This is a genomic window from Actinacidiphila glaucinigra, assembly GCF_900188405.1.
GTDB lineage: Bacteria > Actinomycetota > Actinomycetes > Streptomycetales > Streptomycetaceae > Actinacidiphila > Actinacidiphila glaucinigra.
Map to the genome: position 1 here is coordinate 111,599 of NZ_FZOF01000023.1, position 43,980 is coordinate 155,578.

44 protein-coding genes (1 of these 44 running past the window's edge) are annotated in these 43,980 nt (G+C 73.2%); 14 read left to right on the forward strand and 30 right to left on the reverse strand.

All coding sequences use genetic code 11. The features are described 5' to 3' along the window. The 4 genes from CHF15_RS32715 to pdhA (CHF15_RS32730) form a co-directional block, all read right to left on the reverse strand. On the reverse strand, positions 1-69 hold the beginning of the coding sequence (locus CHF15_RS32715) for a hypothetical protein (RefSeq protein ID WP_089227522.1). 126 nt of this gene lie to the left of the window's left edge; 69 of the gene's 195 nt are visible here — the first part of the coding sequence; it begins with the start codon at positions 67-69; its stop codon lies beyond the left edge, outside the window. A 104-nt stretch (positions 70-173) separates the two neighbouring features. After that, the gene (locus tag CHF15_RS32720) at positions 174-1,571 is read right to left on the reverse strand and encodes a dihydrolipoamide acetyltransferase family protein (protein ID WP_089227581.1); all 1,398 of its coding nucleotides are present in this window, start codon (positions 1,569-1,571) and stop codon (positions 174-176) included. 52 nt (positions 1,572-1,623) lie between these two features. Continuing rightward, positions 1,624-2,598: an alpha-ketoacid dehydrogenase subunit beta gene (locus CHF15_RS32725; protein WP_089227523.1), complete on the reverse strand. Its 975-nt coding sequence runs from the start codon at positions 2,596-2,598 to the stop codon at positions 1,624-1,626. 2 nt (positions 2,599-2,600) lie between these two features. Continuing rightward, positions 2,601-3,752, reverse strand: a complete 1,152-nt coding sequence (gene pdhA, locus CHF15_RS32730; protein WP_089227524.1) for a pyruvate dehydrogenase (acetyl-transferring) E1 component subunit alpha — start codon at positions 3,750-3,752, stop codon at positions 2,601-2,603. Positions 3,753-4,062: 310 nt separating this feature from the next. On the opposite strand from pdhA (CHF15_RS32730), the gene CHF15_RS32735 reads away from it, so the two are divergent. From CHF15_RS32735 to CHF15_RS32745, 3 genes are all read left to right on the forward strand, one after another. Then, complete coding sequence (locus CHF15_RS32735) at positions 4,063-4,761, forward strand: response regulator (RefSeq protein WP_089227525.1); 699 nt, start codon at positions 4,063-4,065, stop codon at positions 4,759-4,761. A 116-nt stretch (positions 4,762-4,877) separates the two neighbouring features. Continuing rightward, entirely contained in the window at positions 4,878-5,558 is a 681-nt protein-coding gene (locus CHF15_RS32740) for a GntR family transcriptional regulator (protein ID WP_089227582.1), read from the forward strand. Further along, positions 5,558-6,862: an MFS transporter gene (locus CHF15_RS32745; protein WP_089227526.1), complete on the forward strand. Its 1,305-nt coding sequence runs from the start codon at positions 5,558-5,560 to the stop codon at positions 6,860-6,862. The genes CHF15_RS32740 and CHF15_RS32745 overlap by 1 nt, the downstream gene beginning before the upstream one ends. 15 nt (positions 6,863-6,877) lie before the next feature. Here the strand turns inward: CHF15_RS32745 and CHF15_RS32750 are convergent, their stop codons facing one another. Beyond that, entirely contained in the window at positions 6,878-7,708 is an 831-nt protein-coding gene (locus CHF15_RS32750) for a maleylpyruvate isomerase family mycothiol-dependent enzyme (protein ID WP_089227527.1), read from the reverse strand. Positions 7,709-7,840: 132 nt separating this feature from the next. On the opposite strand from CHF15_RS32750, the gene CHF15_RS32755 reads away from it, so the two are divergent. The 3 genes from CHF15_RS32755 (at position 7,841) to CHF15_RS32765 (ending at position 10,126) form a co-directional block, all read left to right on the forward strand. Further along, the gene (locus CHF15_RS32755) at positions 7,841-8,641 is read left to right on the forward strand and encodes a carbon-nitrogen family hydrolase (protein WP_089227528.1); all 801 of its coding nucleotides are present in this window, start codon (positions 7,841-7,843) and stop codon (positions 8,639-8,641) included. Positions 8,642-8,732: 91 nt separating this feature from the next. After that, positions 8,733-9,101 carry a pyridoxamine 5'-phosphate oxidase family protein gene (locus tag CHF15_RS32760; protein WP_089227529.1) on the forward strand — a complete coding sequence of 123 codons (369 nt, stop codon included), beginning with the start codon at positions 8,733-8,735 and terminating at the stop codon, positions 9,099-9,101. Next, complete coding sequence (locus CHF15_RS32765; protein WP_375818209.1) at positions 9,098-10,126, forward strand: phosphotransferase; 1,029 nt, start codon at positions 9,098-9,100, stop codon at positions 10,124-10,126. The genes CHF15_RS32760 and CHF15_RS32765 overlap by 4 nt, the downstream gene beginning before the upstream one ends. Before the next feature lie 8 nt (positions 10,127-10,134). On the opposite strand, the gene CHF15_RS32770 is transcribed toward CHF15_RS32765, so the two are convergent. Next, positions 10,135-11,694 (reverse strand): protein kinase domain-containing protein, encoded by a 1,560-nt coding sequence (locus CHF15_RS32770; protein WP_089227531.1) that lies wholly within the window; start codon positions 11,692-11,694, stop codon positions 10,135-10,137. 245 nt (positions 11,695-11,939) lie between these two features. On the opposite strand from CHF15_RS32770, the gene CHF15_RS32775 reads away from it, so the two are divergent. Further along, the gene (locus tag CHF15_RS32775; RefSeq protein WP_089227532.1) at positions 11,940-13,715 is read left to right on the forward strand and encodes a protein kinase domain-containing protein; all 1,776 of its coding nucleotides are present in this window, start codon (positions 11,940-11,942) and stop codon (positions 13,713-13,715) included. Positions 13,716-13,822: 107 nt separating this feature from the next. Here the strand turns inward: CHF15_RS32775 and CHF15_RS32780 are convergent, their stop codons facing one another. The 9 genes from CHF15_RS32780 to pdhA (CHF15_RS32820) all read right to left on the reverse strand — a co-directional run bounded on the left by CHF15_RS32780 (position 13,823) and on the right by pdhA (CHF15_RS32820) (position 22,760). Continuing rightward, positions 13,823-14,386: a bacterial proteasome activator family protein gene (locus tag CHF15_RS32780; protein WP_089227533.1), complete on the reverse strand. Its 564-nt coding sequence runs from the start codon at positions 14,384-14,386 to the stop codon at positions 13,823-13,825. A 117-nt stretch (positions 14,387-14,503) separates the two neighbouring features. After that, on the reverse strand, positions 14,504-14,863 hold the full coding sequence (locus tag CHF15_RS32785; protein WP_089227534.1) for a hypothetical protein: 360 nt from the start codon (positions 14,861-14,863) through the stop codon (positions 14,504-14,506). A 75-nt stretch (positions 14,864-14,938) separates the two neighbouring features. Next, positions 14,939-15,910 carry an NAD(P)H-quinone oxidoreductase gene (locus CHF15_RS32790; RefSeq protein WP_089227535.1) on the reverse strand — a complete coding sequence of 324 codons (972 nt, stop codon included), beginning with the start codon at positions 15,908-15,910 and terminating at the stop codon, positions 14,939-14,941. Positions 15,911-15,920: 10 nt separating this feature from the next. Then, positions 15,921-16,991: a potassium channel family protein gene (locus tag CHF15_RS32795; protein ID WP_089227536.1), complete on the reverse strand. Its 1,071-nt coding sequence runs from the start codon at positions 16,989-16,991 to the stop codon at positions 15,921-15,923. Next, the gene (locus CHF15_RS32800; RefSeq protein ID WP_089227537.1) at positions 16,988-18,361 is read right to left on the reverse strand and encodes a molybdopterin molybdotransferase MoeA; all 1,374 of its coding nucleotides are present in this window, start codon (positions 18,359-18,361) and stop codon (positions 16,988-16,990) included. Before CHF15_RS32800 ends, CHF15_RS32795 begins: the two co-directional genes overlap by 4 nt. Further along, the gene (locus CHF15_RS32805; RefSeq protein ID WP_089227538.1) at positions 18,358-19,272 is read right to left on the reverse strand and encodes an NTP transferase domain-containing protein; all 915 of its coding nucleotides are present in this window, start codon (positions 19,270-19,272) and stop codon (positions 18,358-18,360) included. Before CHF15_RS32805 ends, CHF15_RS32800 begins: the two co-directional genes overlap by 4 nt. 28 nt (positions 19,273-19,300) lie before the next feature. Next, positions 19,301-20,638, reverse strand: a complete 1,338-nt coding sequence (locus CHF15_RS32810) for a dihydrolipoamide acetyltransferase family protein (RefSeq protein WP_089227539.1) — start codon at positions 20,636-20,638, stop codon at positions 19,301-19,303. Next, the gene (locus tag CHF15_RS32815; RefSeq protein ID WP_089227540.1) at positions 20,638-21,663 is read right to left on the reverse strand and encodes an alpha-ketoacid dehydrogenase subunit beta; all 1,026 of its coding nucleotides are present in this window, start codon (positions 21,661-21,663) and stop codon (positions 20,638-20,640) included. The genes CHF15_RS32810 and CHF15_RS32815 overlap by 1 nt, the downstream gene beginning before the upstream one ends. Further along, a complete protein-coding gene (pdhA, locus tag CHF15_RS32820; protein WP_089227541.1) occupies positions 21,660-22,760 on the reverse strand; it encodes a pyruvate dehydrogenase (acetyl-transferring) E1 component subunit alpha in 1,101 nt (366 codons plus the stop codon). The genes CHF15_RS32815 and pdhA (CHF15_RS32820) overlap by 4 nt, the downstream gene beginning before the upstream one ends. 149 nt (positions 22,761-22,909) lie before the next feature. Here pdhA (CHF15_RS32820) and CHF15_RS32825 point away from each other — a divergent pair, with 149 nt between their 5' ends. Further along, positions 22,910-23,452, forward strand: coding sequence for an Lrp/AsnC family transcriptional regulator (locus tag CHF15_RS32825; protein WP_089227542.1), 543 nt, complete (start codon positions 22,910-22,912; stop codon positions 23,450-23,452). A gap of 41 nt (positions 23,453-23,493) precedes the next feature. Here CHF15_RS32825 and CHF15_RS32830 read toward each other — a convergent pair whose 3' ends face one another. From CHF15_RS32830 to CHF15_RS32840, 3 genes are read right to left on the reverse strand one after another with little or no spacing between them, the layout of a single operon-like run. Next, positions 23,494-24,222 carry an alpha/beta hydrolase family protein gene (locus CHF15_RS32830; RefSeq protein WP_089227543.1) on the reverse strand — a complete coding sequence of 243 codons (729 nt, stop codon included), beginning with the start codon at positions 24,220-24,222 and terminating at the stop codon, positions 23,494-23,496. A 33-nt stretch (positions 24,223-24,255) separates the two neighbouring features. Beyond that, entirely contained in the window at positions 24,256-24,873 is a 618-nt protein-coding gene (locus tag CHF15_RS32835; protein ID WP_089227544.1) for a TetR/AcrR family transcriptional regulator, read from the reverse strand. A gap of 2 nt (positions 24,874-24,875) precedes the next feature. Next, entirely contained in the window at positions 24,876-26,396 is a 1,521-nt protein-coding gene (locus CHF15_RS32840) for a 3-hydroxyacyl-CoA dehydrogenase (protein WP_089227545.1), read from the reverse strand. Positions 26,397-26,528: 132 nt separating this feature from the next. Between CHF15_RS32840 and paaN the strand changes: the two genes are divergently transcribed. Further along, entirely contained in the window at positions 26,529-28,205 is a 1,677-nt protein-coding gene (gene paaN / locus CHF15_RS32845) for a phenylacetic acid degradation protein PaaN (protein ID WP_089227546.1), read from the forward strand. Between the two features lie 45 nt (positions 28,206-28,250). Here the strand turns inward: paaN and CHF15_RS32850 are convergent, their stop codons facing one another. Genes CHF15_RS32850 through CHF15_RS32860 form a run of 3 tightly spaced genes read right to left on the reverse strand, consistent with a single transcriptional unit; the run spans position 28,251 to position 31,065 of the window. After that, a complete protein-coding gene (locus CHF15_RS32850; RefSeq protein ID WP_089227547.1) occupies positions 28,251-28,931 on the reverse strand; it encodes a TrmH family RNA methyltransferase in 681 nt (226 codons plus the stop codon). Continuing rightward, positions 28,928-30,385, reverse strand: coding sequence for an HTTM domain-containing protein (locus tag CHF15_RS32855; RefSeq protein ID WP_089227548.1), 1,458 nt, complete (start codon positions 30,383-30,385; stop codon positions 28,928-28,930). The genes CHF15_RS32850 and CHF15_RS32855 overlap by 4 nt, the downstream gene beginning before the upstream one ends. After that, positions 30,382-31,065: a DUF5819 family protein gene (locus tag CHF15_RS32860; protein WP_089227549.1), complete on the reverse strand. Its 684-nt coding sequence runs from the start codon at positions 31,063-31,065 to the stop codon at positions 30,382-30,384. Before CHF15_RS32860 ends, CHF15_RS32855 begins: the two co-directional genes overlap by 4 nt. A 203-nt stretch (positions 31,066-31,268) precedes the next feature. Here CHF15_RS32860 and CHF15_RS32865 point away from each other — a divergent pair, with 203 nt between their 5' ends. Beyond that, a complete protein-coding gene (locus CHF15_RS32865) occupies positions 31,269-32,408 on the forward strand; it encodes an acyl-CoA dehydrogenase family protein (protein WP_089227550.1) in 1,140 nt (379 codons plus the stop codon). 77 nt (positions 32,409-32,485) lie between these two features. Here the strand turns inward: CHF15_RS32865 and CHF15_RS32870 are convergent, their stop codons facing one another. The 3 genes from CHF15_RS32870 to CHF15_RS32880 form a co-directional block, all read right to left on the reverse strand. After that, complete coding sequence (locus CHF15_RS32870) at positions 32,486-32,818, reverse strand: rhodanese-like domain-containing protein (protein ID WP_089227551.1); 333 nt, start codon at positions 32,816-32,818, stop codon at positions 32,486-32,488. Positions 32,819-32,867: 49 nt separating this feature from the next. Beyond that, a complete protein-coding gene (locus CHF15_RS32875) occupies positions 32,868-33,698 on the reverse strand; it encodes a hypothetical protein (protein ID WP_089227552.1) in 831 nt (276 codons plus the stop codon). An 82-nt stretch (positions 33,699-33,780) separates the two neighbouring features. Beyond that, the gene (locus CHF15_RS32880) at positions 33,781-35,199 is read right to left on the reverse strand and encodes a DUF2252 domain-containing protein (protein WP_089227553.1); all 1,419 of its coding nucleotides are present in this window, start codon (positions 35,197-35,199) and stop codon (positions 33,781-33,783) included. A 153-nt stretch (positions 35,200-35,352) separates the two neighbouring features. Here CHF15_RS32880 and CHF15_RS32885 point away from each other — a divergent pair, with 153 nt between their 5' ends. Then, a complete protein-coding gene (locus tag CHF15_RS32885; protein WP_245939160.1) occupies positions 35,353-37,821 on the forward strand; it encodes an ATP-binding SpoIIE family protein phosphatase in 2,469 nt (822 codons plus the stop codon). A gap of 55 nt (positions 37,822-37,876) precedes the next feature. Further along, the gene (locus CHF15_RS32890) at positions 37,877-38,314 is read left to right on the forward strand and encodes a MarR family winged helix-turn-helix transcriptional regulator (protein ID WP_089227555.1); all 438 of its coding nucleotides are present in this window, start codon (positions 37,877-37,879) and stop codon (positions 38,312-38,314) included. Between the two features lie 27 nt (positions 38,315-38,341). Here the strand turns inward: CHF15_RS32890 and CHF15_RS32895 are convergent, their stop codons facing one another. Further along, the gene (locus CHF15_RS32895; protein WP_089227556.1) at positions 38,342-38,731 is read right to left on the reverse strand and encodes a winged helix-turn-helix transcriptional regulator; all 390 of its coding nucleotides are present in this window, start codon (positions 38,729-38,731) and stop codon (positions 38,342-38,344) included. Between the two features lie 114 nt (positions 38,732-38,845). Here CHF15_RS32895 and CHF15_RS32900 point away from each other — a divergent pair, with 114 nt between their 5' ends. After that, on the forward strand, positions 38,846-39,460 hold the full coding sequence (locus tag CHF15_RS32900; protein ID WP_089227557.1) for an FMN-dependent NADH-azoreductase: 615 nt from the start codon (positions 38,846-38,848) through the stop codon (positions 39,458-39,460). A gap of 97 nt (positions 39,461-39,557) precedes the next feature. Here CHF15_RS32900 and CHF15_RS32905 read toward each other — a convergent pair whose 3' ends face one another. Next, the gene (locus tag CHF15_RS32905) at positions 39,558-40,133 is read right to left on the reverse strand and encodes a TerD family protein (RefSeq protein ID WP_089227558.1); all 576 of its coding nucleotides are present in this window, start codon (positions 40,131-40,133) and stop codon (positions 39,558-39,560) included. 160 nt (positions 40,134-40,293) lie between these two features. On the opposite strand from CHF15_RS32905, the gene CHF15_RS32910 reads away from it, so the two are divergent. Further along, on the forward strand, positions 40,294-40,815 hold the full coding sequence (locus CHF15_RS32910) for a MarR family winged helix-turn-helix transcriptional regulator (protein ID WP_089227559.1): 522 nt from the start codon (positions 40,294-40,296) through the stop codon (positions 40,813-40,815). A 23-nt stretch (positions 40,816-40,838) separates the two neighbouring features. On the opposite strand, the gene CHF15_RS32915 is transcribed toward CHF15_RS32910, so the two are convergent. The 4 genes from CHF15_RS32915 to CHF15_RS32930 form a co-directional block, all read right to left on the reverse strand. Continuing rightward, positions 40,839-42,239, reverse strand: coding sequence for an FG-GAP-like repeat-containing protein (locus tag CHF15_RS32915; protein WP_143681695.1), 1,401 nt, complete (start codon positions 42,237-42,239; stop codon positions 40,839-40,841). 120 nt (positions 42,240-42,359) lie between these two features. Then, positions 42,360-43,079, reverse strand: coding sequence for a hypothetical protein (locus CHF15_RS32920; protein ID WP_089227561.1), 720 nt, complete (start codon positions 43,077-43,079; stop codon positions 42,360-42,362). Positions 43,080-43,095: 16 nt separating this feature from the next. Continuing rightward, on the reverse strand, positions 43,096-43,641 hold the full coding sequence (locus CHF15_RS32925) for a SigE family RNA polymerase sigma factor (RefSeq protein WP_089227562.1): 546 nt from the start codon (positions 43,639-43,641) through the stop codon (positions 43,096-43,098). Positions 43,642-43,731: 90 nt separating this feature from the next. Next, on the reverse strand, positions 43,732-43,980 hold a 249-nt coding region (locus CHF15_RS32930; protein ID WP_143681696.1), incomplete at its 5' end, for an ABC transporter permease.

Here is a 43,980-nt window from a genome sequence, read left to right on the forward strand (position 1 = left end):
CGACTTCGCCCTGAGCAGGATGAGCGTGATCACGATCAGGAGCAGGACCACGGAGATGGATACCGCCATGGCCGTATGACGTCACAGATCGCCGCCCGGGTGGGGGCGACACGCGCGGGAAGGGCCCGGACGCACAAATGTCCGGGCCCTTCCCTTCGTCGTGTCCGGGCGGCTCAGGCCCAGGTGATCAGGCGCTTCGGGTACTCCAGGACCGCCGCGACGTCGGCGAGGAACCTGGAGCCGAGCTCGCCGTCGACCAGGCGGTGGTCGAAGGAGAGCGCGAGCGTGGTGACCTGGCGGGGCTTGACCTTGCCCTTGTGGACCCAGGGCATCTCCTTGACCGCGCCGAAGGCGAGGATCGCGGACTCCCCGGGGTTGAGGATGGGCGTGCCCGTGTCGACGCCGAAGACGCCGACGTTGGTGATGGTGACCGTGCCGCCCTGCATGTCGGCCGGCGAGGTCTTGCCCTCACGGGCCGTGGCGACGAGGTCACCGAGGGCGGACGCCAGTTCGGGCAGGGTCTTGGCCTGGGCGTCCTTGATGTTGGGGACGATCAGCCCGCGCGGGGTCGCGGCGGCGATGCCCAGGTTGACGTAGCCCTTGTGGACGATCTCCTGGTTGGCCTCGTCCCAGGCGGCGTTGATCTCCGGGTTGCGGCGGACCGCGACCAGCAGCGCCTTGGCGACCAGCAGCAGCGGGCTGACCTTGAGCCCGGCGAAGGCCGGGTCGGTCTTCAGCTCCTGGACGAGCCGCATGGTCCGGGTGATGTCGAAGGTGACGAACTCGGTCACGTGCGGCGCGGTGAAGGCGCTGGCGACCATGGCCGCGGCCGTGGCCTTGCGAACGCCCTTGATCGGGACGCGGGTCTCCCGCGCACCGGCCGCGAGGGCCGGGGCGGTCGGAGCCGGTACCGCCTGCGCGGCGGCGGGCACCTGCGCGGGGGTGGCCGGCGCGGCGGCGGGGGCCACCGCCCTCTGGACGTCCTCGCGGGTGATCGTGCCCTGCGGCCCGGTCGGGGCGACCGCGGCCAGGTCCACGCCCAGGTCCTTGGCGAGCTTGCGCACCGGCGGCTTGGCCAGCGGGCGCACCTCGGCGGGGGCGAAGGCGGCGGGGGCCGCCGGGGCCGGGGCCACAGCGGCCGGGGCGTGGCCGTTCAGCTCGCCCTGGACGGCCTGCAGGGCACCGGTCTGCGCCGGTACGGCGGCCTGCTTGCGGGGCCGGCGCTTGGTCGACGAGGCGGCGACGCCGTAACCGACCAGCACGGGCTGCCGCTTCTGCTCCGGCTCCGCGGCGGGGGCCGCGGCGGCCGGCTCCGGGGCGGCCTCGGCGGCCGCTTCGCCGGCGTCGCCCTCACCGGTGTCGACGGTGATGATCACGGTGCCGACGTCGACGGTCTCGCCCTCGGGGAAGCGCAGTTCGTGCACCACCCCGTCGAACGGGATCGGAAGCTCGACCGCGGCCTTGGCGGTCTCCACCTCGCAGACCACCTGGCCGTCGGTGACGGTGTCGCCGGGCTTGACGTACCACTTGAGGATCTCGGCCTCGGTGAGTCCCTCGCCGACGTCCGGCATCTTGAACTCACGGAAGCGCTGCGGTGCTGCCACTGTCGTCACAACCCTCTCCTCAGAACGCCAGCGAGCGGTCGACGGCGTCCAGCACCCGGTCCAGGCCGGGCAGGTACTCCTCCTCCACCCGGGCCGGCGGGTACGGGGCGTGGAAGCCGCCGACCCGCAGCACGGGCGCCTCGAGGTGGTAGAAGCACCGCTCGGTGATGCGGGCCGCGATCTCCGCGCCCATGCCGAGCTGCACCGGCGCCTCGTGCACGACGACCAGGCGGCGGGTCTTCTCCACCGACGCCTGGACGGCGTCGAAGTCCAGCGGGGACAGCGACCGCAGGTCCACGACCTCCAGGCTACGGCCCTCCTCGGCGGCCGCGGCGGCCGCCTCCAGGCAGACCTTCACCATGGGGCCGTACGCGGCCAGGGTGAGGTCGGTGCCCTCCAGGGCCGTGCGGGCCTTGTGGAGCGGGGCGGGGATGCCCTCGGTGTCGACCTCGCCCTTGTCCCAGTAGCGGCGCTTGGGCTCGAGGAAGATCACCGGGTCGTCGGAGTCGATCGCCTGCTGCAGCATCCAGTAGGCGTCCTGCGGGGTCGACGGGGAGACGACCTTGAGTCCTGCGGTGTGCGCGAAGTACGCCTCGGGCGACTCGCTGTGGTGCTCGACGGCGCCGATGCCGCCGCCGTAGGGGATGCGGATGACGACCGGGAGCTTGATCTTGCCCAGGGCGCGCGCGTGCATCTTGGCGAGCTGGGTGACGATCTGGTCGTACGCGGGGAAGACGAAGCCGTCGAACTGGATCTCCACGACGGGCCGGTAGCCGCGCAGGGCCAGGCCGATCGCGGTGCCGACGATGCCGGACTCCGCGAGCGGGGTGTCGATCACCCGCTGCTCGCCGAAGTCCTTGTGCAGGCCGTCGGTGATCCGGAAGACGCCGCCGAGCTTGCCGATGTCCTCACCCATGAGGACGACCTTGGGGTCGGTCTCCAGGGACTTGCGCAGCGCCTCGTTGAGGGCCTTGGCGATGGTCATCGTTGCCATGGTCAGTGGCCCTCCGTGCTGTCCGTGAACGACGCCTGGTACTCGGCGAACTGGGCGCGCTCCTCGTCGACGAGCGCGTGCCCGTCGGCGTAGATGTTCTCGAAGATCGACATCGGGTCGGGGTCGGGCATGGCGCGCACGGCCTCGCGGACCCGCTTGCCGAGCGTCTCGCTCTCCGCCTCGACGCCGGCGAAGAAGGCCTCGTCGGCGATGCCGTCCTTCTCCAGGTAGGTGCGCAGCCGCAGGATCGGGTCCTTGTGCTCCCACTGCTCGCGCTCCTCGTCGAGGCGGTAGCGGGTGGGGTCGTCGGACGTGGTGTGGGCGCCCATGCGGTAGGTGAAGGCCTCGACGAGCATCGGGCCCTGGCCGGAGCGGGCGTGCTCCAGGGCGGCGCGGGTGACCGCGAGGACCGCGAGGACGTCGTTGCCGTCGACCCGCACGCCGGGGAAGCCGAAGCCGGCGGCGCGCTGGTAGATCGGGACGCGGCTCTGCTTCTCGGTGGGCTCGGAGATCGCCCACTGGTTGTTCTGGCAGAAGAAGACCACGGGAGCGTTGTAGACGGCGGCGAAGGTGAAGGCCTCCGCGACGTCGCCCTGGCTGGAGGCACCGTCGCCGAAGTAGGCGATGACGGCCGAGTCCGCGCCGTCCTTGCTGATGCCCATGGCGTAGCCGGTCGCGTGCAGCGTCTGGGAGCCGATCACGATCGTGTACAGCTGGAAGTTGTTCTCGTTCGGGTCCCAGCCGCCGTGGTTCACCCCGCGGAACATCCCGAGCAGGTTGACCGGGTCCACTCCGCGGCACCAGGCGACGCCGTGCTCGCGGTAGGTGGGGAAGACGTAGTCGTCCGGCCTGGTGGCCCGACCCGAGCCGATCTGTGCGGCCTCCTGGCCCAGCAGCGACGCCCACAGACCCAGCTCACCCTGCCGCTGCAGGGAGGTCGCCTCCGCGTCGAAGCGGCGGGTCAGGACCATGTCCCGGTACAGACCGCGCAGCTCTTCGGGGCTCAGGTCGATGGAGTACTCACTGTGCTGGACGCGCTCGCCCTCGGGGGTCAGGAGCTGTACCAGCTCCGGCTCGCCCTCACGGCGCTTCGCTCCACCGCGCGTGCCCGTACGGGGCGTACGGGGCTTCGCGGCAGTGCTTTTCACGCTCACGCTTGCTCCTCCGTCTGTCCGGCCCCCGGGATCCGCCGGCGGCCAGTGCGGCTCCTGCCCGACTCGTCGCGGCGCACGGGGTGTGTGCGGCACGGCCGAGCCGGGAGTGTTGGTGGACCCGGCGGGAGGCCCTGCGAAGTGAACGTTACCCACACCTTCCGCTTTCGCGCGAAGGGTGTTCTACCTGCGGTTTTGTTTGGATTTCCTAGTAAATGGGCGTTCTCGCAGGCCACCGGGACAACGGCACGGTATCCCGAGGATCGATTCTTCGTAAGAGGTCGGCGCGGGTCGCGTGTGCAACGCTGAACTTGTGACCGAAAAGTCGGGTATCACGGTTTTCCTACTGGACGACCATGAAGTCGTCCGGCGCGGGGTGCACGAGCTCCTCGCCGCCGAGGACGGGATCGAGGTCGTCGGCGAGGCCGGCACGGCCGCCGAGGCGCTGGCCCGGATCCCCGCCGTGCGCCCCGACGTGGCGGTGCTGGACGTCCGGCTGCCGGACGGCAGCGGGGTCGAGGTGTGCCGGGAGATCCGCTCCTCCCAGCCGGGGGTCGCGTGCCTGATGCTCACCTCCTACGCGGACGACGAGGCCCTCTTCGACGCGATCATGGCGGGCGCGTCGGGCTACGTGCTCAAGGACATCCGCGCCAGCGACCTGGTCGGCGCCGTACGGGACGTCGCACGGGGCCGGTCGCTGCTGGACCCGGTCGCCACCGCGCGCGTCCTGGAGCGGCTGCGCGGCGGCGGGGAACGCCAGGAGGGCCGCCTCGCCGATCTGACCGACCAGGAGAAGCGGATCCTCGACCTCATCGGCGAGGGCCTCACCAACCGGCAGATCGGCGACCGGCTGCACCTCGCCGAGAAGACGGTCAAGAACTACGTCTCCTCCCTGCTCGCCAAGCTCGGGATGCAGCGGCGCACCCAGGCCGCCGCCTACGTCGCGCGGCTGCGCAGCGGCGGCTCCGCGGGAACGGACACGGGAGCGGGCCCCGGGCCGTCCGGATCCTGACCGCCCCGGCCCGTCGAGGCGACCCACGTACCAGTCCGTATGCCGGAGGCGGAGTGCGTCCGCATGCCGGACGCGGACTGCCGGCGCATACGGCTTGTATCTATGATGTGCGCATCATGACCCGAAGCCCCGTCGCGACCGCCGGCACCACCGCCGAGCCGGCCGTCAAGCAGCCGCCCGCCGCCGAGCGGGTCTACACCCATGTCAAGCAGGCGGTGCTCGACCGCCGCTACGAGGGCGGCACCCTCCTGAGCGAGGGCGAGCTGGCCGAGGCGGTGGGCGTCTCGCGCACCCCCGTCCGCGAGGCCCTGCTGCGCCTGGAGGCCGAGGGCCTGCTGAAGCTCTACCCGAAGAAGGGCGCCCTGGTGCTGCCGGTCTCCGCGCAGGAGATCGCCGACGTCGTGGAGACCCGGCTGCTCGTGGAGCGCCACGCGGTGACGAAGGTGGTGCCCGCCCCGGAGCGGCTGCTGACCCGCCTGGAGGAGCTGCTGGACGAGCAGCGCGGCCACGCCGCCACCGGCGACCTGGCCGCCTTCGCGGCGGCCGACCGCTGCTTCCACGCCGAGATCGTGCGCGCCGCCGGCAATCGCATCCTCTCCCAGCTGTACGACCAGCTGAGGGACCGTCAACTGCGGATGGGCGTGGCCACGATGCACGCCGAGCCGGGCCGCATCGCCAAGAACGTCGCCGAACACACCGAGATCCTCGCGGCGTTGCGCGCGGGGGACAGCGCCTCGGCGGCCATGCTGGTCGAGCGGCACGTCAGCTGGGTGAGCCACCTGGCCCGGGGGGAGTAATGGCAACGAGCGGCACCACCGTCGGTGAACCGCCCGGCGGCACCAGGGCGGTCGCCGTCTGGAGCATCGGCACCCTCGTCTACACGGTCGCGGTCGTGCACCGCACCAGCCTCGGCGTCGCCGGCATCGACGCCGCGGAGCGCTTCCACATCGGCGCCTCGGCGCTGTCCACCTTCTCGATCCTGCAGGTGCTGGTCTACGCGGGCATGCAGATACCCGTGGGCCTGATGGTCGACCGCCTCGGCACCAAGAGGGTGCTGAGCATCGGCATCGTCCTGTTCACCGCGGGCCAGCTCGGCTTCGCCCTCTCCCACGCGTACGGCCCCGCCCTGGCCGCCCGCGCGGTGCTGGGCTGCGGCGACGCCATGACCTTCGTGAGCGTGCTGCGGCTGGGCTCGCGCTGGTTCCCGGCCCGCCGCGGGCCGATGATCGCGCAGGGCGCCGCGCTGTTCGGCGTGGCGGGCAACCTGCTGAGCACCGTGCTGCTCGCGCGGCTGCTGCACTCCGCGGGCTGGACCTCGACCTTCGTGGGCACGGCGCTGGGCGGCGCGCTCGTCCTCGTCCTCGTGCTGGCCTTCATGAAGGACCACCCCGAGGGCTTCGAGCCGGCGCCCCCCGAGCACCCGGGGCGCGGTTACGTGAAGCGGCAGATCGCCGCCGCCTGGCGGGAGCCCGGCACCCGGCTGGGGATGTGGACGCACTTCACCACCCAGTTCTCCGGGATGGTCTTCCTGCTGCTGTGGGGGCTGCCGTACCTGGTGGAGGACCAGGGGCTGTCCCGCGAGACCGCGGGCACCCTGCTGACGGTGGTCGTGATCGCCAACATGGTCTTCGGGATGCTCTTCGGCCAGATCATCGGCCGCCACCACGGCGCCCGGATGCCGCTCACCCTGGGCGTCGTCGGGGCGACCGCGGTGATGTGGGCGGTGGTCCTGGTCTGGCCCGCGGACCACGCGCCGCTGTGGCTGCTCGTGCTGCTCTGCGTCGTGCTGGGCACCTGCGGGCCGGCGTCGATGATCGGCTTCGACTTCGCCCGCCCGGCGAACCCTCCCGAGCGCTTCGGCACCGCCTCCGGCATCGTCAACATCGGCGGCTTCACCGCCTCGATGGCCGCGCTGCTGGCCATCGGCGTGCTGCTGGACGCGAGCGGCGACGACTACCGGGTGGCCTGGAGCAGCGTCTTCGTCCTCCAGGCCCTGGGCCTGAGCCAGATCCTGCGGCTGCGCGGCCGGGCCGCGCGGCTGGAGCGGCAGCGCATCGCCGTCAGCCGCGTCGAGAGCGTCCACGTCCCCGCCGGGACATGAACGCTCCCCCCGGCGTCACTGCGTGACGGCGATGTTCGCCAGGATCGCGTCGGCCAGCGACCGGTCGCCCTCGGTCTTCAGCCGGTCCTCCACGGCGGCCGCGCGCGTACGGCCGCAGGTCAGCCGGACGAAGGTCTCCCAGTCCAGGGTCAGCGTGACCGCGGGACCGAGCGAGACGCTGCCGTCGATCGAGCCGTGGCCCTCGGTGTCGACCCGGACCGTCCGCATGAACTCCAGCTCACCGTGGACGTCGAACACCACGGCGGAGCCCGCCGGGGCGCCCGCGCGCTCGGCGACCACCTTCGGCAGCTCGGCGAGGATGTGGTCCCGGGCGACGACCGCGCCCGGCGAGTCGAGGTTGCCGGGCTCGCCCAGCGCCCGGCGCAGGTCCTGCTCGTGCACCCACACGTCGAAGACCCGCCACTTCAGCAGCTCCTCGAGGGTCGTCTCCCTGCCCATGGGACCGCGGACGGTGTCCTGCGCGCCACGGGTCTCGTTCCGCAGCTGCCGGGAGCGGCGGATGATGGTGTAGTCGAGTTCGCCGACGACCTCCGGCGCGGTGTGGTGCCGCCGCTTGTCGACCGGCACCTCCACGTAACGGGCGTGCTCCGTGGCCATGTGCCGCAGGTCGCTGGGGAGCGTGTGGATCGGCCGGGGATCGCCGAGCAGCTCGCACTCGAACCCGATCACATGCGACACGACGTCGCGCACGGACCAGTACGGGCACTCGGTCGGCCGGTTCCAGGCGCCCGCCGGTACGGGACGGACCAACTCGGCTATGGATTCTATGGAGTGGGTCCAGGCGTCGATGTACGGCTGGATCTGGCTGTGGACGGTGCCGGTCACGGGACCCCTCGACGGTCGGAGCGCGGTCGTGGTGTGCGCCTTAAATTACGCTGCGCAGTGACACCACGGGAGTGCTTTCGTGTGACGATCGTAGGCCCGCAAGAACGTGCCGAACTCATGGGCGGTGGTAGTGTGCGCGTTTCCCTGCTCCAGATCGACGTCGACCCGGGCGAAGCGGTGGACGCCCGGCGCGAACGGGTCGCCTCGCTCGTCCGCGGACAGGCCGGGTCGGACCTGGTCGTCCTGCCCGAACTGTGGCCCGTCGGCGCCTTCGCCGCCGATCTTTTCCAGCCAGAGGCCGAGCCGCTGCGGGGTCCCACCGCCGAGGTCATGAGCGCCGCGGCGCTCGACGCGGGCGTCTGGCTGCACGCGGGGTCGATCGTCGAGCGCGCCCCCGACGGCGCGCTGTACAACACCTCGCTGCTCTTCTCCCCCGACGGCGAACTGCGCGCGACCTACCGCAAGATCCACCGCTTCGGCTTCGACCGGGGCGAGGCCGTGCTCATGAGCGCCGGCGACCGCATCGTCACCGGCGACGTCCAGGGCGTCACCGTGGGCCTGGCCACCTGCTACGACCTGCGCTTCCCCGAGCAGTTCCGGCTGCTCGTCGACGCGGGTGCCACCGTCCTGCTCGTCCCGGCCGGCTGGCCCGCCCGGCGCCGCGAGCACTGGACGCTGCTGGCCCGCGCCCGCGCGATCGAGTCGCAGGCCTATGTGCTGGCCTGCGGTACCGCGGGCACCCACGCCGGGGTGGAGCTGGCCGGGCACAGCGTCGTCGTCGACCCCTGGGGCGCCGTCCTCGCCGAGGCCGGACCGGGGGAGGAGGTCCTCACCGCCGACCTCGACCCGGGCCTGGTGGCGAAGACCCGGGCGGACTTCCCGGTGCTGCGCGACCGCGTGCTGGGCCTGCCGGTGCCGGATTCAACCGGTTGAGGCGGTATGGCCCCATCAGGGACCATCGGCCCCGGAGGTGGGGGCGGAGTGCTCTGCGCCTCCGGGGGGCCGGACCGGCAAGGTGGTTCCCATGGAATTCGAGGGGCGCGCTGCGCTGGCGCTGCTGGGAAGGGTTCGGTACGGGCGGCTGGCGCTGACGCGGGGGGCCCTGCCGTACATCGCCGTGGCCCGGCACGTCGTCACCGACGACTCCGTGCTGATCCGCACCGACCGCTCATGGGGTGTGGACGGCACGGTCGTGGCCTACCAGGCGGACGACCTCGAAGCGGGCTGGGCGGTGCAGTTCCTCGGGACGGCGCGCGCTTTCCACCCGTCGACGGCACAACAGGCGCTCTTCGGCACAGATCGTCAAAACGATACAAGCCGGGAGCCGGGCCATGTGTACGTACGGCTCGACCCGCGAGTCCACCACCGGAATGATCTAGCATCTGCCTGGTGATCGGGAGTTCGGCGACGGCGCCGCCCTCCGCCGGGACACTGGACACCCTGCTGCGCCGATACACGGACGCCGGCGCCCCGCTGTCCTGCGAACCCGTTGCCCAGGGCCTACTGAACCGGGGATTCCGGCTGGCCACCACCCGCGGCCGCTACTTCCTCAAGCTGTACGTCGACAGCGCCACCTCCGACTCCGCCGTCATCGCCCGGCAGCACCGGGCGACCCAGCGGCTCGACGAGGTGGGCCTGCCCGTCGCGCCGCCGGTGCCGGACGCCGACGGGCGCACCGTCGCCGTGGTCGGCGGCCGCCGCTTCGCGCTCTACCCGTGGGTGGAGGGACGGCACCGCGAGGGCGGCGAGCTCACCACCGCCGACTCCCGCCGCCTCGGCGCGCTGCTCGGTCTCGTCCACACCACCCTGGCCCAGGTGCAGCCCGCCCCCGAACCGGGCCGGCACGCCAGCGCCGACCCCGAACTGACCTACGCGCTGATCGCCGCACTGCTGCGCCGGGTGCGCGTCCGCGCCCCGCGCGAGACCTTCGACGAACTGGCCGAGCACCGGCTGCTGGAGCGCCGCGCCCTGCTGGAACGTCACGCCCACCGCCGCCCGCCCGACGCCGCCGGCCCGGTGTCCGGCTGGGTGCACGGCGACTTCCACCCGCTCAACCTGCTCTACCGCGAGGACGAACCCGTCGCCATCGTCGACTGGGACCGGCTCGGCGTGCGGCCGCGCGCCGAGGAGGCGGTACGGGCCGCGGTGATCTTCTTCGTGCAGCCCGGCGGCGCCCTGGACCTCGACAAGATCCGCGCGTACGCAGGGGCCTACCGCGGCGCCGCGGGCGTGGCGGAGGACGAACTGGCCGCGGCCGTGCACCGGGTGTGGTGGGAGCGGCTCAACGACTTCTGGATGCTGCGCTGGCGCTACGTCCTCGACGACCGCAGGACCGACCCCCTCTTCCCGGCCTCGTCCGCCCTGGTCGTCTGGTGGACCGCGGCGTACGAGGCCGTGCTGGAGGCCTTCACGGGCTGACCCCGAGGTCAGCGGGCCGGCCGGTCGCCCGTGACACCGCCGTCCGCGCCCTCGGTGCCGGCCGTGCCGCCGCTCGCGGACTCGGTCGGCGTCGGCTCGGTCGGCGTCGGCGTGGGCGGTGCGGAGCTGGCCGGGGCGCTCGGCTCCTTGGTCGGCGCCTCGGAGGTGGCGGGCGCCTCGGAGGTCGGCCGCGTGTAGGAGGGGGTCGAGTTGTACGACGGCTTCTCCGTGACGCCGCCGGTGCTTTCCTGCGTGTCCTGCGTGGAGTCGTCCCGGGTCGGCTGCGACGTCGGCTTCTCCGGCTGCGACTGCGTCGGCGTCACCTTCTCCGCCGGGGGCTCCTTGTCACCGGTCTTGGAGACGGCGAAGTAGATGCCGAGCGCCACCGCGAGCACCGCCGCGATCACGAACAGCGCGGGCTTGACCCAGCGCCCGCCGCCGTGCGGGGGCATCGCGCCGTTGTAGCCGTGGTCGCCGCCGTCACCGCCGGGCGGCCCGAGCAGCAGCGGCGGCTGCAACTCCGCGGTGTTGTGCGGGTTCTGCTGCCCGTACTGCGGGGGGACGCCCATCGGCGCGGTCGGGGCGGCGTTCGGCGCGGGCACGTAACCGGTGTTCCAGGTGCCGGTGTGGCCACCGCGCTCGCTGAGCATGCCCAGCGCGTACTGGACGACGCCGCGCATCTCCTCGGCGGTCTGGAAACGGTCGTCCGGGTGCTTGGCGAGGGCGTGCAGCACCAGCCCGTCCAGCTCCGGCGGCACCCGGTCGCTGAGCTGGGAGGGCGGCCGCGGCTCGTCCTGGACGTGCTGGTAGACCACCGACAGCGGGGTCTCGCCGGTGAACGGCGGCCGCAGCGCGAGGAGTTCGTAGAGCAGGCAGCCCGTCGCGTACAGGTCGGAGCGCGCGTCCACCGTCTTGCCGAGCGCCTGCTCCGGCGACAGGTACTGCGGGGTGCCCATGACCATGCCGGTCTGCGTCATCGTGGTCGAGGCGCCGTGCAGCGCCCGCGCGATGCCGAAGTCCATCACCTTCACCGCGCCGGTGTTGGTGATGATCACGTTCGCCGGCTTGATGTCCCGGTGGACGATGCCGTGCGCATGGCTGTAGGCCAGCGCCTCCAGCACGCCCGAGACGATGATGAGCGCCTGGTCGACCGGCGGCGGCTGGTCGGAACCCAGCAGCAGGTCGCGGATCGTGCGGCCCTCGACGAGCTCCATCACGATGTACGGCACGGTGCCGCCCGGCGTGACGTCCTCGCCCGAGTCGTACACCGCCACCACCGCATGGTGGTTGAGCCCGGCGACCGACTGCGCCTCGCGTGTGAAGCGGGCCTTGGACACCGGGTCCTCGGCGAGATCGGAACGGAGCAGCTTGACGGCCACCGTCCGCCCCAGGCGCACGTCCTCCGCAGCGAAGACCTCGGCCATGCCGCCGCGTCCGAGACGCCCGGTCAGCCGGTAGCGGCCGTCGCCCACCAGGCCCGCGGCCCCCCACAGCTCGGGCGAGTCGGGCACGCCCCGGCCGTCGGCAGAGGGCTCGTCAGGGCCCCCGGCGGCTGTCGTCTGTGCCATCAGTCCTCGCCGTCGATCGTCGCCGTACAGGGTCCTCCAGCGCACCACGCTACCGCGTTCCGTGACGGACGCGCTCCCGTGCCACCCGTGCCCCCGATGAAGGGATTCATACGCATCCGGTGACGAACAGGTCAACGAACTTGACCTGTCCAGGCCGTCCGGCAGACTGGGCTGGCAGGATCGGGACAACTGTCTTGTGCGTACGCGCGGTGCGCCCAGGGGGAACGTCAAGGGGACGGGTACGGATGAGCGGGGACGGCACGCGGGGCACTCATTCGGGGCGCTCGGTCGGTAACGGTCGCTACGTACTCCGCGACCTGCTGGGACAGGGTGGCATGGCCGCCGTGCACCTGGCACACGACACAGTGCTGGACCGTCCGGTGGCCGTCAAGACGCTGCACACGGACCTCGGCCGGGAGCAGTCGTTCCGCGAGCGGTTCCGGCGCGAGGCGCAGGCCGTCGCCAAGCTCAACCACACCAACATCGTCTCGGTCTTCGACTCCGGCGAGGACACCGTCGACGGCGCGCTCGTGCCGTACATCGTCATGGAGTACGTCGAGGGCAAGCCGCTGCGCGACGTGCTGGACGAGGACATCGCCCAGTTCGGCGCCATGCCCACCGAGAAGGCCCTGAAGATCACCGCGGACGTGCTCGCGGCGCTCTCCGAGAGTCACAGCATGGGCCTGGTCCACCGGGACATCAAGCCGGGCAATGTGATGCTCACCAAGCGCGGCGTGGTGAAGGTGATGGACTTCGGCATCGCCCGCGCGATGCAGTCCGGCGTCTCGTCGATGACGCAGACCGGCATGGTCGTCGGCACCCCGCAGTACCTCTCGCCGGAACAGGCGCTGGGACGCGGCGTGGACGAGCGCTCCGACCTGTACTCGGTGGGCTGCCTGCTCTTCGAGCTGCTCACCGGGCGGCTGCCCTTCGACGGCGACTCCCCGCTGTCCATCGCCTACCAGCACGTGCAGGAGGTCCCGCCGGCCCCGTCGGCGCTCAACCGGGCGGTGCAGCCGGGCGTCGACGCGCTCGTCGCCCGGGCCCTGAGGAAGAACCCCGCCGAGCGCTTCCCCACCGCCGACGCCATGCGCGACGAGGCGGAGCGGGTCGCGGCGCCGGGCCGCGGCGCGGCGACCACACCGCTGATCATCGGCGGCGGGCCGCGCCCGCGCGGCCGCGGCGAGGAGGTCTCCTCCGCGGTCTTCCCGCCGGTGCAGGGGGACCTGCGGACCCCGCCGCCGCACGTGCAGACCCCGTACCAGGCCCCGGCCCCGGCTCCGTACCCGCAGCCGCAGCCGCGGCAGCAGCCCCCGCAGCGCTGGGGCACCGGCGGTCAGGGAGCCGGCGCCCACACCCCGCCGCCCAACCCCGCCTACGGCTACCCGCAGAACGCGCACGCGCCCCACCAGGCGCACCCGCAGGCCGCGCAGCAGCACGCCACCCCGCCCTACACGATGCGCCCGGGCACCCCGGCGGGCGGCGGTCGCAGGGGCGGCGGCGTCTCGACGGCGGTCGTCGCCATCGGTGCCACGGTCGCCGTGATCGCGGTGGTCGCGGTGGTCATCATCGCGATGGCGATGGGCGAGCAGGGCGAGAAGGGCGACACCGGCGGTACCGGCGGCACTCCCACCTACGACTCGCGGCCCGGCGCCTCCGCCACCGCGACCGCCACCGACCGCCGCGAGTCCCCCTCGCGACCGGCGGACGAGGAGCCCGCGCCGGGCGTCAGCCAGGCCGACCAGACCCGCACCATCGACGCCTCGCGCTGCACCGAGGCCACCAAGAGCTACCTGGGCGACGACCCGGACGCCGTGGTGATGCCGGACTTCTTCACCAAGTACGTCGACTCGGTCAAGTCCTGCATGGACGCCGCTGGTTGGGACTACGAGATCAAGTACCGCAACGAGCAGATCTACGGGAAGGGCGCGGTCGTCGACCAGAAGCCCAAGACCTACGGCGCGTTCAAGCCCGAGAAGGACAAGATCACCATCTGGGTCTCCACCGGCCAGGGCGGCTGACCCCCCGGCGTCCCGCGGACGCCCCCACGGCAACGACGGACGGCGGGTGACCCCATGGGTCCCCGCCGTCTGTACCTACGCGTACGTACCGTCCTGGTGCCGCCGGCTCACAGATACGGGCCGGTGCGCGCCCCGCCCGGGGCGTTCCCCTCCTCGTCGCCCTCGTGGCCCACACCGGGCGGCAGCGCGCGGCGCATCTGCTCCAACTGAGCGCGGGCGGCCATCTGCTGGGCGAACAGGGCGGTCTGGATGCCGTGGAAGAGGCCCTCGAGCCATCCCACCAACTGCGCCTGGGCGATCCGCAGCTCGGCGTCGCTCGGCACGCCGTCCTCGGCGAAGGGCAGCGAGAGCCGCTCCAACTCCTCGACGAGCTCGGGGGCGAGCCCCGCCTCGAGCTCCTTCACGGAGCTGTGGTGGATCTCCTTCAAGCGCACCCGGCTCGCCTCGTCCAGGGGCGCAGCCTTGACCTCTTCCAGGAGCTGCTTGATCATGCTGCCGATCCGCATGACCTTCGCGGGCTGTTCGACCATCTCCGTCACGGGGACCTCGCGCTGCTCGTCGCCTTCTCCGGCGCGGTCGGCGTGTCCGCCGCCGCCGAGGGCCATCCCGTCCGGGCCGACGACCAGGACCTGCGGGCTCTCCTGCGACCGTTCGTTCATCGGCATCTCCATGCCGCCATTGTCGCGCACCGGCACCTCTCCGGAATGTCTGCCCCCCACCGCCCCGCGCTACCCCTCCCGGCCGCCCTCGTCCACCGCCGGGCCGACCCGGTGCGCGGCGCGAGGGGCTCAGCGGCCACGGCGCAGCCGCAGACCGAGGAAGCCCAGGCCCAACCCGATCAGCACCAGCCCCACACCGAGCGGCAGCACCTCCAGCACCCGCCCCACGGGCGCCCGGACGGCGGCCGGCCCCTGGTCCTGAGGCTCCTCGACGCGGACGGGGAGGGGCGCCGAGGACCGGTCCTCGTCCGCGCCCGGGGTCGTCTGCGGCGGCTCCGCCCGCCCGGGGTGCCTGCGCCCCTCACCGGACTCACTGCCGGCCAGCCCGGAGGACGCCGCCGGATGGGGAGGGGGCGGCGCGGCGGCGCCGGTGACCAGGAGGGCGACTCCGGTCACCGTCGCCGCCACGACCACCTTCCGCAACTCCATGCTTCCAGCGTCACACGGAGCGTCACGGGCGGCCAGTCGTGCCCGTGGGGGCCGTACCGGCCGTCCGGCGGCGGTTCAGAGCGTGAGCAGCACCTTGCCGACGTGGGTACTGGCCTCGACCAGCCGGTGCGCCTCCGGCGCCTCGCGCACGGGGAGCGTGCGGTCCACGACCGGGCGCACCGCCCCGGACTCCACCAGCGGCCAGACGTGCTCCCGCACCGCCGCCACGATGGCCGCCTTCTCCTCCAGCGGCCGTCCGCGCAGCGAGGTCGCGGTGATCGCGGCCCGCTTGGCCAGCATCCTGCCGAGGTCGAGCTCGCCCTTGACGCCGCCCTGGAGCCCGATGACGGCCAGCCTGCCGTTGACCGCGAGGGCCTCGACGTTCCGGCCCAGGTACTTCGCGCCCATGATGTCGAGAATGACGTCGGCCCCGCCGAAGGCCTTGCGGACCTCGGCGGTGAAGTCCTGCTCGCGGTAGTTGATCCCGAGGTCCGCGCCCAGCTCGCGGCACTTCGCGAGCTTGTCCTCGCTGCCCGCGGTGACCGCGACCTTGGCGCCGACCGCCTTGGCCAGCTGGATCGCCATGGTGCCGATGCCGCTGGAACCGCCGTGGACCAGCAGCGTCTCGCCGGGACGCAGGTGGGCGATCATGAAGACGTTGGACCAGACGGTGCAGACCACCTCGGGCAGGGCCGCCGCCTCGACGAGCCCCACCCCCTTGGGCACCGGCAGCAGCTGCCCGGCGGGGACGGCGACCTTGCCCGCGTAGCCGCCGCCCGCGAGCAGCGCGCACACCTCGTCGCCCACGGACCAGCCGCTCACCCCCGGGCCGAGGGCGGCGACACGGCCCGAGCACTCCAGGCCCGGGTAGGGGGACGCGCCGGGCGGCGGGTCGTAGAAGCCCTGCCGCTGCAGCAGGTCGGCACGGTTGACGGCGGTCGCGGCGACCTCGACCAGCACCTCGCCCTCGGCGGGTACGGGATCGGGGACCTCGGCCCAGACGAGCGCGTCGGGACCGCCGGGTTCGGGGATGGTGATCGCATGCATGCCGCCGACGCTACCCCTGCGGGACGTGCGACGGGTCGTCCTGACTCGTCCTGTGGATGACGATGAGCCGATCGGTCAACTGCAGGGGGCTCGCCTCGGGGTTGTCGTGGTCGAGCAGCCGGTGGCCGCGCTTGACGACCACCACCAGGTCACCGACCTCGCGCGGGTCGAGCCCGGCCTCCGCCTTGGTGACAGGGCGCTCGATCAGGTCCAGTCCGCTGCCGTAACTGATCAGCTCCTCCATCACCTCGCCGGCGCTCGGGCTGAGCATCGACATCCCCAGCAGCCGGCCCGCCGCGCCGGAGCTGGTCACGACGGCGTTGGCGCCCGACTGGCGCAGCAGCGGAGCGTTCTCCTCCTCGCGCACAGACGCGACGATGTTGATCCGCTTGTTCAGCTGGCGGGCCGTGAGCGCCACCAGGACGGCGGTGTCGTCCCGTTGCGCGGCGATGATCAGCTCCTTGGCCCGCTGGATCTCCGCCCGCAGGAGGACGTCGTTGCGGGTCGCGTCGCCGGTGACGCCCGCGAAGCCCGCGGAGACCGCGGACTCCACCGCCTTGGGGTCGGGGTCGACCACCACGATCCGCTGGGCCGGCACACCGTGCCCGGTCAGCGTCCGGGCCGCCGAACGGCCCTTGGTGCCGTATCCGACGATGACGGTGTGGTCGCGCACGGCGGACCTCCAGCGCTGCTGCCGGTACTGCTCGCGGGTGCGCTCGGTGAGCACTTCGAGAGTGGTGCCGACGAGGATGATCAGGAAGAGCACGCGCAGCGGCGTCACCAGGAGCACATTGGTCAGCCGGGCGCTCGCGCTGTACGGGACGACGTCGCCGTAGCCCGTGGTGGAGAGGGTGACGGTGGCGTAGTAGACGCAGTCCAGCAGCGACATCGAACCGCCGGCGTTGTCGTGGTAGCCGGCGCGGTCGATGTACACGATCAGCACGGTCAGCGCCATGACCAGCAGGGCCAGCACGAGCCGCCGGACCACCTGGCGCAGGGGCCCGACGGCGTTCTTGTGGGGCAGGTGCACGATGTCGGCGCCCGCCCGTGCGGTGCCGCGGCCGCGGCCGGTGTCTCTCACAGCCGCCCCCAGCCCGTCTCCAGGACGGCCGTCCGGTCGCCCTTCACCGCGCCGCCGGGCGGGACGACGGCCATGCCGTCGGCCGCCGCGATGCCGCGGAGCATGGCCGGGCCGCTGAAGTGCAGCGGGGCCGCCTGCGACTCCTCGTCGAGGACCACCGGCACCAGGCGGGTGTCGGTGGGGTGGCCGTGCACGTCACCGGTGAGCCGGGCCTCGTACGCCACCGGGGCCGGTCGGCCCGCGAGCGCGCGCAGCAGGGGAACGGCGAGGGTCAGCACCCCGGAGACGGCCGCCAGCGGATTCCCCGGCAGGCCCACCAGCCGTCCGCCGCCCGGCAGTTCGGCCAGCAGCATGGGGTGCCCGGGGCGGACCGCGACGCCGTCGACGAGCAACCGCGCGCCGATGCGCTCCAGTACGGGGTGGACGAAGTCCACCGGGCCGCCCGCGGTGCCGCCCGTGGTGACGACGAGATCGGCGGTGGACGCGGTGACGGCGTCCTGCAGCAGGCAGGCGTCGTCCTTCAGCCTCCGGGCGCTGACCGTGCCGGCGCCGAGCGCGGTGAGCCAGCCGGGCAGCAGCGGGCCGAGCGCGTCCCGCACCCGGCCGGCGCCGGGCGCGCCGGCGTCCAGCAACTCGTCGCCCAGGACGAGGACCTCCACCGACGGCCGTGCGGTGACGGTCAGTTCGTCGTACCCGGCCGCCGCGGCCAGGCCGAGCACCGCGGGCGTGACCAGCGCGCCGGCCGCCAGCAACTCGTCGCCGCCGCGGCACTCCTGGCCGCGGGGCCGCACGTCCTGCCCCGGCCCGGGGCCGCCCCGCGTGGCGTGCAGCAGCCCGTCCGCGGTGATCCGCCCGTGCTCCCGGCGCAGCACCGCGGTCGCGCCGGGGGGCAGCGCGGCGCCGGTCGCGATGACGGTGGCGTGGCCGTCGAGCAGCGCGGTCGTGGACCGCTGCCCGGCCAGGACGCTGCCTTCCGTGCGCCACGGGCCGGGGCCCGCGACGGCCCAGCCGTCCATCGCGGAGGTGTCGAAGGAGGGCAGGTCCGTGAGCGCGGTCAGCGGCTCGGCCAGCGCGTGTCCCAGCGCCGCGTCGAGCGGCAGCGCCAGCCGTCCCAGCGGCCCCGCGGCGGATCCGGCGATGCGCCGAGCCCGCGGCCACGGCAGGTCGTGGCGACCGCTGTGGGAGGCGCCGTGGGGGTGGGGGAGGGGCGGCGGGGCGCCGTCGGGGCCGCCGCCGGAAGGTGGCTGTACGGGGCCGTGCCGGCCGACGGCCCGCCCGTTGGCCAGGGCGAGCGCCGCGTCCAGCTCGTCGTCGACGGCGTCCCCGGCACCGGTGTCGCGGGCACCGCCCGCCGCACCCGGCAGGTTCATGCGCCCGGGTCCCCGCTCTCCGCTTCCTTCGCCCACCGCTCGGCCAGCGCGGCGGCACGCCGGGCGGCCTCCGCGACGGCCTGCTCGCCGCCGCCCGCCGTGGCCGCCGCGTAGCCCACCAGGAAGGTGGTCAGCGGTGCGGCGGGGCGGTCGACACCGTGCGCGGCGTCCCGGGCGAGATCGAGGAGCATACGGATGTCGACGTCGAGGTCGATGCCGAGTTCGGACTTGGCTGCGGTGATCCATTCATCCAACACGCCCCCATGCTCCCTGATACGGGCCCGGGCTGTGGAGAGGTCGTCCCAGGTGTCGCAGTCGAAGGAGGCCTGCCCGGTGGGGTCGGGCAGCCTCCGCAGGGCCAGTTCACCGGTGAGCAGACGCAACGGCAGCCCGGTGAGGGTCCCGTGCTCGGCGGCGATCAGCGCCAGGTGGTGGCGCAGTGCCTCCGTGCGGTAGGCGGCCGCCAGCGTCTGGTCGCGGCCGTCGGGATCGGTGAGCACGACCCCGTCGTCGCCCTCCGCGCCGCCGCGCAGCTCGGTGAGCAGGGCGTCCGCCGTGGCACGGGAGAGGAACGGCAGATCGGCGGCGAGCACCAGCACCACGTCCGCGGTGACCGGGCGCAGCCCGGCGGCGAGCGCGGGCAGCGGGCCCCCGCCCGGCGGTTCCTCGCGGGCCCAGGCCACCGGGCGGACAGTGGCGCGGCGCGGGCCGACGACCACCGTGGTGGCCGCGCCCGCGCACGCGTCCAGGACACGGTCGATCAGCGCGCGACCGGCGACGGGCAGTCCCGGCTTGTCGGCCCCGCCGAGGCGCCTGGCGGCGCCGCCGGCGAGGACGACCGCGTCGTAGGGCTGCTCGTACGGTGAAGGCAGCGATGGGTGGTCCCGCGGCTCACGCGGCTCCGGAGTCATGCCCGGAGTATCGCCCACCGTGACGTGTTCACACCGCCCGGAGCAGCACCGCCGGCTGTTCCACGCAGTCCGCGACGAAGCGGAGGAAGCCGCCCGCCGTGCCGCCGTCGCACACCCGGTGGTCGAAGGTGAACGACAACTGGACCACCTGGCGCACCGCCAGTTCGCCCCGGTGCACCCACGGCTTGGGGGTGATCCGGCCGACGCCGAGCATCGCGGCCTCGGGGTGGTTGATGATCGGCGTGGAGCCGTCGACACCGAACACGCCGTAGTTGTTGAGCGTGAAGGTGCCGCCGGTCAGCTGGGCCGGGGTCAGTGCGCCGGAGCGGGCCGCCTCGGTGAGCCGGCCGATCTCCGCCGACAGCTCCTCCGTGCTGCGCCGGTGGGCGTCCCGCACGACCGGCACCACCAGACCGCGTTCGGTCTGCGCCGCGAAGCCGATGTGCACCTCCGGCAGCACGACGATCTCGCCGCGCCCGGTGTCCACCGTGGAGTTGAGCTCCGGGTAGCGGGCGAGGGCCGCCGCGCAGATCCGCGCGAACAGCGCGAGGACGGAGACCTTGGGACCGCCCGCGGCGTTCATCGCCGCCCGTGCCGCGAGCAGTTCCGTCGCGTCGGCGTCCACCCAGCAGGTGGCGTCGGGGATCTCCCGCCGGCTGCGGCCGAGCTTCTCTGCCACGGCCCCGCGAATGCCGCGCAGCGGGATGCGGGTGCCCTCGGCGGGGGCCGCGGGCGCCGCGGGGGCGGCGGGGGCGGCCGCGGTGACCGGCGCCGTGGAGACGGCGGTGATGGCCCGTTCCACGTCGGAGCGCAGGATCAGACCGTCGGGACCGGAACCCGTCAGCACGCGCAGGTCGAGCCCGTGCTCACGGGCCCTGCGCCGCACCAGCGGGGAGATGACGGCCACGGGACCCTCGTGCCGGACCGGCACGGCGGCCACCGGAGCGGCAGCAGCCACCGGGGCCGGAGCGGCCGCTGGGGCACCCGGCGCCGGACGCACCCGGCGGCGGCGGGCCGCGGGGCCGCTGGTCCCGTAACCGACCAGCACGTTGCCGGACCCGGAGTCGCCGTCGGCCGGGGCGGCCGGGACGGTGGCGGCGGTGGGCGTCTGCCCGTCGGGGGAGCCGACCGCGACGGTCAGCAGCGGCCGCCCGACGTCGAGGGTCTGGCCCTCCTCGCCGAAGCGCGCGGTGACCACGCCGCCGTAGGGGCAGGGCACCTCGACCACGGCCTTGGCCGTCTCGACCTCGACGACCGGCTGGTCGATGGCGACGACGTCGCCGACCTGCACCATCCAGCGCACGATCTCGGCCTCGGTCAGTCCCTCACCCAGGTCGGGGAGGGCGAACTCGCGGACGACGGCCATCACGCCTCCTCCCACTGCAGGCGCCCGACCGCATCGAGGATGCGGTCGACACCGGGCAGGTGGTGCCGCTCCAGCATCGGCGGCGGGTAGGGGATGTCGAAGCCGGCGACCCGCAGGACCGGAGCCTCCAGGTGGTGGAAGCAGCGCTCGGTGACCCGGGCGGCGATCTCGGCGCCGACGCCCCCGAAGCCGGAGGCCTCGTGGACGACGACCGCGCGGCCGGTGCGGCGCACCGAGGCACTGACCGTCTCGTCGTCGAAGGGCACCAGGCTGCGCAGGTCGACGACCTCCAGGTCCCAGCCCTCCTGCACGGCGGCCTCGGCCGCCTCCAGGCAGACCGGGAGCGACGGGCCGTACGTGATGAGGGTGGCGGAGCGGCCGGTGCGGCGGACGACGGCCCTTCCGATGGGGGCCACCTCCTCCGGCGCGTCCGCCGACCAGTCGGCCTTGGACCAATACAGCCGCTTCGGCTCGAGGAAGATCACCGGGTCGTCGGAGGCGATCGAGGCCCTCAGCAGCCCGTAGGCGTCCGCCACCGTGGCGGGGGTGACGACGTGGAGACCGGGGGTGTGCGTGTAGTACGCCTCGGACGCGTCGCTGTGGTGCTCGACACCGCCGATGCCGCCGCCGTAGGGCACGCGGATGGTGATGGGCAGCGGCATGGCGCCGCGCGTGCGGTTGCGCATCTTGGCGACGTGGCTGACCAGCTGCTCGAACGCCGGGTAGGCGAAGGCGTCGAACTGCATCTCGACCACGGGGCGCATGCCGTACATCGCCATGCCCACGGCCGTGCCGAGGATGCCGGCCTCGGCGAGCGGGGTGTCGGTGCAGCGGCTGTCGCCGAACTCCTTGGCGAGGCCGTCGGTGATCCGGAAGACACCGCCGAGGGTGCCGATGTCCTCGCCGAAGAGGTGGACGGACGGGTCCTCGGCGAGGGAGTCGCGCAGCGCGCGGTTGAGCGCCTGGGCCATGGTGGCCGGCTTGCGTCCGGCGGCCACGGGGGTCGCGGTGGTGGCGGTGCTCATGACTGTGCCTCGGCCTCCAGCTCGGCCCTCAGCATCGCGGCCTGCTCGCGCAGCTGCGGGGTGGGCTCGGCGTAGACGTGTGCGAACAGGTCCATCGGGTCGAGGACGGCGTCCTCGTTCATCCGCTCGCGCAGCGCGGCGGCCATCCGCTCCGCATCCTGCTCGGTGTCGCGGACCATCGCGTCGTCGAGGAGGTCGCGCTCGCGCATCGCGCGCTCGAGCACGGCGATCGGGTCGTGCTCGCGCCAGGCCTCGACCTCGGCGTCCTCCCGGTAGCGGGTGGCGTCGTCGGCGTTGGTGTGGGCGTCCATGCGGTAGGTGATCGCCTCCACCAGGGTCGGCCCGCCGCCTTCGCGGGCGCGGGCCACGGCCTCGGTGAGCACGGCGTGGACGGCCGCGATGTCGTTGCCGTCGACGAGCCGGCCGGGGATCCCGTAGCCGACGGCCTTGTGGGCCAGCGACGGGGCGGCGGTCTGCTTGGCGAGCGGCACCGAGATGGCGAAGCCGTTGTTCTGCACGAGGAAGACGACGGGGGAGCGCCACACGGCGGCGAAGTTCAGCGCCTCGTGGAAGTCGCCCTCGCTGGTGCCTCCGTCGCCGACCATGGCGAGCGCCACCACGTCGTCGCCCTTGAGCCTGGCGGCGTGCGCGAGGCCCACGGCGTGCGGCAGCTGGGTGGCCAGCGGTGTGCTGAGCGGGGCGACCCGGTGCTCGCGCGGGTCGTAACCGGTGTGCCAGTCGCCGCGCAGCAGCGTCAGCGCCTCGACGGGGTCGACGCCGCGGGCGACGGCGGCGAGGGTGTCGCGATAGCTGGGGAACAGCCAGTCCCGGGGCTCGAGGGCGAGCGCCGCGGCGACCTCGCACGCCTCCTGGCCGGTGCTGGAGGGGTAGACGGCGAGCCTGCCCTGCTTGGTGAGCGCGGTGGCCTGCCGGTTGTAGCGGCGGCCGCGCACCAGCTGTCCGTACATCGTGGTCAGCAGTCCGGCGTCGAGCGCACCTGCTTCGGGGGTGCCGAGCAGTCGGTACGGCTCAGGGTCGGGCAGCAGCGGCGCCGGGTCGGTGCGGGGTTGCCAGACGTGCTGGTCCAGGACGGTCATCGCGAGCACCTCCTCGTGGGCGTGTTCGATCGGTGGAGCGGGTATCGCTCCCCTACCGATTGTTCGGTCGCCGGAGGCATTTTGGCTACAGGTGTGTCCCGCCTGTGGACAAACGGTTCTCCACACCCTGAGATGGAGCCAGTACGTCCATGCTAGGGAGGCTCGGGGGCGTGACGGATTCCCAAATTTCTCGGGGCGGCGCCCCGGGACCGCAGGCAGCGGCACCGGAGACCGGTCCGGCGGCGGTGCGTCCGCTGGACGCCATCGACCGCGCGATCCTGCGCTACCTGCAGGAGGACGGCCGGGCGTCCATACGGTCGGTGGCGGAGCACGTCCACGTGTCCCGCGCCAACGCCTACGCCCGGATCAACCGCCTCATCGAGGACGGGGTCATCCGCGGCTTCACGGCCCGGGTCGACCATGAACGCGCGGGTCACGGCGCGTCCGCGTACATCACCCTGAAGATCGTGCAGAACTCCTGGCGCACCGTGCGGGAGAAGCTGCTGGAGCTGCCCGGGGTGGCGCACATCGCCCTGGTGAGCGGGGACTTCGACGTGCTGCTGCTCGTCCACACCCCCGACAACCGCAGCCTGCGGGAGCTGGTGCTGACCCGTATCCAGGCGGTGCCGGAGGTGCTCAGCAGCCGCACGCTGCTGGTCTTCGAGGAGACCGACCGGGTGCTGACCGACTGACGCCGGCCCGCCCGCGGGCGCCCCGTCCGCACACCCCCCGGCTATCCGGCGTACTTCTTCAGGAAGGCCGTCACGGTGGCCCAATTGGGGTCGTAGCCGAGCATGCTCACGCCGTGCTGGGGTCCGCCGACGATCTCGAGCCGGTTCTCGGCCGCCTTCTTCGTGGCCTTGCTCAGGGCCTCGGTCGACTCCGCGAACGCGGTGTCGCCCGCCGCCGCCATGTAGAGCACGGGCACGGTCAGCCGGGGCACCGCGGAGCTCGCGTCCATCGTCCCGTAGGTCTCGGGCGCGGAGAGCGAGACCACGGCGTCGACCGGCGGGTCGACCGACGCGGCACCCTCCAGCACGGCCGTACCGCCCTTGGAGGCGCCCATCAGCAGCACGTGCCGCACGCCCTTGGCGCGCAGGAACGCCACCCCGCCCACGACCTCGGGCACCTCGCTGCCGTTGGAGTCGACGACCAGGACGCGGTAGCCGTCCTTCACCAGGAGGTCGGCCTGCGGCATCCACTGGCACATGTCGCCGTCCGCCTGGTGCATCAGCAGGACGGCCGTGTCGCCCTTGCCGCCGAACCAGGCGTCCACGGGGTTGGCGCCGCTGTCGTCGTAGCCGACGGATCCGGCCTTCGCCTGCGCGGCCGTCAGGCAGCCGAAGTCCTCCGGCGGTGTGGCGTCTGCGGCCTGCCCGCCGCCGTCACCGCCTCCGCATCCGGCGAGCAGCAGGACGGCCGCCGAGGCGGCGCACAGACGGACACGCAAGGTGAGTGGCATGACCCCGAGCGTGAAGGTTGGTCTGGACCAGCGTCAAGAGACGCGCAGCCCGTCGAAGGCCAGCCGCACGACGGCGTCCACGACCGCGGCGTCGTCGTGCTCACGGGTACCGGCCGCGTGCGGCTGGTACCACTCGACTATGGAATTGATCATTCCGAAGAGCAGCCTGGTCGCAAGCCTGGGCTCCACGTCACCTCGCAGGTCCCCCTCCGCGACGGCCGACTTCAGCAGGTCGGCGACCCGGTGGTCGAACTCCCTGCGGCGCTCCATGGCGGCCCGCTCGGTCGTGGTGTTGCCGCGCACCCGCAGCAGCAGCGTGACGTAGGGCAGCTCCGCCATCAGCACCTCGGTGGTGCGGCGCGTGACGTACTCCAGCCGCTCCACGGCCCGCCCGCCACTCGCCCCGGGCTCCACCAGGATGCCGAAGAGCCCGTCCAGGGCACGGCCGACGGCACGCTCCAGGAGCTCCTCCTTGCCCCGCACATGGTGGTAGATCGAGGACTTGGAGATACCGGCGGCCCGCGACAGGTGCTCCATGGACGTGCCGTCGTAGCCGCGCTCGATGAAGACCGCCACGGCCACGGCCAGCAGCGAGTCCGGGGTGTACGTGTCCCTCTTGGGGGCGGAGCTGTCGCGCTGTGCCATGGTCATGATTAGAGCAGTCTCCCCTCGGCCGCCGCGCGGCGGTTCAGCGGACGGGACGGCGCGTAGCGCCCGCCGGGGTACGCCTGGTGCAGGTTGCGCAGCACCTCGCGCACCCACTCGAAGCCCAGTTCGTCGCCCCAGGCCAGCGGACCGCGCGGGTAGTTCACGCCCAGCCGCATCGCGGAGTCGACGTCCTCCGCCGAGGCCACGCCGCGGGCGACGGCGTCGGTGGCGAAGTCCACCAGCATCGCCACGGTCCGGGCGACGATCATGCCCGGGACGTCCTCGATGACGCTGACCTTCTTGCCCAGTGCCTGGAACAGTCCGATCGCCGCCTGCACGGTCTCCGGGCGCGCGGAGTCCGACGGCGCGAGGGCGACCCGGGTGGCCACTCGGTAGTCCAGCGCGAGGTCGAACTGCACATAGTCGACGGCCGGACCCGTGGTGGCCGGTCCGCCGTCCGCCAGGTAGAGCCGGCCGCCGCCGGGGAGCTCGATGAACCCGTCGTCCGGGTCGGCGACCTCGCCGTCCAGCACCTCGATGCCCGCCTCGGCGATCAGCCGGGGCAGCACCGCGGCCGGGCCGCGGCCGCCCATGCACACGGTGACCTCGGCGGGCGGCTTCTCCGGCCCGGCGGTGTGCGGGGCCGGAGCGGCCGCGCCCTCGGCGTGGTCGTACCAGCCGTGCCCGCTCTTGCGGCCGAGCCGCCCGGACTCCACCAGCCGCCGCTGGGCGAGCGAGGGGGTGAACCTGGGGTCCTGGAAGAAGGAGTCCCACACCGAGCGGGTGACGGCCTCGTTGACGTCCTGGCCGATGAGATCGGTGAGCTCGAAGGGGCCCATCCGGAAGCCGCCGCTCTCCCGCAGCACCGCGTCGATGGTGGCGGGGTCGGCGACCCGTTCCTCGTGGAGCCGGAAGGCCTCGGCGTAGAAGGGACGCGCGACCCGGTTGACGATGAAGCCGGGGGTGTCGGTGCAGCGCACCGGCGTCTTGCCCCAGGTGGCGGCAGTGTCGTACGCGGTCCTGGCGGCCGCCTCGTCGGTCGCGGCGCCGGAGACCACCTCGACCAGCGGCAGCAGCGGGGCGGGGTTGAAGAAGTGCAGGCCGACGAAGCGCCCCGGAAGACGCAGCGCGCCGCCCACGGCGGTCACCGACAGGGAGGAGGTGTTGGTGGCGAGCAGGCAGTCCTCGGGGACCACCGACTCCAGCGCCGTGAAGAGCTGCTGCTTGGCACCCAGGTCCTCCAGGATCGCCTCGACGACGAGCGACACGCCCGCCAGTTCCTCGATCTCCCGGACGGCCGAGAGCCGCCCGCGGGCCGCGTCGCGCTCGTCGGCGGACAGCCGGCCCTTCTCCACCAGCCGGTCCAGCCGGTCCCCTATGGCCCGCTCGGCCTGCTCGGCCCGGCCCGGCCCCGCGTCGTAGAGGCGCACGGGATGCCCCGCCACCAGTGCGACCTGGGCGATCCCCTGGCCCATCGTCCCCGTGCCCACCACCGCGACCGTGCTGGATCGGTCAAGAGCGCTCATCGCCGCCACTGCTCCTCGCCGGTTGTCCACAGCTTCGGTCGGCCCCCCTTGTCCCGACCGAACATTCGGTTAATCTAGCGGTGAAGCCAGCACCCTGCCCACCCCAATCCAGCTCGACGAGGAGTTGGCCCCATGGCTGCCGATCTCACCGCTGTCCCGTCGGTCGAAGCGCACCGCGAGACGCTCGACAAGGCGCTCGAGGCGATCCGTACCCGCGAGTACTGGTCCCCGTACCCCGAGCACCCGAAGGCATACGCGGACGGCGAGACCGCCCAGGCCGCGTTCGACGCCCTGCGCGGCACCCGCTTCGACCTGGACCAGCCCGGTACCGACGGCTGGACCGGCGGCGAGGTGTCCCCCTACGGCATCGACCTGGGCGTGGAGTACCCGCACCCGGACGTCGACGTGCTCCTCCCCGCGATGAAGGCCGCGATGCCCGCCTGGCGCGAGGCCGGCCCGGAGAACCGGGCCCTGGTCTGCCTGGAGATCCTGGCCCGGATCAACGCGCGCACCACGGAGATGGCCCACGCGGTCATGCACACCTCCGGCCAGGCCTTCATGATGGCCTTCCAGGCCGGCGGCCCCCACGCGCAGGACCGCGGCCTCGAGGCCGTCGCGTACGCGTACGTGGAGCAGGTGCGCACCCCCGGCACGGCCGAGTGGGTCAAGCCGCAGGGCAAGCGCGACCCGCTGAGCCTGCGCAAGGACTTCACCGCGGTGCCGCGCGGCGTCGCGCTCGTGATCGGCTGCAACACCTTCCCCACCTGGAACGGGTACCCGGGCCTCTTCGCCTCCCTGGCCACCGGCAACGCCGTGGTGGTCAAGCCGCACCCGCGGGCGGTGCTCCCGCTTGCGCTGACGGTCGCGATCGCCCGCGAGGTGCTCGCCGAGACCGGCTTCGACCCGAACCTGGTCTGCCTGGCCGCCGAGCGTCCCGGCGAGGGCCTGGCCAAGACCCTGGCGCTGCGCCCCGAGGTCCGCGTCATCGACTACACCGGCTCCACCGCCTTCGGCGACTGGCTGGAGGAGAACGCCCGCCAGGCCCAGGTCTTCACCGAGAAGGCAGGCGTCAACACCGTCGTCGTCGACTCCACGGACGACTACAAGGGCATGCTGTCCAACCTGGCCTTCTCCCTGTCCCTGTACAGCGGCCAGATGTGCACCACCCCGCAGAACCTGCTGATCCCGCGCGACGGCATCGCCACCGACGACGGCCACAAGGGCTTCGATGAGGTGGTGGGCGATCTGTCGGCCGCCGTCGGCGGGTTGCTCGGCGACGACGCCCGGGCCAACGCCCTGCTGGGCGCCCTGGTCAACCCCGATGTGAAGGCCCGCCTGGAGGCGGCCGCCTCCCTCGGCGAGGTCGCCCTCGCCTCCCGCGAGGTCACGCACCCCGACTTCCCGGACGCCGTGGTCCGCACCCCGGTGATCGTGAAGCTGGACGGCGCCAAGCCGGACGACGAGGCCGCCTACATGTCGGAGTGCTTCGGCCCGGTCGCCTTCGCGGTCGCCATGGACTCCAGCAAGGACTCGGTCGACCTGCTGCGCCGCACCGTGCGGGAGAAGGGCGCCATGACGGTCGGCGCCTACACCACCTCCGGCGAGGTGGAGCGGCAGATCGAGGAGGTCTGCCTGGAGGAGGCCGCCCAGCTCTCCCTGAACCTGACCGGCGGGGTGTACGTCAACCAGACGGCCGCCTTCTCCGACTTCCACGGCTCCGGCGGCAACCCCGCCGCCAACGCGACCCTGTGCGACGGCGCCTTCGTCGCGAGCCGCTTCCGGGTCATCGAGGTCCGCCGCCAGGCCTGATCCGGCCCGCCCGCACCGCCGACAGCCCCGTCCGGAGCAGCCCTGTCACTCCGGACGGGGCTGCTCCGTCCCCACCCGCGCGTGGCGCTGGATCCAGGCGTGCATCGCGATGGCCGCCGCCGCGCCCGCGTTGATCGACCGCGTGGAGCCGAACTGGGCGATCGAGCAGACCGCCGCGGAGTGCTTCCACGCCTCGTCGGTCAGACCGGGCCCCTCCTGGCCGAAGAGCAGCACGCAGCGCCGGGGAAGCTCGGTGGTCTCCAGCGGCACCGCGCCGGGGAGGTTGTCGATCCCGATGATCGGCAGGTCCTCCGCGGCCGCCCACGCGGCCAGCGCCGCGACGTCCAGGTGGTGGCGCACATGCTGGTAGCGGTCGGTCACCATGGCGCCCCGCCGGTTCCAGCGGCGGCGCCCCACGATGTGCACCTCCTTGGCCAGGAAGGCGTTGGCGGTGCGCACCACGGAACCGATGTTGAAGTCGTGCTGCCAGTTCTCGACGGCGACGTGGAAGTCGTGGCGCCGGGTGTCGAGGTCGGCGACGATCGCCTCCCGCGTCCAGTAGCGGTACTCGTCCACCACGTTGCGGCGGTCGCCGTGCGCGAGCAGCCCGGGGTCGTAGCGCGGGTCCTCCGGCCAGGGTCGCGGATGCGGCCCGACCCCGATCTCGGGGCCGAAGCCGTCGTCGTACTGCAGCGGCTCGGCCGCGTCGTCCTGGCTGGTGCTCACACCACGAGGTTAGAGGGGGCGGGCTCGCCGTCCGGTCCCGGCCCTCGCGGCCCCGCGACCGCCCGCGCCGGCGCGTCCTTCGCCCTCTCCGCGTCGGCAGCGTCGCCCGGGTCGCCCGGGTCGCCCGCGTCGTCCGCCTCCCGCGGCCGGGCGTCCTCCGGCTCCCCGGCACTGCCCGCCGCCGCGTCGCGTCCCCCGCCGCGCCACACCAGGCGCGCCACGCGGTCGCCCGCCCAGCGCAGGAAACCGGTGGGCAGGAAGACCGCGTCGGCGGCGATCATCGCCAGCGAGAAGAACGGCAGTCCGAGGACGACCGCGATCGAGGCGTGCTCCACCATCATCAGCGCGAGCAGCACGTTCTTCACCCGGCGGTTGAAGAGGGTGAAGGGGAAGGCGACCTGGACGGCCACCGTGCCGTAGGTGATCACCAGGACCATCAGGCCGCTGGCGGCCATCGCGTGGGACAGCCCCGGCCAGGGGCTGAAGTCGTCCAGGTGAAGCGGGTAGTACAGCGCCGTGCCGTCCTGCCAGCGCGAGCCCTGGACCTTGTACCAGCCCGCCGTGGAGTAGATCAGGCACACCTCGACGACGATCACCAGCAGACCGGCGGCGTGCAGGATGTTGGCGAGGATGTCGAGCACCGTGCGCGGCTCGCCCGGCGCGTACCGCCGCACCGCCCACCACACGGCCTGGAGCAGCAGGAACCCCCACAGGAACGGCGTCCAGCCCAGCCAGGGCAGCAGACCGTCGGTCCAGGTCAGTCCGGTGCGGCCGAGCAGCTGCGCCACGGCCAGCACGAGCCCGAGGACGATCCACAGCGCGATCCCCGCGCCGTCGCCGTCCCGTCCCCTGGCCCGGCGGCGGGAGTCCAGCGACCAGACCCGCCCGCACCGGGTGACGACGAGGTAGATCGCCATCAGGTGGATCACGTTGTCGCCGCCGTCACCGACGAAGACGCTGCGGTTCTGCAGGGAGAGCACGCCGATCATGAACAGCAGCGAGGCCGTGCGGGTGCGCCAGCCGAGCAGCAGCATCACGCTCGCCAGGATCGCGCCCGTGTAGACGACCTCGAACCAGACGTCGGCCCTGCCCCACAGCAGCAGGGTGAAGGCGTGGTTGCCGGCGACGAGCCGGTCCGCCAGGTCCCAGCTCCAGGCGCCGTCCGGCCCGTAGAGCTCGTGGCGGTGCGGCCACTCGCGCAGCAGGAACAGCAGCCAGGTCAGCGAGATGCCGATGCGTACGACGGCGGCCTGGTAGCGCCCGACGGTGGTGCCGGTGATCCGGGCCAGGCCGCGCGACAGACCGCCCGCGGCGGAGTCGAGCGCTCCGGCGAAGGGGGACGGAACCGGGGCCTTGGCCGCCGGGCGGCCGGGGGCGGGAACCGGTTCGCGTGCTGCCCCGTTCGCCGCCCCCTGCGCCGCTTCGTGGGCGGCTTCGTTCAGTGCCTCGCTCACGACGCGTCCTCCCCGCCCTCGTCCTCGTCCACCTGGTCCGCCACGTCCGAGCTCCACCAGGGCAGCACCTGGAAGGTGGTGCGCGTGTCGGTCTTCTCGGGGCTCCAGGCGGGGGCCGCGACCGGTGTGGTGCCGCTGCGCACCTGCAGGCGGACGACGTCGCCGCCGTTGAGCCGGGGTCCGAACCGGTCCTCCACGATGCGCTGCAGGTACTGCCTGCTCAGCTCGCCGCGCACGCCGATGGGCTTGTCCTTCTCGCCGTGGGAGGCGGCGTAGAAGCTCCACGCCCGGCGCAGCTGGTTCTGCTCGGTGTGGCTGGGCGCGACGTTGTGCCTGATCGCGGCTATGTCCATGGCCGTGAGGTCGACCCAGCCGGTCACCTCGCTGCCGCCCTCGTCCTTGCGCACCTCGGCACGCGCCCAGACGTGGATGTTCTGCTGGAGCGGATTGGGCGCGAAGAGCTTCCAGTTCTGCTCGAACTCGGGGTAGATGTAGCTGCCGACCAGTTCGCCGTGCTTCTTGGTGGCGGTGTTCGACGGCGCGACGTGCAGGAAGACCATGAGCAGGTGCACCGCGACGCCGACCGCCGCCGCGGCCAGCGCCAGCGCGACCACGGTCCGCGCGGGTTGTGACAGCGTGCCTATCGCGGCCGGTCCCCCGGACTCCTCGGGTGGCTCCATCGTGGTCTCCGCTCCTGTTCCCCGTGCTCCGCTCAGCACGGAACGGTACTCATGCCCCACGCGTGCGGTACAGCCGTACCGGTCAGCACGGGCCACGGCCGGCCACGGGGAGCGCGGGACGCGGCGACGGGGCTGTGGACTTCCCCGCCCGGCCCCCCTAATCTGACACACCGTCAGAATCAATGCTTCCGGGAGGCCGGGCCATGGACTTCAGCTTCAGCGAGGAGCAGCTGGCGGCCGTCGAGGCAGCACGGGCGGTGTTCTCCGGGGTGGCCCCCGACGCCGTGCCGAGCCCCGCGCTGACCGCCGGGGCGGTCGCGGAGGACTTCGACCGCCCGCTGTGGCGCCGCCTGGCCTCGGCCGACCTCCTCGGCCTGGTGCTCGACGAGACGTACGGCGGGGCCGGCCTCGACCCGGTCGCGCTGTGCCTGGTGCTGCGCGAGGCCGGGGCCGTACTGGCCCGGGTGCCGCTGCTGGAGACCTGCGCCGCCGCGCTCGCCGTGCAGGCCGACGGCCCCGAGGAGCTGCGCGCCCGGCTGCTGCCCGCCGTGGGTAGCGGCGGCCTGGTACTGACCGTCGCCTCGGCGGGCCGCACCGGCCATGACGGCGCGGAGCTCGCCGTCACCGCGCGGCCCGCGGACGGAGACCCCCAGGGGAACGCGCACGCGAACGGAGACGGCACCCCCCACGACTGGCTGCTCGACGGCGTCCAGACCGCCGTCCCCTGGGCCCCGCACGCCGACCACGTCCTGGTCCCGGCCTCCGCCGCCGGGGGCCGCACCGTCATCGCCGTCGTCCCCCGCGAGGCGGTCACCGCGGCCGAGCAGATCTCGACCAGCGGGGAGCGCCACGCCGAGCTCCGGCTGGACGCCGTCCGCGTCCCGGCGGGCGACGTGATCACCGCCGACGGCGCCTGGGACCGGCTGCGCCGGCTGCTGACCACCGGCACCTGCGCCCTGGCGCTCGGGCTCGGCGGCGCCGTCCTGCGCATGACCGGCGCCTACACCTCCCGGCGCGAGCAGTTCGGGCACCCACTGGCCACCTTCCAGGCCGTGGCCGTGCAGTCCGCCGACCGCTACATCGACCTGCGGGCGATGGAGGTCACCTGCTGGCAGGCCGCCTGGCGGCTGGACCCCGCCGACGTCGCGGTCGCCAAGATCTGGGCCTCGGAGGGCGTACGGCGGGTGGTGCAGACCGCGCAGCACCTGCACGGCGGCTTCGGCGCCGACACCGACTACCCGCTGCACCGCTACCACGCCTGGGCCAAGCAGCTGGAGCTCTCCCTCGGCCCCGCCGCCGCCCACGAGGAGGAACTGGGCGACCTGCTGGCCGCCGAGGCCTGAGCGTCCGGCGGGAGGAACGGCAGCCCGGCGACCCCGCGCCCCGAAGGCCCCGAGAAACGGCGCTGCCGCCGGGGCCCTCAGATCACCTGCGCCGGGCCCGCGCCGTCCGTCACCAGCGGACGGCCCGCGGCCTCCCAGCCGAGCATCCCGCCGTCGACGTTCACCACGTCGAGACCCTGCGCGATCAGGTACTGGGCGACCTGCGCCGAGCGGCCGCCGACCCGGCACACGACGTGCACCCGGCGGTCCGCCGGGACCTCCCCGATACGGGCGACGACCTCGCCCATCGGGATGTGCACCGCGCCCTCGGCGTGCCCGGCGTCCCACTCGTCGTGCTCCCGTACGTCGAGCAGGTAGCCGTCGGCGGGGACCTGCGCGGCGTCCACCGCGGGCAGCTGGGCGTAGAACATGGAACGGACTCCTTCGGTCAGAGCGTGCAGGTCGAACGTACCCGACCGGCTACGCGGGCCCCTTCGAGGAGCGCACCAGCTCCGCCAGCCGGGCCTCGCGGTTGGCGACCTGGTTGAGGAGGTTCTCCGCGATCTCGTTGAGCAGCCCGTCCGGGTCGTCCGGCGACAGCTTCATCATCTGCGCGATCGCGCTGTTCTCCAGCTCGGCGGCGAGCAGGGCCAGCTGCTCCTTGCGCTGCGCCAGCCACTCCAGCCGCGCGTACAGCACCTCGGCCTCGCTCGGCTGCGCCTCCTCCGGGACCGGCCCGGCCTCCCACTCCTCCGCCAGCTCGCGCAGCCGCTGCTCGTCGGCGTAGGTGTACGCCTCGTTGACCCGGGAGATGAACTCGCTGCGCCGCTCGACCTCGGCCTCGTCCTGCGCCAGGTCCGGGTGGGCCTTGCGGACCAGCTCGCGGTAGAGCCGCTGTGCCTCCTTGCCCGGCCGCACGCGGCGCGGCGGGTTCGGGTCCTCCTGGGGCCGGACCCCGTCCGAGCCGAGCAGCCCGTCGAAGAGCTCCTCCACCCCGGGCATCGGCATCACGAGGGCCCGTGCCTCCCAGGCGCGGGCGATGTCGTCGCGGGAGCCGCTCTTCGCCGCGACCGCCTCGGCGATCAGCGCGTCGAGCTCGTCGAGCCGGGCGTACATCGGGCCGAGCTTCTGGTGGTGCAGCCGGGAGAAGTTCTCGACCTCCACCCTGAAGGTCTCCACCGCGATCTCGAACTCGATCAGGGCGCGCTCGGCGGCGCGGACCGCCTGGGCCAGGCGGTCCTGGGGCTCGGAAGAGGAGGCGGCGGCCGACTCGGTGCCGGGGGCCGACTCGGTGCCGGGGGAATTCGTCACCGGTCCAGCCTACGAGGAGAGGGGGGCGCCGGTCACAGGCTACGGCCTGGTAGCTGCCGCCGGCACTCCGGCGGCAGCCGCCTCACACACCCTGTTCCGCCGCGATCCGCCCGGCCCGCACCTCCGCCACCAGCTCGGCGTGGTCCGCCTCGGTCCGGTCGGCGTACGCGACCGCGAAGGCGGCCACCGCCTCGTCCAGTTGCTCGCCCTTGCCGCAGTAGCCCGCGATCAGCCGGGGGTCCGCGGAGTGCGCGTGCGCCCTGGCCAGCAGCGCGCCCGTCATCCGCGCGTAGTCGTCTATCAACCCGGACTCCAGCTCCGCGGGGTCGACGCTGCCCTTGCGGTTGCGGAACTGCCGTACCTGGTAGGGCCGTCCGTCCACCTCGGCCCAGCCCAGCAGGCTGTCGCTGACGACCTGCATGCGCTTCTGGCCGAGCACCACGCGCCGCCCCTCGTGCTCCACCGCCGGGGCGTCGAACCCGGCCTTCCCCAGGTAGGGCAGCAGCGCGGAGGGCCGGGCCTCCTTCACCTGCAGCACCAGCGGCTGCCCGAGGTGGTCCAGCAGCAGCACCACGTACGAGCGGGTGCCCACGCTGCCCGTCCCGACCACCCGGAACGCCACGTCGTGCACCGCGTAACGGGCCAGCAGCGGCCGCCGGTCCTCGCCGATCGTCGCCAGGTAGCCGGCCTCCGACAGGGCCGCGGCGACCGCCGCCGCCTCCCCGTCCGGCACCCGGCGCAGCACCGGGGGCGCGTCGACGAAGCGGCGGCCGCCGCCCTCGACCTCCTCCGTCGCGCGCGCCGCGAACTTGGCGCTGGTGTTGCGGCGCGCCTTGCCGGCCACCAAGCGCAGCGTGCCCGCCAGATCGCGGGCGTCGGCGTGCGCGACCAGTTCCTCGTCGGCGATGGCGTGCCAGGCGTCCAGCACCGGCATCTTCGCCAGCAGCCGCATGGTGCGCCGGTACGCGCCGACCGCGTCGAAGGCGGCGCCCCGGCAGGCGTCCTCGTCGGCTCCGGCCTCGCGTCCGGCCAGCACCAGGGAGGTGGCGAGCCGCTTGACGTCCCACTCCCAGGGGCCGTGGACGGTCTCGTCGAAGTCGTTGATGTCCATGACCAGCCGGCCCAGATGGTCCCCGTACAGGCCGAAGTTGCCGGCGTGCGCGTCACCGCAGATCTGGGCGCCGATGCCGGTGACCGGGGCGCCCGCGAGATCGGCGGCCATCAGCCCGGCCGAGCCGCGCAGGAAGGCGAAGGGGCTCGCCGTCATCCTCCCCACCCGCAGCGGGACGAGTTCCGGGATGCGCCCGAGGCCGGACTCCCGCACCGCCTCGACCGCGTTCGGCCGGTCGGGGCCCGGTGCGAACGCGGCGTGCGCCTCACGCGGTACGGACTCCCGCAGCGCCTTGCCCTCCTGCTTGGACGCACCGTTGTGCGGCCATCTCTGGAACCCCGCGATGTGCGGGAGCCTGTGCGCCACGTGCTCTCCCTCCCCATGGGCCATGCCCGGTTGGTCACTCCTGGGGGCAATCTAGCCATTTACCGGACCGCGTCCGATGTTTCATGCTTGCCTGGACGGTGCAAACCCGACCCTGATGCTCTTTCAGCCTTCCGCGCCGAACCGCAGCCGAACCTCAGGTGCCCGACGTTGGACGAGATGACCAGGCTTCCCACGACCACGACCCCGCTCGCAGCCACCGGCGTCTGCGCGCTCGTGCGCCTCGCCGTGCTCTGCGTCGGTCCCGACGGCGACGTCTCGTACTGGAACCGCGGTGCCGAGGAGCTCTTCGGCCACCGCTGGGAGGGCGTGTTCGGCCGCCCGGCGGCCGGCCTGCTGCCGCACACCGCGGGCCGGCACCCGGGCGAGCAGGACGCCCTGGAGGTGCTGGACGACCTCACCCGGTCCGCCTGGGCCGGCGCGCTGCCCACCACCGACCGCGACGGCGGCGTCAAGGACGTGGTGTGGTGGTCCTACCGGATCATGGAGCCGGCCGGCCGGAGCCTGCTGGTGATCGCCGCCAACGCCCGCCCGCTGCGCGACACCGGGCCGCGCCTCGCGCTCGGCGACCACCTGCTGCCCTACACCGCCGACGGCACCACCGCCCGCGGCGCCGTCCGCATCACCCCGCGCCTCGCTCCGGTCGCCGACCCCGCGCACGCCGAGCACCTGACCGGCCGGCTGGGCTCGGTGCTGCCCCGGGTCAGCGCGGGCCGGCTGGACCGGATCGTCCGCCAGATCGTGCCCCTGGGCTACCCGGCGGTGGAGGTCGACGGCACGGTGCTGCTCCCCGTGCTGCCCGAGGAGTACGGCACGACCGTGGCCCCGCACCCCGTGAACCCCGCCACCGGGCGCACCGCCCGCCCCACCCGGCCCGCCCCGCACCCGGAGCTGCTGCCTGGCCCGCGCGCCGACGTCCCGGCGCCGGCGCTGGTCCCCGTGGCCGCCCCCAGCCCCTCGCTCGCCCCGGGCCACGTGCTCGACGAGCAGCTGGCCCTGCTGCGGGAGACCGGGGCGAAGGTGGGCACGACCCTCGACCTGGAGACGACCGCCCGCGAACTGTGCGCCGTCACCGTGCCGCGCTTCGCGGACTTCGCCGCCGTCCTCGTCGTCGACCAGCTGTTCTCGGACACCGAGCCGCCGAAGGACGACCTGTCCGGGGACACGATCATCGCCCGCCGGGTCGCCGTGGCCCACACCGACACCACCCCCGGGCCCTGGGCGGCCGCCCTGCCGGAGGGCGAGCTGATCCCGCTGCCCGCCGACTCCACCCCGCGGCTGGGCGAGCCGCTGCTCGTACCGGTGATAGACCCCGCGCTCGCCCGGGACATCGCGCTCGACCTGGGTGTTCCCGGGCTCGGCCCGTTACTTCCCGAGCGGTCGATGGTCGTCGTACCGCTCACCGCGCGCGGCACCGTGCTGGGGCGGATGTGCTTCCTGCGCCACCCCGGGCGCCGCCCCTTCGACGCCAAGGACGCCGCGACCGCCGCCGAGGTCGCCGCCCGGGGCGCCGTGCACCTGGACAACGCCCGGCTGCACCGGCTGGAGTCGCGCGCCGCCGCGACCCTGCAGCGCAGCATGATGCCGACCCGCCCGCCCCGCATCCCCGGGGTGCGGATCGCCCACCACTACATGCCCGGTGACCGCCAGGCCCAGGTCGGCGGCGACTGGTTCGACGCCATCCAGCTGCCCGGCGGCCGCGTGGCGCTGATCGTCGGCGACGTCATGGGTCACGGTCTGCTGTCGGCGGCCGTGATGGGCCAGTTCCGCACCTCCGTGATCACGATGGCCGCGCTCGACCTGCCGCCCGCGCAGCTGCTGCGGCACCTGGACAACCTCGCCCACCGCCTCGGCGCCGAGCACCTCGCGACCTGCGTGTACGCGGTCTACGACCCGATCCACCGCTCCCTGACGCTGGCCAACGCGGGCCACATCCCTCCCGTACTGGCCCGGCACGACGGCCGCAGCGAACTGCTGCAGATCCCCAAGGGCGCCCCGATCGGCGTCGGCGGCGTGCCCTTCGAGACGGTCGAGATCCCCGTCCCGGACGGCAGTTGGCTGGTGCTGTGCACCGACGGCCTGGTCGAGGTGCGCGGCCAGGGGATAGACGCCGGCCTGGCGGCGCTGTGCTCCAACGTCATCGAGCCGCAGCAGACCCCCGAGGACGTCTGCGAGCAGATCCTCAGCCGTGTCCACTCCGACGACCGCCGCGACGACGTGGCGCTGCTGGTCGCCAACTTCCAGGGCATCCCGCCCGAGGACGTCGCCGAGTGGCGGCTGGCGATGGACCTCTCCGACGTCCGGCGGGCCCGCGCGCTCACCCGCGAGCAGTTGGCGCGGTGGGGGCTGCACGGGCTCAGCGACCTGACCGAGCTGCTGGTCAGCGAGCTGGTGACCAACGCGCTGCGGGTCGCCTCGCACGAGGTGTCGCTACGGCTGATGCGGGTCGGCAAGCTGCTGGTCGAGGTCAGCGACGACGACCACAACCTGCCGCAGCTGCGCCGCGCGGACGCCGACGACGAGGAGGGCCGGGGCCTGGCCCTGGTCAGCAACCTCTCCCGGCGCTGGGGCACCAGCCGCAAGGCGGTCGGCAAGGTCGTCTGGTTCGAGCTGGCGCTGCCCGGCTGACCGGGGGGCGAATCGGCGGAAACCGCTCCGATCCACCCAGATGTAACCTACAAGTATGCAGGCCGGGAAAGACGCCTCCGTGGAGACGATCCATCGCGAGATGACCGCGTTCGCCCGCCGCGCACGCGCCGCGGCGGCCCGTATGCACCCGAGGCTGTCCCTGGTCGCCTACACACTGCTGGCCCACATGAGCGAGCGCCGGGACTGTCGGGCCACGGACCTGGCGCAGGCGTTCCTGCTCGACAAGTCGACGGTCAGCCGCCAGATCGCCACCCTGGAGCGGCTGGGCCTCGTCGAGCGGCGCCCCGACCCCGCCGACCACCGCGTCCAGGTGCTGCTGCCGACCACGGCGGGCGCGGCCGTGCTCGCGGAGGCGACCCGCGCTGCGCGGCGCACCGTGTGCGGCCGGCTGGCGGACTGGGACGACACGGACCTGGCGCGGTTCGCCGCCTATCTGACCCGCTACAACGACGCCGCCAGGCAGCAGGGCTGACCGGGCGTCAGCCAGGCGCCACCGCCCTCAGCGGCAGGCCTCGGCGCCCTCGGTGCACTCGGCGGCACCGCCGGGAAGGTACTTCTCGGCCCACGACCCCAGCTCCCCCAGGGCCGGCCCGAGCGCCTCGCCCGCCTCGGTGAGCCGGTAGCTCACCCGCAGCGGGGGCCCGGGATCCACCTCGCGGACGACGATGCCCGCCTCGGCCAGCTCCGTGAGCCGATCGGAGAGCATCCGTTCGCTGATCCTGGGGATGGCCCGGCGCAGCTCGACGAAGTACGCCGGCCGCTGCGTGAGGACGGCCACGATCAGGCCGCTCCAGCGCTTGCCGAGGATTCCGAAGACGCGGGTGAGCCCGACGTCGACCTTCGCACACGGCTCCGCGTCGTGCGCGGTCGGCTCAGTCCCCTGTCCCATGGGCACAAGGGTACCCGGCGCGTCGTCCCGTGCTGCAGAAAAGTAAGGTCCTGTGATACCAATAGCTGCGTACGAATTTTTCACTCCGAACTTTACGGAAGTGGAGGCACCCCCATGCCCACGCTGCTGCACATCGACTCGTCCATCTGGCCCTCCGAGACCTCCGCGTCCCGGGACGTGGCGAACTCCTTCCGCAAGGAGTGGGAGGCCCAGCACCCGGGCGGCGTCGTGATCTACCGCGACCTGAACGCCGAGCCCGTGCCGCACCTGGACGCGACCCACTACGTGGCCGGCGCGGAGCACCCGCTGCGCGGCGAGCTGGCGGACGAACTCGAGCGGGCCGACGCCCTGCTGATCAGCGCGCCGATGTACAACTTCTCGATCCCCAGCACCCTCAAGGCCTGGCTCGACCAGGTGATCATCCTGGGCCGGACCGCGGGCGAGCAGCCCACCGCCGCTGACACCCCTGTCGTGGTGGTGGCCAGCCGCGGGGGCGGCTACGGCCCCGGCACCCCCCGCGAGGACTACGAGTTCGTGACCAGCTACCTGGAGAAGGTCCTGCAGGGCTGCCTCGGCATCACGGACGTCGAGTTCATCGTCCCCGAGCTGACCCTGGCCCGCGCGGTCCCGGCGATGTCCGGCCTCATCGAGGCTTCCGACCTCTCCCGCACCAAGGCCCACGAGCAGGCCGCCGCCAAGGCCAAGGAGCTCGCGGCGCGCGTCGCCTGACCCCCGGCGCGGCCGCCCGGAAACGCGCGGGGGCCGCGTGGCGCATGCCACGCGGCCCCCGCGTCGTATCTGCCCGTACGCCGGGCGTACGGCTACCTCACAGGTTGACGCCGAAGTCCTGCGCGATGCCGCGCAGGCCCGAGGCGTAACCCTGGCCGACGGCGCGGAACTTCCACTCGGCGCCGTTGCGGTACAGCTCGCCGAAGACCATCGCCGTCTCCGTCGAGGCGTCCTCGGACAGGTCGTAGCGGGCGAGCTCGTTGTTGTCGGCCTGGTTCACCACGCGGATGAAGGCGTTGCGCACCTGGCCGAACGACTGCTGGCGGGTCTCGGCGTCGTAGATCGACACCGGGAAGACGATCTTCTCGACCTCGGCCGGCACGGTGACCAGGTTCACCTTCACCTGCTCGTCGTCGCCCTCGCCCTCGCCGGTGAGGTTGTCGCCGGTGTGCTCGACCGAGCCCTCCGGGCTCTTCAGGTTGTTGAAGAACACGAAGTGCTTGTCGGAGACGACCTTGCTCTCGGCGTTGACCAGGAGTGCGCTCGCGTCGAGGTCGAAGTCGGTACCGGTGGTCGTACGGACGTCCCAGCCCAGACCGACGGTGACCGCGGTCAGTCCCGGGGCCTCCTTCGTCAGCGAGACATTGCCGCCCTTGGAAAGGCTGACACCCATGGGATCTCCCTGCTCATTCCGGCGCGGGCCGCGCCCCTTGACGATTCCTTTGCCCAATGGCTCAACGGATCCCCGGGGGCGCGGGTTCCCGGCGCCGCACCCGTTCACCTGAGTGCCGTACACACCCGTACGACGGCCGCGGGAGCGGTAGAAAGGACGCATGGCCACCGGCTCCCGCGCTTCGTCCGACTCCCCCTCCGGCGCCGACGACCCCGGGAGCACCGCCGAGGAGATGGTCAGCGCCCTGCTGACCGCGTCCCGGCTCCTCGTCGCGGTCTCGGCCCGCTCTCTCGCCGCGGTGGAGGAGGCGCTGACCCTGCCCCAACTGCGCATGCTGGTCGTCCTGGAGAGCCACGGGGCGCTGAACCTCTCGCAGCTCGCCGGGGAACTGGGCGTCCAGCCCTCCACGGCGCTGCGCATGCTGGACCGCCTCGTGGCGGTCGACATGGTCGCGCGCGGCGCCTCCCCCACCGACCGGCGCACGACGGTCATCTCGCTGACGGCGACCGGGCGGCGCACCGTGAACGACGTCACGGAGCGCCGCCGGGCCGAGATCGCCCGCATCGTCGACGCCATGCCCCCGGGACAGCGCCGCCACCTCGTCCAGGCCCTCCAGGCTTTCGCCGAGGCCGGCGGCGAGCCCCCCGTCGGCGAGCAGGACGCCGGTCACGTCGGCTGGTGAACCGCGCCGCCGGAACAGGCCGGTCAGTTCGGCAGGAAGCCGCCGACCTGCGGGAGGTCCCCGGCCACCCCGAGCTTCGCGGCGGTCAGCTCCACACTGCCCTTGCCGGTGAGCCTGGTGGACGTGCCGGGCAGGACCCAGACCGCGCCGTTGGACCTGTCCTCCCCCCTGGCGCCGACGATCAGCTCGGGGTGACCGTCCCTGTTGAGGTCGCCGAGCGCCAGAGTGGTACCGAAGCCCTCCCCGGGCTGCGACGTGCTCGGCACCGAAGGAGTCTCCTGGGACAGCGCGTACGAACCGGAGCCGAGCGCGCCCGTCCTCTTGCCCGGGATCACCACGACCACCCCGGCACGGGCCTTGTTGTTCTGCTTCTGACCCGGCGCGCCGATCACGAGGTCACCGACGCCGTCCTTGTTGAGGTCGGCGACGGCCACGGAGGTCCCGAACTCGTTGTCCTTCGCCGAGGCGCCCGCGACGCCGGGCGTGTTCTGGCTCATCCGCACCGGTGCGGACGCGAGCCCGTTCCTGCCGCCGTACCAGAGGGCGATCTCACCGCCCAGGTGACCGCTGGTGCCCGCCATGGGCTCGTCCGGATCCCCCACGACGAGGTCGTTGTAGCCGTCGCCGTTGACGTCCCCGACGGCGGTGGTCGTGCCGTCCCCGGGCAGCGGACGTCGGCCGATCCCCGGGTTGACGTAGACCAGGCCGCCGGTCTGGCCGCCGATCCGGAGGGACGTCACGATGCTGTCGGCGTACCCGTCGTGCTGCAGGTCGGCGAGCTCGACGCCCGCGACCGAGGGGGACATGTCGTTGAGCGACTTCACGCCGACCGAGCCGTCCCGCTTGAAGGTGCCGCCGAACTCCACCGAGCCGCCGTAACCACCGACCAGCACCCGTGCTCCGCGGCTCTCGCGCAGCGCGGACACGTCCATTCCGAACCTGCCCTCGGCGGCCCGGGGCACCGGCAGGGTGCTCGCCGCGGCCAGCCCCTTCTTGCCGCCCCAAAGGACGGTGACGGTGCCCGCGTTCTTCGTGGTGCCCAGGTCCTCCCAGGGCGCGCCGACGAGCAGGTCGCTGTAGCCGTCCTTGTCCAGGTCCGCGTAGGCGGTCGAGGCACCGAACAGGTCCTCGGTCTCCGCGCTGTCCGGGACACCGGCGGTGTTCTGCGTGATCACGGCCTTGCGCGTGGTGGACACCCCGCTCTTGGAGCCGTAGAGGACGACGACCGCACCCGCGCCGTCTTTGCTCCCGACCTTGGCCGTGGGAGCCGGGACGACCAGGTCCCGGTAGCCGTCCCCGTTGAAGTCCGCGGGCGCCGTCAAGGGCTTCGCCATGGCGTCGGCGGGCATGAGCACCGCCCCGGCGACCGCGGCGGCCGCCACGGCAACCGCCGTCGCGACGCGCCCCCTTCGAATCTTCCCCACCCTGATTCCCCTCCTGTGTGCACAGTGAGACGTCAGGGACGGTAGGGGCGGAAGATGAACTCTCCGCGAACGTGCCGCCCTGGACCCGCAACACCGGACGCGGCCCCGGCGGCCGGGCGGTCACCCCTGGTCCGCCGAGACTCGCAGCAGCGTCAGGACCTTCGCCACTGTCACGAGCGTCAGCTGCGACGGTTCCTTCAGGCAGACGTCGATCTTCATGTCCGGGCCCCCTGCCGAGCCGGGCGCCCGGCCGTGTGCCCAGCCCGTCATCTGGCGGTCGCCGCCGACGGCACGGCAGTTCCCGTCGGCGGAGACGGGGACCCCTCGAGCCAACGACCCGGCGTCGTCGGTACTGTTCGCGTCCCCGCTCAGGAACGTGATCAGCACACCCTTCTGGTTCAGCCCGGTGAGAGGCGGGCACGCGGTCAGCACGGCATCGGTGACGCTGGGACACGTGCCGTCTCCCGGTACGTGGAGCGTCTGGGACGACACGAAACCGGCCGCAGCCCCGTGGTCGTCCCTGACGGACAGAGTGTGCCAGGTCGTCGGCAGATACACGGTCACCCCGTCCAGGGGGTCCTCCAGGCGCACCTGCGCGAACCCCGGATCCCCCGTGGGAGCGGCGGCCGGTACGGCACGGTGTTCCTCCGGGCCGAAGGCCGCCGGCGAGAGGACGGTCGCGACGACGGCGCATCCCACGGCGAGCACCGAGGCGGCCGCGGCCGCCCGCCTGCGCCGCTTGCGCTGCTGAATCCGCCGCCTGACCTGCGCCATCCGGTCGGAGGGCAGGGCCAGCTGGGGCAGGATGCGTTCCAGGAGGACCGGGAGATCCCGTTCCATCTCCCGCGGCTCCCTCTCAGGCTCGCTGTGCATGCCGCTCACCGCTTTCCACCGGTCCGGGAGCGGACGCCAGCCGAGCGCGCAGCGTGGCCAGCGCCTTCAACGTATGACTCCTGACCGTGCCGGGCCGGCAGCCCAGCACTCGTGCGGTCTCCTCCACACTCAGATCCTCGAAATAGCGCAAGACGACCACGGCCCGCTGCCGAGGCGGCAGCAGCCGTACGACGTCCGACAAGGACTGCTCCAGGTCCACGGAGACGAAGTCGTCGACGGCCCGCGCACCGGGGCCCGCGAGCGTCGCCAGACGGTCGTGTGCGTGGGGTACCTCGCCGCGCCAGCGCCGCTGCCACCACGACAGATGCGTGTTGACCAGGGCCTTGCGAACGTACGCCTCCGGATTCCCGTCGGCGATGGACCCCCATTTCGGCCAGACCTTCGCCAGTACCGTCTGCAACAGGTCCTCCGCCAGGTGCGCGTCGCCCGTGAGCAGCCAGGCGACTTTGAGCAGCCGCTGCCCGCGCGCGGACACGAACTCCTCGAAATCCGCCTCCGCGCCGTTCACTGTGTCGTCCCCGCCATCGCGTTCTCGTTCCGCTTGCCATCGCCGCTTCCGTCTTCGTCAACAGGGCGCTCTGCCCGACTTCCGCGGGCCTTACGAGGGCGCACGGAGGGCGTCGACGGGTTCCATGCGGGCGGCGCGCAGCGACGGGTAGAGGCCGGCGAGCAGGCCCACGAGGGCGCCGGCCACCGGGGCTCCGAGGGCCAGGCCCAGGTCCAGCACCGGTGTCCAGTCCTTCACGGCCGCCACGCAGACGACGGCCACCACGCCGAGCGCCGCGCCGACGACGCCGCCGAGGAGCCCGATGGTGGTGGACTCCGCCAGGAACTGCCCGGCCACCTG

Excerpts from the sequence above, each read along its gene's own strand:
- CHF15_RS32720 (WP_089227581.1), bottom strand. The coding sequence starts at position 1,571 with ATGCCGGACGTCGGCGAGGGACTCACCGAGGCCGAGATCCTCAAGTGG.
- CHF15_RS32725 (WP_089227523.1), bottom strand. The coding sequence starts at position 2,598 with ATGGCAACGATGACCATCGCCAAGGCCCTCAACGAGGCGCTGCGCAAG.
- CHF15_RS32740 (WP_089227582.1), top strand. The coding sequence starts at position 4,878 with ATGACCCGAAGCCCCGTCGCGACCGCCGGCACCACCGCCGAGCCGGCC.
- CHF15_RS32745 (WP_089227526.1), top strand. The coding sequence starts at position 5,558 with ATGGCAACGAGCGGCACCACCGTCGGTGAACCGCCCGGCGGCACCAGG.
- CHF15_RS32760 (WP_089227529.1), top strand. The coding sequence starts at position 8,733 with ATGGAATTCGAGGGGCGCGCTGCGCTGGCGCTGCTGGGAAGGGTTCGG.
- CHF15_RS32770 (WP_089227531.1), bottom strand. The coding sequence starts at position 11,694 with ATGGCACAGACGACAGCCGCCGGGGGCCCTGACGAGCCCTCTGCCGAC.
- CHF15_RS32775 (WP_089227532.1), top strand. The coding sequence starts at position 11,940 with ATGAGCGGGGACGGCACGCGGGGCACTCATTCGGGGCGCTCGGTCGGT.
- CHF15_RS32780 (WP_089227533.1), bottom strand. The coding sequence starts at position 14,386 with ATGGAGATGCCGATGAACGAACGGTCGCAGGAGAGCCCGCAGGTCCTG.
- CHF15_RS32785 (WP_089227534.1), bottom strand. The coding sequence starts at position 14,863 with ATGGAGTTGCGGAAGGTGGTCGTGGCGGCGACGGTGACCGGAGTCGCC.
- CHF15_RS32790 (WP_089227535.1), bottom strand. The coding sequence starts at position 15,910 with ATGCATGCGATCACCATCCCCGAACCCGGCGGTCCCGACGCGCTCGTC.
- CHF15_RS32800 (WP_089227537.1), bottom strand. The coding sequence starts at position 18,361 with ATGAACCTGCCGGGTGCGGCGGGCGGTGCCCGCGACACCGGTGCCGGG.
- CHF15_RS32805 (WP_089227538.1), bottom strand. The coding sequence starts at position 19,272 with ATGACTCCGGAGCCGCGTGAGCCGCGGGACCACCCATCGCTGCCTTCA.
- CHF15_RS32810 (WP_089227539.1), bottom strand. The coding sequence starts at position 20,638 with ATGGCCGTCGTCCGCGAGTTCGCCCTCCCCGACCTGGGTGAGGGACTG.
- CHF15_RS32815 (WP_089227540.1), bottom strand. The coding sequence starts at position 21,663 with ATGAGCACCGCCACCACCGCGACCCCCGTGGCCGCCGGACGCAAGCCG.
- pdhA (WP_089227541.1), bottom strand. The coding sequence starts at position 22,760 with ATGACCGTCCTGGACCAGCACGTCTGGCAACCCCGCACCGACCCGGCG.
- CHF15_RS32825 (WP_089227542.1), top strand. The coding sequence starts at position 22,910 with ATGCTAGGGAGGCTCGGGGGCGTGACGGATTCCCAAATTTCTCGGGGC.
- CHF15_RS32830 (WP_089227543.1), bottom strand. The coding sequence starts at position 24,222 with ATGCCACTCACCTTGCGTGTCCGTCTGTGCGCCGCCTCGGCGGCCGTC.
- CHF15_RS32835 (WP_089227544.1), bottom strand. The coding sequence starts at position 24,873 with ATGACCATGGCACAGCGCGACAGCTCCGCCCCCAAGAGGGACACGTAC.
- CHF15_RS32840 (WP_089227545.1), bottom strand. The coding sequence starts at position 26,396 with ATGAGCGCTCTTGACCGATCCAGCACGGTCGCGGTGGTGGGCACGGGG.
- paaN (WP_089227546.1), top strand. The coding sequence starts at position 26,529 with ATGGCTGCCGATCTCACCGCTGTCCCGTCGGTCGAAGCGCACCGCGAG.
- CHF15_RS32860 (WP_089227549.1), bottom strand. The coding sequence starts at position 31,065 with ATGGAGCCACCCGAGGAGTCCGGGGGACCGGCCGCGATAGGCACGCTG.
- CHF15_RS32865 (WP_089227550.1), top strand. The coding sequence starts at position 31,269 with ATGGACTTCAGCTTCAGCGAGGAGCAGCTGGCGGCCGTCGAGGCAGCA.
- CHF15_RS32870 (WP_089227551.1), bottom strand. The coding sequence starts at position 32,818 with ATGTTCTACGCCCAGCTGCCCGCGGTGGACGCCGCGCAGGTCCCCGCC.
- CHF15_RS32880 (WP_089227553.1), bottom strand. The coding sequence starts at position 35,199 with ATGGCCCATGGGGAGGGAGAGCACGTGGCGCACAGGCTCCCGCACATC.
- CHF15_RS32885 (WP_245939160.1), top strand. The coding sequence starts at position 35,353 with ATGACCAGGCTTCCCACGACCACGACCCCGCTCGCAGCCACCGGCGTC.
- CHF15_RS32890 (WP_089227555.1), top strand. The coding sequence starts at position 37,877 with ATGCAGGCCGGGAAAGACGCCTCCGTGGAGACGATCCATCGCGAGATG.
- CHF15_RS32895 (WP_089227556.1), bottom strand. The coding sequence starts at position 38,731 with ATGGGACAGGGGACTGAGCCGACCGCGCACGACGCGGAGCCGTGTGCG.
- CHF15_RS32900 (WP_089227557.1), top strand. The coding sequence starts at position 38,846 with ATGCCCACGCTGCTGCACATCGACTCGTCCATCTGGCCCTCCGAGACC.
- CHF15_RS32905 (WP_089227558.1), bottom strand. The coding sequence starts at position 40,133 with ATGGGTGTCAGCCTTTCCAAGGGCGGCAATGTCTCGCTGACGAAGGAG.
- CHF15_RS32910 (WP_089227559.1), top strand. The coding sequence starts at position 40,294 with ATGGCCACCGGCTCCCGCGCTTCGTCCGACTCCCCCTCCGGCGCCGAC.
- CHF15_RS32920 (WP_089227561.1), bottom strand. The coding sequence starts at position 43,079 with ATGGAACGGGATCTCCCGGTCCTCCTGGAACGCATCCTGCCCCAGCTG.